The sequence below is a fragment of the Stenotrophomonas sp. 2YAF26 genome, assembly GCF_052114625.1.
In the GTDB taxonomy this organism is placed as follows: domain Bacteria; phylum Pseudomonadota; class Gammaproteobacteria; order Xanthomonadales; family Xanthomonadaceae; genus Stenotrophomonas; species Stenotrophomonas indicatrix.
Window position 1 is genome coordinate 165,704 of the sequence record NZ_JBFRFC010000016.1, and the last position, 46,899, is coordinate 212,602.

At 65.0% G+C, this 46,899-nt stretch carries 40 protein-coding genes, 1 tRNA gene and 2 pseudogenes (1 of these 43 running past the window's edge); 21 read left to right on the forward strand and 22 right to left on the reverse strand.

Annotated features, from left to right (window positions below; all coding sequences use genetic code 11):
- Positions 1-1,680, reverse strand: the 5' portion of a protein-coding gene (locus tag AB4Y98_RS16865) for a cytochrome c biogenesis protein DipZ (RefSeq protein ID WP_442244753.1). 87 nt of this gene lie to the left of the window's left edge; only the first 1,680 of its 1,767 coding nucleotides appear in the window; it begins with the start codon at positions 1,678-1,680; its stop codon lies off the left edge, out of view.
- Between the two features lie 2 nt (positions 1,681-1,682).
- Positions 1,683-2,258 carry a peptide-methionine (R)-S-oxide reductase MsrB gene (gene msrB / locus AB4Y98_RS16870; protein ID WP_442244754.1) on the reverse strand — a complete coding sequence of 192 codons (576 nt, stop codon included), beginning with the start codon at positions 2,256-2,258 and terminating at the stop codon, positions 1,683-1,685.
- 144 nt (positions 2,259-2,402) lie between these two features.
- Between msrB and AB4Y98_RS16875 the strand changes: the two genes are divergently transcribed.
- Entirely contained in the window at positions 2,403-3,122 is a 720-nt protein-coding gene (locus AB4Y98_RS16875; RefSeq protein WP_025878436.1) for a response regulator transcription factor, read from the forward strand.
- On the forward strand, positions 3,119-4,591 hold the full coding sequence (locus tag AB4Y98_RS16880; protein ID WP_442244755.1) for a sensor histidine kinase: 1,473 nt from the start codon (positions 3,119-3,121) through the stop codon (positions 4,589-4,591). Before AB4Y98_RS16875 ends, AB4Y98_RS16880 begins: the two co-directional genes overlap by 4 nt.
- Here AB4Y98_RS16880 and AB4Y98_RS16885 read toward each other — a convergent pair.
- Together AB4Y98_RS16885 and AB4Y98_RS16890 are read right to left on the reverse strand one after the other, a co-directional pair.
- Positions 4,588-5,931, reverse strand: a complete 1,344-nt coding sequence (locus AB4Y98_RS16885; RefSeq protein ID WP_312786414.1) for an ATP-binding protein — start codon at positions 5,929-5,931, stop codon at positions 4,588-4,590. The two genes, AB4Y98_RS16880 and AB4Y98_RS16885, sit on opposite strands and share 4 nt — an antisense overlap.
- The gene (locus AB4Y98_RS16890; protein ID WP_025878439.1) at positions 5,928-6,617 is read right to left on the reverse strand and encodes a winged helix-turn-helix domain-containing protein; all 690 of its coding nucleotides are present in this window, start codon (positions 6,615-6,617) and stop codon (positions 5,928-5,930) included. The genes AB4Y98_RS16885 and AB4Y98_RS16890 overlap by 4 nt, the downstream gene beginning before the upstream one ends.
- Before the next feature lie 345 nt (positions 6,618-6,962).
- Between AB4Y98_RS16890 and asnB the strand changes: the two genes are divergently transcribed.
- A complete protein-coding gene (gene asnB / locus AB4Y98_RS16895) occupies positions 6,963-8,864 on the forward strand; it encodes an asparagine synthase (glutamine-hydrolyzing) (protein ID WP_442244756.1) in 1,902 nt (633 codons plus the stop codon).
- A gap of 589 nt (positions 8,865-9,453) precedes the next feature.
- Here the strand turns inward: asnB and queD are convergent.
- On the reverse strand, positions 9,454-9,816 hold the full coding sequence (gene queD / locus AB4Y98_RS16900) for a 6-carboxytetrahydropterin synthase QueD (RefSeq protein ID WP_025878441.1): 363 nt from the start codon (positions 9,814-9,816) through the stop codon (positions 9,454-9,456).
- A 195-nt stretch (positions 9,817-10,011) separates the two neighbouring features.
- Here queD and AB4Y98_RS16905 point away from each other — a divergent pair, with 195 nt between their 5' ends.
- The 3 genes from AB4Y98_RS16905 (at position 10,012) to AB4Y98_RS16915 (ending at position 15,604) form a co-directional block, all read left to right on the forward strand.
- Positions 10,012-12,651 carry a TonB-dependent receptor gene (locus AB4Y98_RS16905; RefSeq protein WP_442244757.1) on the forward strand — a complete coding sequence of 880 codons (2,640 nt, stop codon included), beginning with the start codon at positions 10,012-10,014 and terminating at the stop codon, positions 12,649-12,651.
- Between the two features lie 64 nt (positions 12,652-12,715).
- A complete protein-coding gene (locus tag AB4Y98_RS16910) occupies positions 12,716-15,310 on the forward strand; it encodes a M14 family zinc carboxypeptidase (RefSeq protein WP_442244758.1) in 2,595 nt (864 codons plus the stop codon).
- 96 nt (positions 15,311-15,406) lie between these two features.
- Positions 15,407-15,604 carry a hypothetical protein gene (locus tag AB4Y98_RS16915; RefSeq protein WP_442244759.1) on the forward strand — a complete coding sequence of 66 codons (198 nt, stop codon included), beginning with the start codon at positions 15,407-15,409 and terminating at the stop codon, positions 15,602-15,604.
- Between the two features lie 238 nt (positions 15,605-15,842).
- On the opposite strand, the gene AB4Y98_RS16920 is transcribed toward AB4Y98_RS16915, so the two are convergent.
- The gene (locus AB4Y98_RS16920; RefSeq protein WP_442244760.1) at positions 15,843-17,264 is read right to left on the reverse strand and encodes a DEAD/DEAH box helicase; all 1,422 of its coding nucleotides are present in this window, start codon (positions 17,262-17,264) and stop codon (positions 15,843-15,845) included.
- Positions 17,265-18,188: 924 nt separating this feature from the next.
- On the opposite strand from AB4Y98_RS16920, the gene recQ reads away from it, so the two are divergent.
- The 5 genes from recQ to AB4Y98_RS16945 all read left to right on the forward strand — a co-directional run bounded on the left by recQ (position 18,189) and on the right by AB4Y98_RS16945 (position 23,995).
- A complete protein-coding gene (recQ, locus tag AB4Y98_RS16925; protein ID WP_025874645.1) occupies positions 18,189-19,994 on the forward strand; it encodes a DNA helicase RecQ in 1,806 nt (601 codons plus the stop codon).
- A 174-nt stretch (positions 19,995-20,168) separates the two neighbouring features.
- Positions 20,169-20,555, forward strand: coding sequence for a CopL family metal-binding regulatory protein (locus AB4Y98_RS16930; RefSeq protein WP_025874646.1), 387 nt, complete (start codon positions 20,169-20,171; stop codon positions 20,553-20,555).
- Positions 20,556-20,630: 75 nt separating this feature from the next.
- The gene (locus tag AB4Y98_RS16935; protein ID WP_442244761.1) at positions 20,631-22,442 is read left to right on the forward strand and encodes a copper resistance system multicopper oxidase; all 1,812 of its coding nucleotides are present in this window, start codon (positions 20,631-20,633) and stop codon (positions 22,440-22,442) included.
- Positions 22,439-23,404, forward strand: coding sequence for a copper resistance protein B (locus AB4Y98_RS16940; protein ID WP_442244762.1), 966 nt, complete (start codon positions 22,439-22,441; stop codon positions 23,402-23,404). The genes AB4Y98_RS16935 and AB4Y98_RS16940 overlap by 4 nt, the downstream gene beginning before the upstream one ends.
- A gap of 78 nt (positions 23,405-23,482) precedes the next feature.
- Positions 23,483-23,995, forward strand: coding sequence for a GNAT family N-acetyltransferase (locus AB4Y98_RS16945; RefSeq protein WP_442244763.1), 513 nt, complete (start codon positions 23,483-23,485; stop codon positions 23,993-23,995).
- 6 nt (positions 23,996-24,001) lie between these two features.
- Here the strand turns inward: AB4Y98_RS16945 and AB4Y98_RS16950 are convergent, their stop codons facing one another.
- A complete protein-coding gene (locus tag AB4Y98_RS16950) occupies positions 24,002-24,325 on the reverse strand; it encodes a TFIIB-type zinc ribbon-containing protein (RefSeq protein WP_025874650.1) in 324 nt (107 codons plus the stop codon).
- A gap of 180 nt (positions 24,326-24,505) precedes the next feature.
- On the opposite strand from AB4Y98_RS16950, the gene AB4Y98_RS16955 reads away from it, so the two are divergent.
- Both AB4Y98_RS16955 and AB4Y98_RS16960 read left to right on the forward strand, forming a co-directional pair.
- Complete coding sequence (locus tag AB4Y98_RS16955) at positions 24,506-25,243, forward strand: CPBP family glutamic-type intramembrane protease (RefSeq protein WP_394198126.1); 738 nt, start codon at positions 24,506-24,508, stop codon at positions 25,241-25,243.
- A 92-nt stretch (positions 25,244-25,335) separates the two neighbouring features.
- On the forward strand, positions 25,336-25,761 hold the full coding sequence (locus AB4Y98_RS16960; RefSeq protein ID WP_442244764.1) for a response regulator: 426 nt from the start codon (positions 25,336-25,338) through the stop codon (positions 25,759-25,761).
- A 131-nt stretch (positions 25,762-25,892) separates the two neighbouring features.
- Here AB4Y98_RS16960 and AB4Y98_RS16965 read toward each other — a convergent pair whose 3' ends face one another.
- Positions 25,893-26,828 (reverse strand): alpha/beta hydrolase, encoded by a 936-nt coding sequence (locus AB4Y98_RS16965; protein WP_442244765.1) that lies wholly within the window; start codon positions 26,826-26,828, stop codon positions 25,893-25,895.
- An 85-nt stretch (positions 26,829-26,913) separates the two neighbouring features.
- Entirely contained in the window at positions 26,914-27,759 is an 846-nt protein-coding gene (locus tag AB4Y98_RS16970) for an alpha/beta hydrolase (protein WP_442244766.1), read from the reverse strand.
- A 715-nt stretch (positions 27,760-28,474) separates the two neighbouring features.
- Here AB4Y98_RS16970 and AB4Y98_RS16975 point away from each other — a divergent pair.
- The 3 genes from AB4Y98_RS16975 to AB4Y98_RS16985 all read left to right on the forward strand — a co-directional run bounded on the left by AB4Y98_RS16975 (position 28,475) and on the right by AB4Y98_RS16985 (position 31,011).
- Entirely contained in the window at positions 28,475-28,831 is a 357-nt protein-coding gene (locus tag AB4Y98_RS16975) for a hypothetical protein (RefSeq protein ID WP_336031384.1), read from the forward strand.
- 79 nt (positions 28,832-28,910) lie between these two features.
- The gene (locus AB4Y98_RS16980) at positions 28,911-29,228 is read left to right on the forward strand and encodes a hypothetical protein (RefSeq protein ID WP_208083299.1); all 318 of its coding nucleotides are present in this window, start codon (positions 28,911-28,913) and stop codon (positions 29,226-29,228) included.
- Positions 29,229-29,505: 277 nt separating this feature from the next.
- On the forward strand, positions 29,506-31,011 hold the full coding sequence (locus AB4Y98_RS16985) for a P-loop ATPase, Sll1717 family (RefSeq protein ID WP_442244767.1): 1,506 nt from the start codon (positions 29,506-29,508) through the stop codon (positions 31,009-31,011).
- A gap of 145 nt (positions 31,012-31,156) precedes the next feature.
- Here AB4Y98_RS16985 and AB4Y98_RS16990 read toward each other — a convergent pair whose 3' ends face one another.
- Positions 31,157-31,432 carry a hypothetical protein gene (locus AB4Y98_RS16990; protein WP_099843409.1) on the reverse strand — a complete coding sequence of 92 codons (276 nt, stop codon included), beginning with the start codon at positions 31,430-31,432 and terminating at the stop codon, positions 31,157-31,159.
- Positions 31,433-32,289: 857 nt separating this feature from the next.
- On the opposite strand from AB4Y98_RS16990, the gene AB4Y98_RS16995 reads away from it, so the two are divergent.
- From AB4Y98_RS16995 to AB4Y98_RS17005, 3 genes are all read left to right on the forward strand, one after another.
- On the forward strand, positions 32,290-33,252 hold the full coding sequence (locus tag AB4Y98_RS16995; RefSeq protein WP_099843410.1) for a DNA-processing protein DprA: 963 nt from the start codon (positions 32,290-32,292) through the stop codon (positions 33,250-33,252).
- A 4-nt stretch (positions 33,253-33,256) separates the two neighbouring features.
- Entirely contained in the window at positions 33,257-34,483 is a 1,227-nt protein-coding gene (locus tag AB4Y98_RS17000; protein ID WP_108723612.1) for a phosphoribosyltransferase, read from the forward strand.
- A 196-nt stretch (positions 34,484-34,679) separates the two neighbouring features.
- A complete protein-coding gene (locus tag AB4Y98_RS17005; protein WP_442244768.1) occupies positions 34,680-36,197 on the forward strand; it encodes a DUF4365 domain-containing protein in 1,518 nt (505 codons plus the stop codon).
- Between the two features lie 81 nt (positions 36,198-36,278).
- Here the strand turns inward: AB4Y98_RS17005 and AB4Y98_RS17010 are convergent.
- Positions 36,279-36,749 (reverse strand): annotated as a pseudogene (locus AB4Y98_RS17010) (phage portal protein); the annotation flags it as partial.
- An 18-nt stretch (positions 36,750-36,767) separates the two neighbouring features.
- On the opposite strand from AB4Y98_RS17010, the pseudogene AB4Y98_RS17015 reads away from it, so the two are divergent.
- A pseudogene (locus AB4Y98_RS17015) lies at positions 36,768-36,983 on the forward strand (hypothetical protein); the annotation flags it as partial.
- Positions 36,984-36,997: 14 nt separating this feature from the next.
- Here the strand turns inward: AB4Y98_RS17015 and AB4Y98_RS17020 are convergent.
- Positions 36,998-37,073, reverse strand: a tRNA-Lys gene (locus tag AB4Y98_RS17020).
- Between the two features lie 174 nt (positions 37,074-37,247).
- Here AB4Y98_RS17020 and AB4Y98_RS17025 point away from each other — a divergent pair.
- Positions 37,248-38,261, forward strand: a complete 1,014-nt coding sequence (locus AB4Y98_RS17025) for a DUF2268 domain-containing putative Zn-dependent protease (protein WP_442244769.1) — start codon at positions 37,248-37,250, stop codon at positions 38,259-38,261.
- Between the two features lie 96 nt (positions 38,262-38,357).
- Here AB4Y98_RS17025 and queC read toward each other — a convergent pair whose 3' ends face one another.
- The 10 genes from queC to ruvB form a co-directional block, all read right to left on the reverse strand.
- A complete protein-coding gene (gene queC, locus AB4Y98_RS17030) occupies positions 38,358-39,023 on the reverse strand; it encodes a 7-cyano-7-deazaguanine synthase QueC (RefSeq protein ID WP_223496275.1) in 666 nt (221 codons plus the stop codon).
- A 77-nt stretch (positions 39,024-39,100) separates the two neighbouring features.
- Positions 39,101-39,802: a 7-carboxy-7-deazaguanine synthase QueE gene (gene queE, locus AB4Y98_RS17035; protein WP_442244770.1), complete on the reverse strand. Its 702-nt coding sequence runs from the start codon at positions 39,800-39,802 to the stop codon at positions 39,101-39,103.
- 174 nt (positions 39,803-39,976) lie between these two features.
- Complete coding sequence (gene ybgF / locus AB4Y98_RS17040; protein WP_088100990.1) at positions 39,977-40,795, reverse strand: tol-pal system protein YbgF; 819 nt, start codon at positions 40,793-40,795, stop codon at positions 39,977-39,979.
- Between the two features lie 3 nt (positions 40,796-40,798).
- Positions 40,799-41,317 carry a peptidoglycan-associated lipoprotein Pal gene (gene pal, locus AB4Y98_RS17045; RefSeq protein WP_025874668.1) on the reverse strand — a complete coding sequence of 173 codons (519 nt, stop codon included), beginning with the start codon at positions 41,315-41,317 and terminating at the stop codon, positions 40,799-40,801.
- Between the two features lie 64 nt (positions 41,318-41,381).
- Positions 41,382-42,701: a Tol-Pal system beta propeller repeat protein TolB gene (tolB, locus tag AB4Y98_RS17050; protein ID WP_442244771.1), complete on the reverse strand. Its 1,320-nt coding sequence runs from the start codon at positions 42,699-42,701 to the stop codon at positions 41,382-41,384.
- Positions 42,702-42,950: 249 nt separating this feature from the next.
- Positions 42,951-44,006 carry a cell envelope integrity protein TolA gene (gene tolA, locus AB4Y98_RS17055; protein ID WP_442244772.1) on the reverse strand — a complete coding sequence of 352 codons (1,056 nt, stop codon included), beginning with the start codon at positions 44,004-44,006 and terminating at the stop codon, positions 42,951-42,953.
- Positions 43,996-44,424 (reverse strand): protein TolR, encoded by a 429-nt coding sequence (gene tolR, locus AB4Y98_RS17060; RefSeq protein ID WP_313250166.1) that lies wholly within the window; start codon positions 44,422-44,424, stop codon positions 43,996-43,998. Before tolR ends, tolA begins: the two co-directional genes overlap by 11 nt.
- Before the next feature lie 24 nt (positions 44,425-44,448).
- Complete coding sequence (gene tolQ / locus AB4Y98_RS17065) at positions 44,449-45,228, reverse strand: protein TolQ (protein WP_025874672.1); 780 nt, start codon at positions 45,226-45,228, stop codon at positions 44,449-44,451.
- Between the two features lie 10 nt (positions 45,229-45,238).
- Positions 45,239-45,676: a tol-pal system-associated acyl-CoA thioesterase gene (ybgC, locus tag AB4Y98_RS17070; protein WP_032975136.1), complete on the reverse strand. Its 438-nt coding sequence runs from the start codon at positions 45,674-45,676 to the stop codon at positions 45,239-45,241.
- A complete protein-coding gene (gene ruvB, locus AB4Y98_RS17075; RefSeq protein WP_100460134.1) occupies positions 45,666-46,706 on the reverse strand; it encodes a Holliday junction branch migration DNA helicase RuvB in 1,041 nt (346 codons plus the stop codon). The genes ybgC and ruvB overlap by 11 nt, the downstream gene beginning before the upstream one ends.
- Between the last annotated feature and the right edge of the window lie 193 nt (positions 46,707-46,899).

The following is a 46,899-nucleotide window of genomic DNA, read 5'->3' on the forward strand; positions in this document are numbered from 1 at the left end:
GATCAGCTGGTACAGGCGGTGCTCGTTGACGGTGCCGGTGCCATCGGCGGCCACGTCGGCGCCGGCATCGGCCGCGGGCAATGGCTTGCCATCGAGCAGCACGCGGAAGCGCACCGGCTTGCCGTCCTCGCCCGGTGCCAGCACCAGATGCAGGTCGCGGGCGTGGAACTGGAACGCGATGCGGCCGCCGGCCTGCTGCAGTTGTGCAGCCTCATCGTTGACCCGCCACTGTCCGGACAGGCCCCACTGGTTCAGCGCCAGGATGGACGGCAGCGTGTAGCCGAATGCTGCGTCGGCGCGCTGCCCGCCCGGCGAGGCGAACTGCTCGGCACGTGCGTGGCCCAGGTAGGTTTCCGGCGAGCGCAGGTTGCCCATGTCGGCCTGCGTGGCCACGCCCAGCAGGTCAGCCGCGGCCGGATCAGCAGGCGGCGGCAGCTCGGTCTGCCCGGCTTCCACCAGCAGGCGGCGGATCACCTGTTCGGAGTGCGCGTAGTTGCCCTCGCCGAACTGATGCCCGCGGATGTTGCCCTGCGCATCGACGAAGTAGTGCGCCGGCCAGTAGCGGTTGTTGAACGCGCGCCAGATCGCATACTGGTTGTCGAGTGCGACCGGGTACTCGACCTTCAGCTGCTGCACGGCCTTCATCACGTTGCGCGGGTCGCGCTCGAACGCGAATTCCGGGGTGTGCACGCCGATCACCACCAGGCCATGGTCGCGGTAGCGCTGCGCCCATTCGTGCACGAACGGCATCGCACGCAGGCAGTTGATGCAGGAATAGGTCCAGAAGTCGATCAGCACGACCTTGCCATGCAGCTGCTCGCGGCTCAGCGGCGGGCTGTTGAGCCACCCGGTGGCGCCGTCCAGCGTGGGCAGCGTTCCTTCCACCGGCAGCGGCGCGCCTGCCTGGCCGGCTGCCATCATCATCATCATCGGCGGTGCTGCCGGCTGCGCATCGGGCACGGCATCCAGCAGGCCCTGTTCGATGCGTGCGGTGCTGACCGCGGACAGGCGGGTCAGCAGGCCGGTGTCCCAGCCCAGGCCGATCGCCACCACTGCCAGCAACGCTGCCACGCCGAGCACCCGGCGCACCACATTGCCCAGGCCGAGCCGGGCCTGCAGCGCGCGGAACACACGACCGCCCACCCACACCGCCAGCGCCAGCGCGGTGACTGCGCCCAGCGCGTAAGCCAGCAACAGCGAACTGGTGCCGACACTGGCGCCGTTCAGGGCGGCGCCGGTCAGCACCAGGCCGAGAATCGGGCCGGCGCAGGGCGCCCACAGCAGGCCGGTGGCGATGCCGATCAGCAGGGAGGTCCAGGCGCCGCCACGGCCGGCTGCATCCGCGGCGTCGGCACGCGCGCTCAGGCGCGCACCGATGCGCTGGAACGGCGCCAGCAGATGGTCGGCCAGGGTCGGCCACAGCAGCGCGATGGCGAACACGGCCATCAGTACCAGTGCCACCCAGCGGCCGATCTGGTTGGCCTGCGCCACCCACTGGCTGCCGACCGCCGCCAGGCTGGCAACCACGGTGAAGGTCAGTGCCATGCCCACCAGCAGCGGCAGGGTGCTGCGCACGAAAGGACGATCAGCGCGTGCGAACACGAACGGCAGCACCGGCAGGATGCAGGGGCTGAGGAGGGTCAGCACGCCCCCGAGATAGGCAAGCAGCAACAGCAGCATCATCAGGCTCCAGAAGCAGGGGAAGAACCGACCGGCACGCGCCAGTCGCCGGCGGCGTCCTGTTGCGCAGTCCCGGGCATGAACGCCATCGCGGCGCCGTTCATGCAGTAGCGCAGTCCGGTCGGCCGCGGGCCGTCGTTGAACACGTGGCCGAGGTGGCCGCCACAACGGCGGCAATGTGCTTCCACCCGCAACATGCCGAAGGTGGTGTCACGGTCCTCGCCGATGGCGTTGTGCAGCGGCGCCCAGAAGCTGGGCCAGCCGGTGTGGCTTTCGAACTTGGTGGACGAAGAGAACAGCGGCAACGCACAGCCGGCACAGGCGAACGTGCCCTGCCGATGTTCCTTGTTCAGCGGGCTGCTCCAGGGGCGCTCGGTGGCCTGCTGGCGCAGCACGGCATACTGCGCCGGGCTCAGCAGCCGACGCCACTCGGCATCGCTGCGGACCACCTCGAACTGTCGCGAAGGCCGTGCCTCGGCAACGGCTGGCGCCGCGCGGCTGCACGCGCCCAAGCCCAGCAGGCCGGCGGCGGTGACAGCACCGCCCAGGCCCAGCAGATGGCGGCGGGTGAGGGTCATGGTGGACTCCGGGAAGGGGCGACGGGGCCATGCTGCGCCCCCTCCGGTCAACGAATCCTCACGCAGGATTCAATTTTTCGTGAGGTATCCACGCCGCTCCCGCGCCACAATGCCGGCAGCCTCCCCACTGGCCCGAAGCTGCCGATGTCCGCCAAACGTGTCCTGATCGTTGAAGACGATGCCCATATCGCCGACCTGCTGCGCATGCACCTGGGTGATGAGGGCTATGAAGTCGCACACGCCGCCAGCGGCGATGCCGGCCTGCGCCTGATCGAACAGGAAGGTCCGTGGGATGCACTGGTACTGGACGTGATGCTGCCGGGCGTGGACGGTCTGCAGGTCTGCCAGCGCGCACGGGCGATGGCGCGCTACGTTCCGATCATCATCATCAGTGCGCGTGGCAGTGAAACCCAGCGCATCGTCGGCCTGGAACTGGGCGCGGACGACTACCTGGCCAAGCCGTTCTCGATGCCGGAACTGGTGGCGCGCGTGCGTGCGCTACTGCGCCGCGCCGAAGCCATGGCACAGAACGCGCGCATCGATGCCGGGGCGATCGAACTCGGGGGGCTGCGGCTGGACCCGGTCGCGCGTACTGCCGCCGTCGATGGCAATGCACTGGAACTGACCCCGCGTGAGTTCGAACTGCTGCTGTTCTTCGCCCGCCACCCGGACCAGGTGTTTGCGCGGATGGAACTGCTCAACCAGGTCTGGGGCTACCAGCACGACGGTTACGAGCACACGGTCAACACCCACATCAACCGCCTGCGCAGCAAGATCGAGACCGACCCGGGCAACCCGCGGCGCCTGCTGACCGTATGGGGGCGCGGCTACAAGCTGGTCGACCCGGCCGGGGCGGCAGCATGATCAAGCCGAACCTGTGGCAGAAACTGGCGCTGGTGATGTCGGCGCTGATGCTGATGTGCTGCATGGCGCTGCTGGCCTGGCAGATGCGCACCAATACCCGGCATGAGCAGGAAGTGGTGCAGCGACTGTCGCTTGGGTTGGCCGAGCACATCGCCCAGCGCAGCGAGCTGATGGACACCAGCGGCATGCGCGATGCGGCGGTGCGCGCATTGTTCGGCCAGCTGATGGCGGTCAACCCCAGTGTCGAGGTGTACCTGCTGGATGAGCAGGGTCGCATCCTCGGCCACGATGCGCCCAGCGGCCACCTGGTGCGCACCCGGGTGGACGTGGCACCGCTGCGGCGCCTGCTGTCCGGTGCACCGCTGCCGATCCTCGGTGACGATCCCCGCAGTGCCGATGGCCGCAAGGTGTTCAGTGTCGCGCCACTGGTGGTGCAGGGGCGGCAGGCGGGTTACGTGTACGTGGTACTGGTGGGCGAACACCGGCAGATGCTGGCCGACGATCTGGCCGCCGGCAGTCAATGGCACACCACGCTCTGGTCGGTGCTGTTGATCGGCGGGCTGGGCCTGCTTGCCGGCCTGGTGGCCTTCTACTGGGTGACCCGGCCCCTGCGCCAGGTCACCCGGCGCATACAGGCCTTCGACATCGACGCTCCGACGCCACTGCCAGCGCCGGTACCGCTGCGCGCGGGCGAGCGCGATGAACTGAAGATCCTCGAACATGCCCATTCGCAGATGGCACAGCGGCTGGGCGAGCAGTGGCAGCAGCTGCGCCAGCAGGACCTGCAGCGCCGCGAACTGGTGGCCAACATCTCGCACGACCTGCGCACGCCGTTGTCCTCGCTGCACGGTTACCTGGAAACGCTGGCGCTGAAAGAAGCCACGCTGTCGCCGCAGGAGCGTCGTCGCTATCTCGGTATCGCGCTGGCGCAGAGCGCCAAGGTCGGCCGTCTGGCCCGGGCGTTGTTCGAACTGGCGCGGCTGGAACACGGTGAAGTGCGGTTGGAGTGGGAAGTGTTCGCGCTGCCGGAACTGCTGCAGGACGTACTGCAGAAGTTCGAGCTTGCCGCGCAGGCACGTGGGCAGCACCTGCACGCTGATTTCCCGCCGGGCCTGCCGCTGGTGCGCGCCGACCTGGGTCTTGTGGAGCGCGTGCTGACCAACCTGCTCGACAACGCGCTGCGACATGCGCCGGACGGTGGCCGCGTGCAGGTGCAGCTGTCCGCGCTACCCGACAGTGTGCAGGTGGCGGTGCAGGACGATGGTCCCGGAGTGCCGCCAGCGCTGCGTGGGCAACTGTTCCAGGCGCCGGCGGCACTGGGGGCACGGCGTGGCGAAAACGGCGGGCTCGGCCTGCTGATCGTGCAGCGCATCGTGCAGTTGCATGGCCGCCGTATCGAACTGCGCGACAGCGAACAGGGCGCGCTGTTCGTGTTCGCCTTGCCGCGTGCCGATGCCGAGGCGAACTAGACGTTGTCTGCCGGTGGCGGAACACCGCTTTCCATCGGCAGCAGCAGCCGGATGCAGGCACCGCCGAGCACCGAATCGGCCACTTCCACGTGGCCGCGGTGCTTGTCCGCCACCACCTGCACCAGCGCCAGGCCCAGCCCGAAGCCCGGGCTGGCCAGGTCCAGCCGCACGTAGGGCTGCAGCACCTGGCTGCGCAGTTCGACGGCGATACCGGGACCGTCGTCCTCCACCTGCAGGCACAGCCATCCGTCGTTGAGCGTGCTGACGATGCGGATCTGCCGGCGCGCATAGCGCAGCGCGTTGCCCAGCAGGTTGCGCAGCGCCAGTTCCAGCATGTGCCGGTTGACGTTGACCAGCCCTGCCGGTGACAGGTCCTGCTGCACCGGTATCGTCAGTGGTGCGAACTGCTCGACCACGCCGCGTACCAGCGCGGCCAGTTGCAGGCGCTGGCGGGTGACCTGATGGCAGCGGCCGAGCGCGGCGTACTCGACACCCGCATCGGTCAGGTGCTGCAACCGGTCGATGTCGATGCGCAGGCCGGACAGCGCATCGCGCTGGGCGTCGTCCAGTCCGGTGTCTTCCAGGTCGGCCAGGCCGAAGCGCATGCGTGCCAGCGGTGTGCGTACTTCGTGCGCCACCGCCTGGGCCAGCACGCGCTGGCTGTCCAGCAGCAGCTGCAGCTGTTCGGCCATGTGGTTGAACGCCTTGGCCAATGGCCGCACCAGCGCGGTACCGGCGCGTGGCGCCCGGCTGTCGAGCTGGCCATCGCGCATCCGTCGTGCGGTCTGCGCCAGCTGCGAGACATCGCGCCACAACCGGTAGACCATCACGTACATCGGCAATGCCACCGCCACCATCAGGATCAGCAGGATGATGGCCACGCCGGACGCTTCACTGTCCTGCCAGCCTTCTTCGGGCAGGGCCTGGTCCAGCGGCCCCAGGATCAGCGCACTGTTGCTGTTGCCGACGCGCTGCAGGCTGCGCATGCTGTCCAGCTCGATCTGCACGTGTCCGTTGAGCAAGCCCTTGCGCTGTTTCGCCGGCAGTATCGCGGCAGCCTCGGTCAACGGCATCAGCTGCAGCGGATAGGCGAAATCGCTGTCCAACTGTTGCGCCAGGGCTGGCCATTGCGCCGGCGGCGTTTCGGCGAAGCGATGTTGCAGCATGGCGTGCGGGCCGCGCATTTCCGCCTGCAGGCTGGCCTCGGTGCGGTCTTCCAGCAGCGCATCCCAGGCCCATAGCCCGAGCACGATCAGCAGCAGATGGGCGGTGAGGAAACCGATGCCGTAGCGCAGGAAGTGGAAGGCATGGCCACGCATGGCCGACGACGGATGCTTCATCCCCATGCCGATCGGCTGAACAGGTAACCACGGCCGCGCACGGTCTTGATCCGCTCGGGCTGTTCCGGGTTGTCGCCGAGCTTGCGCCGCAGGCGCGAGATGCGTGCGTCGATCGAGCGGTCCAGGCCATCGAAGGCGATGCCGCGCAGGCCACGCAGCAGCGCATCGCGGTCGAGGATCTGGCCCGCGTTGCCGGCCAGCAGGAACAACAGGTCGAACTCGGCGGTGGTCAGCTCCAGCAGGCGGCCCTGCAGGTGCACGTTGCGTGTGGACGGGTCGATGCTCAGTTCACCGAAACGCAGGGCGCCATCGCGTGGCTCGACCCGGCGGTGGCGGCGCAGATGGGCGCGCAGCCGCGCCAGCAGCACCCGCGGTTCGATCGGCTTGCCGATGTAATCGTCGGCGCCCAGTTCCAGCCCCAGCACCTGGTCGATGTTGTCGGTACGGGCGCTCAGCACGCAGATGATCCCGTCATAGTGGGGCCGGATCTGCCGACACACTTCGAAACCATCCTGGCCCGGCAGGCCGATGTCGAGCAGGACCAGCGCCGGCTTCTCGCTGAGGATCCGGGCGATCGCGCGCTGGCCGCAGCGTTCGTGGGCGACCTGGTAACCGTGGCGCTTCAGGTAGTCGCTGACCATCGTGCCCAGCCGAGCGTCGTCTTCAACCAGTACGATATCCAGCATCTACAAGGCCTCCGGGGTGCTTCCGTACCGCCGTGGCACGAGCGCGGCGATGCTATCCCAGCTGTCGGGCCGCTCGGGTCCAGGGAGCGGGCGCCATTCAGCCGGGGTTGCTGGCGCGCGGGCCGGGCCTCAGGCCGGGCAACGACTTGGCCGCACGGTAGCAATCGTGTTGTTACAAAACGTTACGTAAGCCGCGCCTGCGGTGACGGTCGCTGACAGCGCTACGACTGACGTGGCGCTCGGCGGGGCCGAGCATGGCAGCTCTCCCCATCCGCGTGCCGCCCTCATGCCGTCCGCCTCCTGTCCCGCGTTTTTCTTTGATTGCCCTTGCCATGGAGGCCAGCGATGAGCGGCGTGGTCGGGGCCTGGCTGCCGCCTGCCGACGACGAGCAGCTGCTGCAGCAGCTGGCGCCGATGCTGCGGGCGCTGCAGCAGCGCGGCCGTGGTCGCATCGGGTACTGGACCGATGCCGACGCAGGGCTGGCCCTCGGTCATTGCCGTGCGCCGACCGCCATGCCGTTGCAGCCGCTCAGCTCCAGCTGCGGGCGCTACGTGCTGTGCCTGGATGGCCGCATCTACAACCGGGCGGCCCTGCAGTCGCAGCTGCGCGACCTGCCACGCAGCTGCACCGATGCACGCCTGTTGCTGCAGGCCATCGTCGAGTGGGGCGTGCAGCGTGCGCTGTCGCGCATCGAAGGGGCATTTGCGTTCAGCGTCTGGGACCGCCACGCGCACGAGCTCTGGCTGGCGCGCGACCCGGTCGGCGAACGGCCGCTGTATTACGGCTGGTACCAGGGCCAGTTCCTGTTTGCCTCGGAGTTGAAGGCGCTGCAGGCCTTTGCCGGATTCGCTCCCAGCATCGACCAGGATGCATTGAGCCTGCTGCTGCGCCATGACTATGTGCCGGCGCCGCACACCATCTATCGCGGCATCCACAAGCTGGTGGCCGGGGCGATGCTGCGCGTGGATCTCAACGATCATGCCGCCGGCGGATCAACGCAGGCCACGCAGGGCGGCCAGCGCTACTGGTGCGCGCGCGATGCGATGCAATCCGCGCTGCAGCAGCCGTTGCAGCCGGCGCCCAGCCTGGAGCAGGCCACCGACCAGTTGGAGGTGGTGCTGCAGCAGGCGATCGCCACGCGCATGCATTCACCCGTGGCCTGCGGTGCGTTCCTGTCCGGTGGCACCGATTCGTCGCTGGTGGTGGCGATGATGCAGGCGCAGTCGGCGTTGCCGGTGGAAGCATGGACGGTGGGTTTCGACGACCCCGGTCACGACGAGAGCGACTGGGCCTCGCAGGTGGCCCGCCACCTGAGCGTGCATCACCACCTGCACAGGATGGACAGCCGGCAGGGCCTGGATCTGCTGCAGCGCTTGCCGCAGGTCTGGTGCGAACCGTTCGCCGATGCCTCGCAGCTGCCCACCCTGCTGGCCAGCGAGCTGCTCGGCGCGCGCAAGCCGGTGGCGTTGACCGGCGACGGCGGCGACGAGTTGTTCTTCGGCCACCCCAGCTATGGCCGCGCACTGCGCAATGCGCGCCTGTGCGGTGGCCTGCCGGACTGGGTACGTGATCTTGCACGGCGTGGCAGCAGCCGCTTGAACGTCGAGCGTGGTCGGCTTGGCGGTTGGCGGGCACTGGTGGCCGAGGTGGCCGCCAACGACGTGGAGGGGCATTACCTGCAGCGCGTCACCCGCTGGCGGCAGCCGACCCAGGTGGTACTGGGCGCACGCGAGCCAGCGACGATCTTCCAGCAGCAGGACACCGCACTGCCGGCAGAAGCGCGCATCCAGCTGCTGGATTTCCGCATGGACCTGGCCGAGGGGATTCTTGCCAAGGTTGACCGTGCCGGCATGGCGGCCGGCGTGGAGACGCGCTCGCCGTTGCTGGACATGGAGGTCATACGCCTGGCCTGGCGCCTGCCGCAGCACCTGAAGTACCACGACGGTGAGCACAAGCGGATCCTCAAGCATCTGCTGGCGCGCTATCTGCCCGCGCCGCTGGTCTATCGCCCCAAGCGCGGTTTCGGCCCACCGATGGCACGCTGGCTGGCCGGCCCGCTGCGCGACTGGGCGGAAGCCTTGCTCGACCCGCAACTGCTGCGCAACCAGGGGTGCTTCGATGCAGTACGCGTGCGCGCGATCTGGGAGGCGTTCCTGCGCGGCGAGCGCAAATGGCATACGCACCTGTGGAACGTGTTGATGTTCCAGGCGTGGTACCAGCACTGGCACGGCAACCGCGGGCGCTGAGCGCTCCTTGCGTGGCCGATCGATTCTGCGCGGCACATCTGCGCGGCGCAGGGCGGAGGCCCTTGCGTGCGAATGTCCTCCGGCGCCGGCCTGCGGCCACCGCCTCCCCCTTTACTTCGCACGCAAGGGCCTCCGCCCTGCGTGGGGAGATCTTCGGTGGCCTCAGGAAAGCAGCGATCTGCGCATCTGGTGCCGCAAGCCGAGCCTCGTCGGGGCAGGTAGGGGTCTGGGCAAAGTAAAGGAGGAGGTGGCGGCCAACGGCCGGCGCCGGGGGCCATTTGCCCAGGCCCCTACCTGCCCCGACGGGGCCCTTCAGATCGCAGAGACCCGGACGAAGACGCGTTCCAGAATCCAGACGCCAGGCAAAAAAAGACCCGGCAGAGGGAGGGATCTGCCGGGTCCGGATTGCATGGGGGGAGGGACCCATGCAATGAGCGTGGGCGTCGCGCCAGTGGCTGTTGCCTGCCAGTCGCATCCGCCGTGCATTTGTATTGATGCAATGCAGCATACGCCGATCATGCGGCAATGCAACAAAAATCACGAAGGCGCCATCTCCGGCGCCTTGAGGCCTTTCAGATCAATGGGTTGATCAGGCGGCGGGGCCGCGGTAACGGCAGCCCGAGGTGCAGGTTTCGTGCACGGTGATCTCGCTCAATGCCGGCAGGGTGGGCTTGAGCTCGTTCCAGATCCACACGGCCAGATTCTCGCTGGTCGGGTTCTCCAGGCCGGGGATGTCATTGAGGTAATGGTGGTCCAGGCGGTCGTAGATCGGCTGGAAAGCCGCCTTCACGTCACCGAAATCCATGATCCAGCCGGTCTGCGCGCCCGGCTCGCCCTCGACTTTCAGTTCCACCCGGAAGGAGTGGCCGTGCAGGCGCGCGCACTTGTGCCCCGGCGGCACGTTGGGGAGGCGGTGCGCCGCCTCGAGCATGAAGACTTTGAAGATTTCCATGGCGCGATTGTACGCCGCGGGCGGCCGATCAGCCCGGCTTTGCGTTGCCTTTCCGTGAAGAAATTCTTTCCATCCGGATGAAGAGATGATAGTTTCTCTTATATCCGTATGAAGAGATGTTATTGGCTGCACCCCGGCCAGGCATGGATTACTGCGGAACTTACCTCGTCCTTCCACTACCTCCCCCACATCGTCATGCCCCAGCACACCCTGCTCGTGGCGGCCCTGGCCGTCGCTCTGGCCGCGCCATTGTCTGCCGCCGCCGAAACCACCGCCGACGCCAGCGGCGAAGCCAGCACCCTGGCTGCCGTGCGTGTCACCGGTTCCAACATCAAACGCGCCGATACCGAAGCCTCCAACCCGGTGCAGGTGATCGGCCGCCAGCAGCTGGAACAGACCGGCAAGGCCACCGTGGCCGATGTGCTGCGCTCGATCTCGGCCAACACCGGCAATGCCAGCAACGAGACCACCAACAACGGTTGGGCCTCGGGCTCGGCCGGCATCGGCCTGCGCGGTCTTTCGCAGAAGAACACGCTGGTGCTGCTCAACGGCCGCCGCCTGGCCAACTACGGCTTCCCGGCCGGCGGCCTGTCGGACACCTTCGTCGATCTCAACGCGCTGCCGCTGGTGGCCGTCGAACGCATCGAAGTGCTCAAGGACGGTGCATCGGCCGTGTACGGCAGCGATGCGGTGGCCGGCGTGGTCAACATCATCACCCGGCAGAACTTCGAAGGCGCCGAGATCGGCGGCAGCTTCGGTGGCGCCGACCAGGGCGGCCTGCACGAGCAGAACCTGAAGTTCGTTGGTGGCCTGGGCGACATCGACAAGGACGGCTACAACATCCTCTTCAGCCTGCAGGCCTACAACCGTGAGCGACTGGACCAGGACGAGCGCAACCTGACCAAGAGCGGTATCTACAGCGACCAGCCCGGCGGCCGCTGGAACGGCTGGTCGGCCAAGGGCGCACGCTATCTGGTCAATGGCACCTCCGTGCCGATGCTCGATGCCAACGGCAACTGCCCCACCGGCACCACCCGCGTGGCCAGCGCGCCGATCGACGGTCTGGCCGGTGATACCTGCGGCTTCAACCAGGCCCCGTACACCACCCTGATTCCGTCCACCAAGCGCTACCAGGCCTACGCCAACGGCACGTTCCGCCTCGGCGACAACGTCGAAGCGTTCGGCGAAGTGCTGTACAGCCAGATCAAGAGTGCTGCCTGGTTCGGCAGCAGCCCGTTCTTCACCCTGGAAAGCGGTCGCTTCGCGCTGAACGCGCAGACCGGCCTGGCCGAGCCGGTGTCGTCCAACCTGCCGGCCAGCAACCCGTACAACCCGTACGGCCGCGCGATCCCCATCGAATACACCTTCTTCGACCTCGGCGGCACCATCAAGACCAACCGGTCCACCGCCTATCGCGGTGTGTTCGGGCTGCGTGGCAACACCGAGAAGTGGGACTGGGAAGTGGCCGCGTTCGGCGCGCGCAGCAGCGAGCGCGAAACCGTCTCCGGCGGCTTCGCCAACCGCTGGGCACTGGCCAATGCACTGGCCACCGGCAGCTACAACCTGCTGAACCCGGCCGCGACGCCGCAGTCGGTGCGCGATTCGATCAACATCGCCACCCTGCGTCCGGCCGAGTCGGTGCTGCAGGGCATCGATGCGAAGATCTCCGGCAGTCTCGGCCACACCTGGGCCGGCGACATCGGTTTCGCCGCCGGTGCCGAATGGCGCCGCGAGAAGCTTGATTCGAACAACCCGTGGCAGATCGATGCCGGCCTGCAGGTGCGCCCGGCAATCGCCGAAGTGCATGGCGAGCGCAAGGTCAGCGCCGCCTACGCCGAGGTCAACGTGCCGCTGGCCTCGACCCTGGAACTGTCCGCCGCCGCCCGCGCCGATCATTACGATGATTTCGGCGACGCGTTCTCGCCCAAGCTCGGCCTGCGCTGGCAGCCGCTGGATTTCCTGCTGGTGCGTGCCTCCGCGTCGAAGGGCTTCCGTGCCCCGTCGCTGTCGGAGAACTCCAACAGCACCAGCATCGCCTACGGCAGCGTGGTCGACCCGCGTGATCCGGACGTGCCGGGCTCGCGGCAGAACCCGACCTTCTTCACCGTCGGCAACAGCGACCTGAAGCCGGAGCGCACCAAGAGCGTGAACTTCGGCGTGGTGCTGTCGCCGTGGGCGAACACCAACCTGAGCATCGACTACTACCGTATCCAGCTGGACAACCTGGTCGGTACCAACAACACCCAGACCCTGGTCAACGACAACGTCGCCGATGCCGTGCAGCGCGATGAGCGCGGCAAGCTGCAGGCGGTCTACAACCGCTACCAGAACCTGAGCGAGCTGAAGACCTCGGGCATCGACGTCGAGCTGCGCCAGCGCATCCCGACCACCGCCTTCGGTGACTTCACCGTGACCTCGGCCTACACCCATGTGCGCGACTACCGGCGCCCGACCGTGGTCGGTGGCCCGCTGGTGGACTATGCCGGCAGCAACCTCGGCGCCACCCTGCCGAAGAACAAGGCCACCACCACCCTGGACTGGAAGTACAGCGACTACACCGCCGCGGTGACCTGGTACTACACCAGTGGCTACGACCAGAAGGCCAGCACCGCTGCAGCTGCGGTGCAGAGCCGCGTCGACGCCTACAACCAGTTCGATCTCTACCTGGGCTACACCGGCATCGAGAACCTGACCGTGTACGCCAAGGTGCAGAACCTGGGTGACAAGACGCCGCCGTACGACGCCTCGTTCCCGGGCATCCGCGCGCCGTACGACTTCAGCCAGTACGACCTGCGTGGCCGCTACTTCACGCTGGGCTTCGACTACCGCTTCTGATCCACCCGCCGCGGCCGGCCACCCTGTGTGGCCGGCCGTGTTGCCATGTTCCAGGGGAGTCACCGTGTCCTTCCACCGCCGTGCCGTTTTCCCGTTGTTGCTCGCCGTCGCCACCGCCGTATCGTTGCCGCCYGCGGTACATGCGCAGAGCGCCTATTTCTTCCCGCAGACCACCGATGCCGCGGCATTCGATACCGCCATTCCCACGCCGGAGCAGTTCCTCGGCTATCCGATCGGCAGCCGCTACACCCGCCATGACCAGCTGGTCGCTTACTTCCAGGAGCTGGCCAAGCACTCGGACAAGATCAGCGTGCGCGAGATCGGCCGCAGCTATGAGGGCCGACCGCTGCTGATCGCCACGGTCACTGCTGCAGGCAACCACGCGCGGCTGGAACAGATCCGCCAGCAGCACGCGACCCTGGCCGACCCGGCGCAGCCGCGCAGCGCTGCCGGTGACAGCCCGGTGGTGGTGTGGCTGGGCTACAGCGTGCACGGCAACGAGACTTCCAGTGGCGAAGCGGCGATGCTGACCGCCTACTACCTGGTGGCCAACCGCAGCGCGGAAACGCAGCAGTGGCTGCAGCAGGCAGTGGTGCTGTTCGACCCGGCGCAGAATCCCGACGGCCGCGATCGCGCCGCCAACTGGCACAACGCCTGGGCGTCCGATCCGGCCTCGGCCGATCCGGCCGACAAGGAACACGTCGAACCGTTCCCGCAGGGCCGTACCAACCACTACTTCACCGATCTCAACCGCGATTGGCTGGCACTGACGCAGCAGGATTCGCGGCCGAAGGTGGCGCAGTTCCACCAGTGGTACCCGAACGTGCAGATCGACTTCCACGAGATGGGCAAGGACAGCACGTACTACTTCGAGCCATCGCCGAAGAGCATGCATAGTCCGTTGATCCCGGCAGCGTCGTACGAGTTCAACAAGACCCTGGCCAAGTACCACGCCCAGGCGCTCGATGCGCTGGGTTCGCTGTACTACACCGGTGAGAATTTCGACAATTTCTCGCCCGTGTACGGCTCGACCTATCCGGATTTCCACGGCGCGGTCGGCGTCACCGTGGAGCAGGCCAGCTCGCGCGGTCGCGTGCAGGAATCGGTGAATGGCCTGCTGACGTTCCCGTTCACCATCCGCAACCAGGTTGCCACCGGCTTGGGCACGGTGCGCGGTGCGGTGACCGAGCGCAGCGCCCTGTTCGATCTGCAGAAGAGTTTCTTCCAGAGCGCGCTGAAGCAGGCCGCACAACAGCCGGTGAAGAGCTTCGTGTTCGGCGACGCGCATGATCCGGCATTGACCCGACGCCTGCTGGAACTGCTGTTGCTGCACAGGATTGAAGTGCATGCACTGGACCGCGCCGTCAGCGTAGATGGCCAGCGTTTCGAAGCGGGCAGCGCCTACGTGGTGCCGGTGCAGCAGGCGCAGTTCCGCCTGGTCCATTCGATCTTCGCCGAGACCCCGCCGATCAAGGGCGACGTGTTCTACGGCAGCACCAGTTACGCGATCGCCCCGGCCTACGGCGTGGCCTTTGCCGGCAGCCGCAGCCGCATCGATGGCGGCGCCCGCGTAGTCGAGGTTCCCGCAGTACAGGGCGGGGTGATTGGCGGTGAGGCGGGCTTTGCCTACGTGATCGACTGGCGCGACTACAACGCGGGCCGCGCACTGGCGGGCCTGCAGGCCAAGGGCTTGTCCACGCGTGCCACCTTCCAGCCGTTCACCGCCAGCACTGCGCAGGGAGACGTGGCCTTTGCCGGCGGCAGCATCGTGGTACCGGTGGCCGGGCAGCCGCTGCAGGGCGCGGCGTTGCAGGAGGCGGTCGCCGCCGCCGCGCGCGTCGCTGGCGTGCAGGTGCATGCGCTGTCCAGTGGCCGCAGCCGCGATGGCATCGATCTTGGCAGTGATGGCGTCAAGGCACTGCGCAAGCCCTCCGTCGCGCTGGTGATGGGCGAGGGCGTGGCCGCCACCGAAATCGGTTCGGCCTGGTTCCTGCTCGACCAGCAGCTGCGCCTGCCGGCCAGCAAGTTGGACCCGCAGCAGCTGGGCAAGGTATCGCTGGATCGCTACACCACGATCGTGCTGTCCGGCGGCACCTATACGGGCATCGACGCGACCGCGGTAGCGGCATTGAAGCGCTGGATCCAGGCCGGCGGGTCGCTGGTCACCTATGGCAGCGCATCGAAGTGGGCGATCGAACAGAAACTTGCCGACGGCGAGAAGCTGGGCAAGGACGAGGAAGCAACAGACACCGCGCGCCGCGCCTTCGGTGACCAGCGCGATATCGCCGCGATCGAGCGTGTCAGCGGCAACATCCTCAGTGCCGACGTCGACCCCAGCCATCCCCTGGCGTTCGGCGTGCCGCGCCGACAGCTGGCGATCAACAAGGAGAACACGGTCATCCTGCAGCCGAGCACGAACGGGTTTTCCACGGTGGTGCGGATCGACGACACGCCGCGGGTGAACGGGTATCTGTCCGAGCGCAACCGCAGTCGCGTGGCTGGCAGTGCGTGGCTGCTGGTGTCGGCGCAGGGGCAGGGCAACGTGATCCTGTTTGCGGATGATCCGGCGCATCGCAAGTACTGGCATGGCACCGACCGGTTGCTGATCAATGCGATCTTCTTCGGGAATCTGGTGAATCCGGCGAAAGCGCGGGGTTGAGGCATTACGCGCTTCGATTGATGCGTGTGGGGGAGGCCGGGCGGGCTGCGCAGGACACGCTGTAAATACATCCATGTAAGCTCGATCGGCGCATCCATGCGCCTCACGGTCCTGCGCAGCCCGCCCGGCCTCCCCTCGATGGTTTCCTGCGAGCGCGGACACATCAAACCCAAGGCGGGAGCAAGGGCGAAAGCAAAAGCAAAAGCTGGAATTCCGGCTTTTGCTTTTGTCTTTGAATTTGATCCTTCTTCTCCTGGCTACCCGGCGGTACAAGAAGGCGCTGGTGATGATTGAAGCGGATGGGCGTAGGGGCAGCGCAAAACCGTGAGGCGCATGGATGCGCCGATCGAGCCCCCATGGATGGGTTTACGGCGTGTTTTGCGCTGCCCCTACGCCCATCCGCCCTCGACGCAACCCACCGCCAGCTTTCAAACCATCCGGTAGCCCGCAACAAAAAAGGGACGACGCGTAAGCGTCGTCCCCCGATAAGCAGCCCCCGCGCAGCGGGAGACGCCATCCCTGTCAGCTGGGATCAGCTGGCGCGACCGCCACCGCCACCCTGGCCGCGGCCACGGCCGCCACCCGCGTTGGCACCGCCACCGCGACGCTGGCCCTGACCGGCACCTGCGCCTGCGCGCTGCTGGCCGTTGCCACCGCCTTCGCGGCGGCCACCGCCGGCCTTCTTAGGGCCTGCATGGGCATGACGCGGCGCATCGCCGTGCGGACGGCGCGCATGGGTCTTGCGCGGCACGCGCTCGCCGGTATCGGCCTCGGCCTTGCCCGGAGCACTGTTGCCCCAGCGGATCGGCGTCTGCAGCTCGAAGCCCGGCACATCGCGGATGTCCATGTCGCGGCCGAGCAGGCGCACGATCGCGCGCAGCAGCTTCACTTCATCCTGCGCAACCAGCGAAATGGCTTCGCCGGTTGCACCGTTGCGGCCGGTACGGCCAATGCGGTGCACGTAATCTTCGGCCACCATCGGCAGATCGAAGTTGATCACCTTCGGCAGCTCGTTGATGTCGATACCGCGCGCGGCGATGTCGGTGGCCACCAGCACGGTGACACGGCCAGCCTTGAAGTCGCCGAGCGCACGCAGGCGCTGGCCCTGGCTCTTGTTGCCGTGGATCGCCGCGGTCTTGATGCCGGACTTTTCCAGGAACGCGGCCAGCTTGTCGCTGCCGTGCTTGGTGCGGGCAAAGACCAGGGTCTGCTCGCGGCTGTCCTGCGCCAACAGGTGCAGCAGCAGGTCGCGCTTGCGGCTGGCATCGACCGGATGCACCTTGTGGGTGATGGTCTCGGCGACGGTGTTCTTCGGCGTGACCTGAATCTGTTCCGGGTTGCGCATGAACTCCAGCGCCAACTGCCGGATGTTGTCCTCGAAGGTGGCCGAGAACAGCAGGGTCTGGCGATTCTGCTTGGGCAGCTTGGCCAGGATGCGCTTGATCGAGGGCAGGAAGCCCATGTCCAGCATGCGGTCGGCTTCGTCCAGCACCAGCAGTTCAATGCCGGACAGGTCGATGCTGCGACGCTCCAGGTGGTCGATCAGGCGGCCCGGGCAGGCCACCAGCAGGTCCACGCCGCGACGCAGGATGTCGAGCTGGTTGCCCATGCCGACACCGCCGTAGATGCAGGCGCTGGGGATGCGCAGGTACTTGCTGTAACCGCGCAGGCTGTCATGCACCTGGGTGGCCAGTTCGCGGGTCGGTGCCAGGATCAGCGCGCGCGGCTTGCGCGGGCCGGTGCGCACTTCCTGTGAAGCGGTGCCCAGGTGCTGCAGCAGCGGCAGGCCGAACGCGGCGGTCTTGCCGGTGCCGGTCTGTGCGCCGGCCAGCAGGTCGCGACCGGCCAGCACCAGCGGGATCGCCTGCTGCTGGATCGGGGTCGGGGTTTCGTAGCCCTGCTCGGCGAGCGCACGCAGCAGGAAGGGCGCAAGGCCCAGGGATTCAAAAGACATCGAGATTGCTCCAAGTACAGTTAACGCCTGTCCGAACGGACAGACGGGGGCAGATCAAACTGATCGGCTGACTCGGAGCGTTCCCGTGAACCGCGCTGCGAGAATTGGGTGCAGCCGGCGCGAAGCGCAGGCTGGAATGCGTGACGAACGGCGTCGGAGTGGGGGCGGGCGATGGGGCGAACCCCGGTCGCCGGCGATCCCGGAGGGAAACGGACGGCCGCTGCAGACCCGCATAGTCTAGCGGAAGGATGAGACCTGACGCAAAACAGGCTGTTCAGGTTGGGGGTTCGGCAGGGCTGCGCCCTGCACCCGCCGAAGCGGTAGTGCCGGCCGCTGGCCGGCAACCTCAACAGCAACAGCAACAGCAACAGCAACAGCAGAAGCGGGCTATCCGTGGGATGGCGGGGTGGGTCCGGTTGCGGGRGACGCCGTAAACCCATCCTTGGGGGCTTGGCCGCGGCATCCATGSCGCKSACRCCCCCGCAACCGGACCCACCCCGCCTTCGACAGKTTTCCGCGATCTGTCGGAATGGCAKGGCCTGCTCCTGKTGGGTGTCGACCTTGGTCGACACGTAGATCCACGCCAYGCGTGGATGCTCTTCGTTCAATTGTCGAAATATTCGACTTCGAATGAGATCCATCCACGCATGGCGTGGATCTACCGGAACAAGTCCAACCGTCATAGGGAAMCTGTCGAAGGCGGGGCGGTGTCGGATTGCGGGGTGTCCGCGGCATGGATGCCGCGGCCAAGCCTACAGGGACGTACTTGCGGCGTCCCCGCAATCCGATACCACCCCGCCAAAGCACGGATCCCCCCAGAGCCGGCTGTTGCTGTTGCTGTTGCCAGGGTTGCCGGCCAGCGGCCGGCACCACGTCAGGTGCCGGGTGCAACCCGGCCGAACCCCGCCGGGGTAAACTAGCTGGATGGCTTCCCGTCCCGCGCACGACCTGCTCCGCCGCGTCTTTGGTTACGACGATTTCCGTGGTCCGCAGCAGGACATCGTGGAGCATGTGGCTGCCGGTCACGATGCCCTGGTGCTGATGCCCACCGGCGGCGGCAAATCACTGTGCTACCAAGTGCCCGCCCTGCTGCGTGACGGCTGTGGCATCGTCATCTCACCGCTGATCGCACTGATGCAGGACCAGGTCGAAGCCCTGCGCCAGCTCGGCGTGCGCGCCGAATTCCTGAACTCGACCCTGGACGCCGAAACGGCTGGCCGGGTCGAACGCGAACTGCTCGCCGGTGAGCTCGACATGCTCTATGTCGCTCCCGAGCGCCTGCTGACCGGCCGCTTCCTGTCGCTGCTGTCGCGCAGCCGGATCGCCCTGTTCGCCATCGACGAAGCCCATTGCGTGTCGCAATGGGGCCACGACTTCCGCCCCGAATATCGGCAGCTGACCGTCCTGCACGAGCGCTGGCCGGAGATTCCGCGGATCGCCCTGACCGCCACCGCCGACCCGCCAACCCAGCGCGAGATCGCCGAGCGCCTGGACCTGGCCGAAGCACGTCACTTCGTCAGCTCCTTCGATCGCCCCAACATCCGCTACACCGTGGTGCAGAAGGACAACGCCCGCAAGCAGCTGAGCGATTTCCTGCGCAGCCATCGCAGCGAGGCCGGCATCGTCTACTGCATGTCACGGCGCAAGGTGGAGGAAACCGCCGAGTTCCTGTGCACGCAGGGGTTCAACGCCCTGCCCTACCACGCCGGCCTGCCCGCGGAAGTGCGTGCAAACAACCAGCGCCGTTTCCTGCGCGAAGACGGCATCGTCATGTGCGCGACCATCGCCTTCGGCATGGGCATCGACAAGCCGGACGTTCGCTTTGTCGCCCATACCGACCTGCCCAAGTCGATGGAAGGCTACTACCAGGAAACCGGCCGCGCCGGTCGCGATGGCGAAGCCGCCGAGGCCTGGCTCTGCTACGGCCTGGGCGATGTGGTGCTGCTCAAGCAGATGATCGAGCAGTCCGAGGCCAGCGAGGAGCGCAAGCAGCTGGAGCGGTCCAAGCTCGACCACCTGCTGGGGTACTGCGAATCGATGCAGTGCCGTCGCCAGGTGCTGCTGGCCGGTTTCGGCGAGACCTATCCCAAGCCCTGCGGCAACTGCGACAACTGCCTGACCCCGCCGGCGGCCTGGGATGCCACCATCCCCGCGCAGAAGGCGTTGAGCTGTGTTTACCGCAGCGGCCAGCGCTTCGGCGTCGGCCACCTGATCGACGTCCTGCGCGGCAGCGAGAACGAGAAGGTCAAGCAGCAAGGCCACGACAAGCTGAGCACCTACGCCATCGGCCGCGACCTGGATGCACGCACCTGGCGCAGCGTGTTCCGCCAGCTGGTGGCCGCCAGCCTGCTGGAAGTGGACAGCGAGGGCCACGGTGGCCTGCGCCTGACCGATGCCAGCCGCGATGTGCTGACCGGTCGCCGCCAGATCAGCATGCGCCGCGATGCGGTCAGTGCCAGCGCCGGGCGCGAACGCAGCGCGCAACGCACCGGCCTGTCGGTGCTGCCGCAGGACCTGGCCCTGTTCAATGCGCTGCGCGGCCTGCGCGCCGAGCTGGCGCGCGAGCAGAACGTGCCGGCCTTCGTGATCTTCCACGACAGCACCCTGCGCAACATCGCCGAACAGCGCCCGACCTCGCTGGACGAACTGGCCCGGGTCGGTGGCATCGGCGGCACCAAGCTCAGCCGCTATGGCCCGCGCCTGGTAGAGATCGTGCGCGAAGAGGGATGACCCCGGTAGCGCCGGGCCATGCCCGGCGGCCCGCATATCGACCGCGCTTCACGCTCGCCGGGCATGGCCCGGCGCTACCAGGCTGCGCGATTGCGCACCCTCGCCCGGCTCAAACCTTGAACCACCTGTTCAGCCGGATGTGCATGTCCGCCCACTTGCCGCTAGATTAGCGCCATGTCCCTCGCCTCGACCCTGCTCCGTGTCGTGCTCATGCTCAGCCTGTTGCTCAACGGGCTGAACGCGGCCATGGCCAGCGGACACGAGGACATGGGCCGCATGGCCCATGCGATGGCCTCGGCGATGACCGATGAAGGCGACGCCGACTGCCACCACCACGCCGGCATGACTGCAGACGAGGCGCCGCAGGCCAAGGCCCCCGCCCACGACGCACACTGCCAGATCAAGGACTGCGTGCGCAGTTGTGCCCAGCATCCGCTGCTGGCGGTGCAGGCACTGCCTTTCCTGACCGGTCCCGGTCTTTCCCTGACCCCGCAGCCGATGCCTGCCAATGGCCGCCCGGCACCGCCGCTGCCGCCGATCTCACGCCCTCCCATCGGCTGATCCAACACGCCTTGTGCGCGCTGCGCACTGAAGCCGGCCCTGCGCTGGCGTCTTTCCGTGTTTGGAGTCACCACCATGAGTACCCGTATTCCTCCCGGCCCGGGCGCTGTGCCCATGCCGTCGCGCCGTCTGTTCGTGCAGGGCATCGCTGCTGGCGGCGTGGTTGCCGGCATCGCCGCGGCCGGCATCCCGCAGCGCGCGCTCGCCGCCGCTTCTGCTGCACCCCGCCTGGCCAGCGCACCGGCGATCATCAGCGATACCCGCGTCGAACTGGCCATCGGCGAGTCGCTGGCCAACTTCACCGGCCGCACCCGCCCGGCAATCACCGTCAACGGCTCACTGCCGGCACCGATCCTGCGCTGGCGCGAAGGCCAGACCGTGGACCTGTTCGTGCGCAACACGCTCGGCCAGCACCCTACTTCGATCCACTGGCACGGCATCCTGCTGCCGGCCAACATGGATGGCGTGCCCGGCCTGAGCTTCAACGGCATCGGCCCCGGCGAGACCTACCACTACCACTTCGACCTCAAGCAGTCCGGCACCTACTGGTATCACAGCCATTCGCTGTTCCAGGAACAGGCGGGGCTGTACGGCGCGCTGATCATCGACCCGGCCGAACCGGCGCCGTACCGGCATGACCGCGAGCACGTGATCATGCTGTCCGACTGGACCGACATGGATCCCGGCGCGCTGTTCCGGCGAATGAAGAAGCTCGCCGAGCACGACAACTACTACAAGCGCACCCTGCCCGACTTCCTGCGCGACGCGCGTCGCGATGGCTGGTCCGCCGCCCTGTCCGACCGCGGCATGTGGGGCCGGATGCGGATGACGCCCAGCGACATCTCCGACATCAACGCGCACACCTACACCTACCTGATGAACGGGACCGCGCCGGCCGGCAACTGGACCGGGCTGTTCCGCAGTGGCGAAAAGGTGCTGCTGCGCTTCATCAACGGCGCCTCGATGACCTACTTCGACGTGCGCATCCCCGGCCTGAAGATGACCGTGGTCGCCGCCGACGGCCAGTACATCCATCCGGTCAGCATCGACGAGTTCCGCATCGCCCCGGCCGAAACCTACGACGTACTGGTGGAACCCAGCGGCCAGGATGCCTTCACCATCTTCTGCCAGGACATGGGCCGCACCGGCTATGCCGCCGGCACCCTCGCCGTGCGCCATGGGCTGCAGGCACCGATTCCCGCACGCGATCCGCGCCCGTTGCTGACGATGAGCGACATGGGTCACGACATGGGCGGCGGTGGCCACGGCGGCCACGACATGGCAGCAATGAAGGGCATGGAAGGCGGCTGCGGTGCCAGCATGGGCCACGGCGCACATGGCGGCGGCGATACCGCCAGCAAAGCGCCAAAGCATCCGGCCAGCGAGCGCAACAATCCGTTGGTGGACATGCAGAGTTCGGCCACCGAGCCCAAGCTGGACGACCCCGGCATCGGCCTGCGCGACAACGGCCGCCAGGTGCTGACCTATGGTGCGATGCGCAGCCTGTTCGAAGACCCCGATGGCCGCGAGCCCGGCCGCGAGATCGAGCTGCACCTGACCGGCCACATGGAGAAGTTCTCCTGGTCGTTCGATGGCATTCCCTTCGCCGGTGCCGAGCCACTGCGCCTGAACTACGGCGAGCGCATGCGCATCGTGCTGGTCAACGACACCATGATGCAGCACCCGATCCATCTGCATGGCGTGTGGAGCGATCTGGAAAACGCACAGGGTGAATTCCAGCTGCGCAAGCACACCATCGACATGCCGCCCGGTACGCGCCGCACCTATCGCGTACGCGCCGATGCACTCGGCCGCTGGGCCTACCACTGCCATCTGCTGTACCACATGGAAGCCRGCATGATGCGCGAAGTGAGGATCGAAGAATGAGCCGTTCCCTGCTTGCTCCGAGCCTGCTGACGCTCGGCCTGTTGGCCGCGTTGCCCGCATTCGCGCAGTCCCATGCCGGCCATGACATGACAGCGCCCTCGCCTCCTGCCGATGCCACGCCAGCGGCAGCGGCCGACGTGGATCATTCGAAGATGGACCATTCGAAGATGGATCACGGTGCGATGGACCATTCAACGATGGACCATGGCGCGATGGATCACGCGGCAATGGGCCACGGCACGCCCGCGCCGACCGAGCCGCGCGAACCGATACCGGTCCCCACCGATGCCGATCGTGCGGCCGCGTTCCCCCCCATCGCGCATGGTGCGATGGAACATCCACCGGAAATCCACAGCCTGCTGCTGATCGATCGCCTGGAGCACTGGGATGGAAAGAACGGCAACGGCCAGGCCTGGGAGGCCAGCGGCTGGATCGGCGGCAACATCAACCGCCTGTGGCTGCGCACCGATGGCGAACGCAGCGAAGGCCGCACGGAATCGTCGGGCGTGGAAGCACTCTACGGGCGTGCCATTTCGCCGTGGTGGGACGTACTGGTCGGCGTACGCCAGGACTTCCGCCCCGCCGATTCCCGCACCTGGGCGGCGATCGGCATCCAAGGGTTGGCGCCGTACAAGTTCGAAAGCTCGGCCACGCTGTATGCCGGTTCCGGTGGCCAGTTGATGGCCAAGGCCGAGATCGAATACGACGTGCTGTTGACCAACCGGTTGATCCTGCAGCCCCTGCTGGAAGCGACCGTGGCCAGCAAGGATGAACCGGAGTACGGCATCGGCCGCGGCCTGAACAAGGTCGAGGCCGGCCTGCGCCTGCGCTACGAGTTCAGCCGACGCTTCGCGCCGTACGTCGGCATCAGCCACGAACGCAGTTTCGGCGACACCGCGGACTATGCCGGCGACCATGCACGCGATACGCGCTGGGTCGCCGGCATCCGCATGTGGTTCTGAGCAGCGGATCGTGAGCAGCCAGCCCCGGCAAGCACCGGGGCCGGCTACACTGCCGCACGTTCCATTGCAGGCTGCACCATGTCGTTGCATATCCGCCGCGCCACCCTGGCCGACGTCGACGCGTTGTCGGAAATCGCCATCGCCACCTACACCGAAACCTGGGGCGATTCCTATCCGCCGCAGGACCTGCACACCTTCCTGCAGGATCACTACGGCACCGTACCGCAGCAGGTCGAACTGTCCGACCCGCGCAGCGCGGTGTGGCTGCTGCTGGAGGGTGAAACGGTGGTGGGCTATCTGGCCGCCGGTGCCAACACCCTGCCGCATGCCGAGGCACGCGACGGCGACATCGAGCTCAAGCGGCTGTACGTCCAGGCCAGCTACCAGAACGGCGGCCATGGAGCGCGCCTGATGGACACGTTCATGGCCTGGCTGGACCAGCCACAGCGCCGCACCCTGTGGGTGGGCGTGTGGGAAGAGAACTTCGGTGCGCAGCGCTTCTACGCGCGCTACGGCTGCAGCAAGGCCGGCGAGTACGACTTCATCGTCGGCGACAGCCGCGACCGCGAGTTCATCCTGCGCCGCCCCTGAGCGGCGTCAGAAATCGAACAGCTCGGAGAGGAAGCTCTCCTTCTTCTTTTTCTTGTAACCCTGGCTGTACTGGCCACGGTTGTCATCATGGCGCTGGCCGAGATGACGGGTATCGCGATGCATCACCGGCGGCGGAGCGGCCTGCGGTTGCACAGGCGCGGGCCCTGGCGGCGGCATGGCGGCACCTGCACCGTCGGTGGCGCGTTCGATGATCTTGTCGAGTTCACCACGATCCAGCCATACACCACGGCAGCTCGGGCAGTAGTCGATCTCGATGCCATGGCGCTCGGCCATCTGCAGGGTCTGGGTCTTGCACACGGGGCACAGCATTCGCATTGCTCCTGTCGGTCTGGCCTCGACTGTACCTGCGTGCGGATGACTGTGCGGCAACGCATGACCGATGGCACAGGGACTTCCGGCGCGTGCCGGCACGTCCCCCGCCCTGCAGACTGCCTTGCGACCCCGCTGCAAGGAATGCATGTGACTGCCCGTGACTCGATTTCCACCGGCATGCGCCTGTTGCTGGTGCTGCTTGGCGTTGGCCTCGGCCTGAACGTGCGCGACATCAGTTCCACGCTGGGCGCGCCGATTCCAGCCCTGCCCATTCCCTACGGTGGCAGCCTGCTGGACAACGCGCTGGCGGTGCTGGTCGCACTGCTGCTGGCCACGCTGCTGCGCCCCCGCGGTGTGGGCCTGCTGGCCAGCCTCGGCCTGCGCGGAAACGGCATGCGTGGCCCGTTGTGGGTGCTGCTGGCCAGCCTGCCGTGCTGGCTGGGGCTGGCCCTGTTGGGGACGCCCAACTCGGCGCTGACGACGCTGGACGCCACGATGCTGGCCGTGCTGTTCCCGCTGGCCGAAGAAGTGCTGTTCCGCGGCCTCGGCTTCGTGCTGCTGGTGAAGATCGTACGCGGCCCCTGGCCGTTGCTCGCACTGCCGCAGGCGCTGCTGTTCGGCATGGTGCACTGGCTGGGCTTCGGCGGCTTCGACGGCGGCGGCATGGCCCTGTTCGTCGGCCTAGTGATCGCCTTCGGCGGCTTCATCTTCGCCTGGCTCGACCACCTCGACGGCAACACCCTGTGGTGCGGCCTGGCCCTGCACGTGTCGATGAACCTGGCCTGGAATGTGTTCAGCCTCGACGACGCCGTTGCGCTGGGCTGGCAGGCCACCAGCCTGCGCATCGGCACTACGCTGCTGGCAGTGGCAGCGCTGGCCTGGCATGCGCGCCGCCAGCGCAACCCCGCGCTGTAACGCCGGCTTAGCCGATCCTGCACACGGGGATCACTGGGGGCTTGCGCATACTTGCGCGCCTTTCATGCCCTGCCGTCCGGAGTTGTTGCGTCATGCTGCTGTCCAAGCGCCACGTTGAACCACGCGTCCTGCTGATCGAAGACGCCGAGGAAACCCGTGAACTGAGCCGGATGGCGCTGGAGAGCCAGGCCTGCCACGTCGCAGGCGTCAGCAGCGCCGAAGCCGCGCTGGGCCTGCTGGCCGCCGGAGAGCGCTTCGACCTGATGTTCACCGACGTCAATCTCGGCCTGGTCAGCGGCATCGAGGCCGCCAACCGCGTGCGCAGACTGTATCCGCAGCTGCCGATCCTGGTGACCTCCGGCATGGACCAGCATGCCGTGCTGCCGCAGTTGCACGACGGCATCCATTTCCTGCCCAAGCCCTACAACATGAGCGAGCTGCTGGATGCGATCCGGCTGTGCTTCCGCCATGCCGCCGATGCCGCGCTGATGCCGGCGCCGCAGGCAAGCGCGGCCTGAGGCTGCCATCCACGCATGGCGTGGATCTACTGGTGCAGCCACGCATGGCGTGGATCTACTGCGATGCGCACCGTTGCGTGAACGAAAAATGCTGCCAGTAGATCCACGCCATACGTGGATGGAGTCGGCCGTCAACCGCCGGTATACGGTCCTTCGCCCGGGAGTACCTGCAGCAGCGCACGGGTGATCACGCGCGGATACACGGTGAGATGGTCTTCGCCATCAATCACGATGTTTTCCACCTGCAGCTTGCGACCACTGCGCCGCAGCTGACCTGCAAAGTCGGCGGCCTGCCGCAGCATGTCATTGCCCGTTGAGTAACGTGGCCCCGGCTTGACCGTCTCGTAGCCGCCCACCGACAGCAACACGCGGATGGGCTGTGAAGGCATCACGGCGGCATCCTGCATGCGCGGCAGCAGGCCCTGGTCGAACCACAGCGACGGACTGGACAGGATATAAGTGCCGAACATGTCGGGCTGGGTCGTCAGCACGTAAGCACCCAACAGCGCGCCATAGGAATGACCCGCAAACACGCGCCGGGCCGGATCGGTACGGTAGCGCGCATCGATCAGCGGCAGCGCGTGGTCAGCCAGGAAGTCGCGGTAATGGGCCGCGCCGCCATAGGTGACGTCATCGCTGTAGTAGCCGGCAGGGGTGCGCACAGGATCACTGGGGGTGTAGTCGCGCGAGCGGCTCTGTTTGGAGGTCAGGCCTTCCTGCGGCGGCAAACCGACCAGGATGAAATCCTCGATGTTGACGCCCTGCTGCCCCACCAGGTTGCGTACGCTGCGCACCAGCGGAAAGCTGTACAGCGCATCGGTCACGTACACCACCGGATAACGCTTCTGCGGATGCGCCGCGTAGCCGGCAGGCAACGCCACCCACAGGGCATAGTCGCGCCCGATCGGGTCATGCACGCGCAGTGACTCGGTATCGGGCAGCACAACGCCTGGCACGGCCGTCGCGCTTTCCCTGGCTTCCTTCTGCGTTGCCGGCGGCGCCACCGACATCGCGCACCCTGCCAAGGCCAGGCAGGCCAGCACACTCCATACACGCACACGCTGCATCCGCGCTCTCCTGTTGCGGGCGGCGCATCCAGGTGGCGCCGCTGATGCATCCTCACACACCGCGTTGTTGCGCGCCAAACCCCTCTCAGGGCGAGGCCGGCGGCGGTACTGGGAACAACGTACGCAGGCCCTGCAGCGCCGCCGGGTGGTAGATCGTGGCGTGGGTCTCTTCCGGCAGCGGCTGGTACTTCACCAGCGTTGCCGGCGATGCCTGCTGCAGCACCGCCGCCAAGCGTGCGCTCGACGCGGCCAGCTCCGGCTGACCACTGCTGGCCAGGAACAGCCGCGCGCCACTGCGGGCAACTGACGGCAACTGCTTGCCTGCGCCAGACAGCAAGGCGCCGCGGTTCCACCACAGGCTGGGGTCCAGCGCGATGTAGCTGTTGAACAAGGTCGGCTCCTGCAGCAGCGTCTCGACCACGAACAGGCCCGCCAGCGATTCGCCGATCAGCGCCCGCTCGTCGGTGGTCGGGTAGCGCTGGCGCACCTGCGGCATCAGTTCATCGCGCAGGAAGTCACGGTACGCCGCCGAGCCACCAATGCGTGGCGCGATCTTGCGATCCTCCGCCTCGTTGCTGGGGCCGGTCATGTCACGACGGCGCTCGGTGTTCTCGATGCCAACCAGAAGGAACGGGCGCATGCTGCCATTGCCGGTCAGCACCTGCACCAACCCCGCCACGTGCAGGAAGTCCTCGCCGATGCCACCGTCGGGCATGTACAGCACCGGCAGTGGCGTTTTCGGGTCCAGGCCCCACGGCTGCGGGCGGTAAACGTTGATGCGGCGGGTCTCGCCCAGCGCTTTGGACTGGAGGGTGAAGGTCTCACCGATGACCAACGGCGAAGCGACCGCCGGCTGAGGCGCCGGTTCGGCGGCCATCAGCGGCGGGGCGGAGACACAGGACAACAACAGCGACAGCACGATCAAGCGCATTGGGCGCCCCATCCAGCGAAAGATGCCGAGCATAGCGCCCGGACGCGCGCATTGGCGCCTGCCAGATGCGTAGATCCACGTCATGCGTGGATGACTTGCCGTGACTCGCGCCCGGGTACGGCCCCCATTCCGCGCGTGCACCGCCATGTGTCGTGTTTGAACCGCCAAGGACACCACTATCGTCGCACCTGCACCGAAATGCAGTGGGTACAACTGAAACGCACAGAGGACATTGATGGCGAAAGTGAAGCCAGCTTTACACGCGTTGGTTCACGGCAGATGCATCGTAATGTGCGGTTTGCGGCATCTTCCAGCGCGATCAACCAGACGCGGAAACGAATGCGTCGTGTACTGACGCTTGCTGCGCAAGACAGGCCTGCGCCACCATCGTCGCGCGTCTGGATTCCGCATGTCCTTGCGGAAATTCCTGATTGAAATCCAAGCGAAAGCGTAAACACCATGCTGCGTCACCGACAACGGGTGGCACCGGGCCTGCAAGCCCGTGATGAGGTTATCGCTTGTTGTTTGCGCTCACCCGTCGGCACTGTCTCCGGACCGTGCCGGCGGGTGATCCGTCGGCCTTTATGGCGGGCGGTGCGTGGGGGCCTTCGTGCCCGCCGGTCAATGGCGATACTTCATCCCGGCTTGCAGCCACGCACCGTCCGCCACCCGCTCTGCGCGGTGGCACTCCCACCTCAGAGCCGAGGAAGCCGAGATGACCGAAGGTCCGCCCTATCCCTCATATGCCGCCAGCGTCAACGACGACGATGACAACCCTGCGCCCGAACTGAGCACGTTCCTGGGTTGCCTCAAACGCATCCGCGCGGGCGAAGGTGCAGACGGCCAGCCCTGGCCTGATACCAGCCTTCCCGCAGGGCGCAGGCTGGCGCTGTCACGCGTGGAGCGGGCGGCCGTCGGCATGCTGACCGTGGCAGAGATGCTGCACGCCGCCGATCGCTGCCGATCAATGGCAACGCCGGACCGGCATCTGGATGACGGCGTGGTCGAAGGGCTGTTCTTCGCCTTCCGCGGGCTGGCGGAACTGGTATGCCGGGATATCCGGCCTGAGTAGGACCCCTGCACCGTAATCCAGCCCATACTCGGGCCGGGCCCGTCCCGGGTTCCATCGACACTGACACAAGGAGGTTCGCATGTTGAATGCCATGATCATTGCCGCTCTGGCCGCAAGCCCAGCCGCGCCCGTACCGTACGCCGACTGCCTGCTCGGCAACATCCAACCCGGTCTGTCCGACCGCGCCGTGCAATTGGTGCAGCAGGCGTGCGCCGCGAAGTACCCCGACAGCTTCACTGCCTCGCTGGAACTGGAGCGCAATTACAGCGCCCAGCGGCAGGCCCGGTTCGACGCAGAGCGCGCCGCAGTGGAACGTGCTGCGAACGCGGCTGCGGTTGCCGCACAGGCAGCGGCAGACCGCGAGGCAGCCCGTTCCCAAGGCGCGAAGTCCAGGTAGGACCTCACCGTTCTGCAACAAAAAAGGCACCGCTTGGCGGTGCCTTTCTGGATGACCGGAGTCATTGCCTGCAATGGTGGGCCGTGATGGATTCGAACCATCGACCAAAAGATTAAAAGAAAGCTTAACTATGCCGTTAAAACAATAACTTATGCGGGATTTTTTCCCCGGCAGGGCTGTGTGGAGCCATTGAGATATCAAGGCGGGCGATGTAATTTTCCCGGAGCGCTGGCGCATTGGGCCCGGCGCTTCTGACGCGCTCAAGGATCCGAGATCGATGTCCTATCTGCCTAAGCTGCTGCCCTACGTTCGTCACGGTACCACTGAGGGCGATCGCAACTTCCTCAACGACGTCTTTGTGACCCCCGCACAGCTCGCCTCGATCTGCGGCGTGGAGCCGGGTAGCATGCGCGTATTGGTGGGTAACAAGGGAGCGGGCAAGTCTGCTCTCACGGAATGGCTCAGGAAGGCGGCAGTCGAGTCTAAGACGCCATGCGTCCTCGTGAGACCAGATCAGTTGGTAGGCGCGGGCGTACCTTCCGCGACTGACTTGGCAACGCTAAAGCGGTTCTTTTATGAAACGCTGCTGCGCTCGGTCGCTGTTGAGATCGGTTCACAGATCGCTTCTTACCTGCCGCTTACTGGCAGTCGTGCCACCTTGTACAACGAGGCTGTGTCAGGAGGCGCATCAGGAGACATCGTGTCTAAGGCGGTGTCACTGATCGGAGAGTTCTCAGAGCCTGTGACCAAAATAGATACAAAGAAGTTGCTCAGTCGCATCAGCGGTAGGAATTCAACTGCCGCTTTGACATCTGCGTTGAATGACCACTTGTTGAACAAGAGCGAGAAGCTGTTCCTCTTGTTAATAGATGACACGGATCAGATAGCCGCGCCTGATGACCGCCAGCAGCTGAACAAAATATGGGCGTTGATTCTCGCGGTCAGACGACTGGCCATGGAGTGCAACGCCGTCCGGCCGATCGTTACCTTGCGATCCAGTGTCTGGTCGAGGTTGATGCATGAAAACGCAGGACAGCGAGACCAAGTAGATCATATCCGTCCGCTTACTGTGCAGCTACGTGCCAGCGATGAAGTGATTGTCCAAATCATTGAACGGCGTATGCGGGAGGCAATGAAAACGGTGAAAGTGCCCGCTCTCACTGCGTATGCACCGTTCTTTGAGGGACAGGACGTTCTGCTCCCAGGCAGTAAACAACGTCGCCGCTGGTCAGACTTCATCGCGAAGTCCGCTCGCGAGCGCCCACGTGATGCTTTGCAGTTGATCAAGAGCATGATCGAGGTGGCTGAGGACAACACCCACCCTAAGATCGGTGATGACGACGCCGATCGCGCAATGTCAATCTACTCTTCCGAGAGGGTCGACGACGTCGCGAATGAATACTCACTCGATCTCCCTTCAGTCCGAGAGTTGATCGACTCTTTCCATTCCTCCGATTTCGAGATGGGGTTTGAACAGCTGCGAGACCATCTCGCTAGGTCGCTGGGCATTGCACAGATGCAACTTCGAGGATCTACGTTGCAGAACCGAGATGATCACATCATCGCACTATTGGCTCTCTTACATGAAGTGGGGTTTGTCAACGCACGCATCGTGGACAAGACCAAGCCGAAAGGGTTTGCTCACAAGAACTACTCGGATGATCCCAAGTTCGTTCGTTACGAAAACTGGAACAATCTCCAAGCTGCCCACTGGGAGATCCATCCGGCCTTCCGCAGCCATCTGCTAAACGTTAAGGATGCCAAAGCGAGGGCTACGCGCTAGATAGCCTCAGCACTGTGACACGTGGTGGCAGGCGATCCAATGAAGTGTTTGCCATCAACGAGACGGTGGCCACTTTTCCGCTCGTAGGATGGAACCTTCGCCAGTCGCTCGTCTCAGTTGTAGGTGCTGGGGAGTCGGCGGATGCCTACCCCATCCAGTCAAAGGGCTGCTCGATGCTGCCCTTGGCCAGCCTGTTCGCCCGTACCGCCTGGCGGTATCGCAGGATCTGGTCGACGTCATCGCGCAGCCGGGCCTCGTACCTGGACACCCACATCTCAGCGCCGGCACCCTGTTCGTAGCTGCTGCAGGGGCGGGATGTTCCGCGTGGTCCGTTCCGATGCCGGTCGAGGGTGGCCACCCAGTTGCCGTCGTCCACGCGCTGGAACATGGCCACCACCCACACCCCGTCGCACACGATCACTGTCGGCACCTCACCTGGGCGACTGTCGGTCGAGACAGGCGATTTAGATCCCGTCGCCTACCCGTTGTCTCAGCGCCACTACCCACACACCGTTCAAAACGATGACCGTGGGGTCACCGCTTGGAAAGCTGGCAGCGCGTGTCGTCCAGTAGAAGTCGGGGGGGGGGGCAGCGGCATGGTGGGGAGGATACGGCTGGCCCTCCCAAAGGTTGCGACAAGGGAGCGAGCTGCAGGCGTGAGCGTGTGCGGCGGCGGAGATGCTGATGGCCGCCTTACACGCGCTGAGACGAAAATTTTGAGTTGACCACGGGAAAGGGGTAATAAAGGTAACCACACCGAAAGAACAGCTCAATTAGTCATTACAATCAATGGCTTATATTTAAATAAATCAAGGTAACAATAGGGTAACCTTTGAGTAATCCCATTACCTTTTCAACAGGCAACATCAATGTTCAAAAATTTCCTTTTAAATCAATAACATCACTTTGTCGGAGTCAGAAAATTACCTCAGACCACCCCAAAAGGTAACCGTCTTTTTTTGTTGAATATCAATCACTTACTTGTCGTCTGGGCCGCGTGTTACCTGGTTACCCCCTTCCCGTGGTCACCTGAAAAATCGGCTACGGCCGAAGGTGGCCAGAGGAGGCACCGGACGCCCCGCAAACACCCCCCTATCGCGCAGGAAACCGCAGGGACAAGCCAGAGCCAGCGACACCCGGAGAACGCCATACGGTGCCGGTGCTGGGCCGTTCCGCAGGGAATGCAGAAAAAGCGCCCTATGAAGTGCGCAGGCGTGGCGGGGAGACGAGTGCGCACGGAGAGCGCCGCGAGGCACTGCCATCCGCTAACATGCAGACATGAATGAGTCAGCTCGACCTCAAACCTCGTCGCTGTTCTTGGGCTTGACGCGAGTCAAGGGCATCGGCTTCAAAACCATGCGTGATCTTGGTGGCCCGCCAGGGGTCGCGGCTAAAGAGGCCGATGGCAGTCTATTGACGACACTGGCCGCTGCAACTGGCATCGAGCCTCCCATCCTTAAGCGCTTCGCTATGATGGAGGGCGTGGCTCTAAGGAGGCGCCTTAGAGAGGCGGGTGTCGAATTGATCACCCAGGCGGATGATCGGTATCCAGTCGCTTTCAGACAGATGAATCCCGAAATTCAGCCACTCTGGCTTTTCTGCAGAGGGAATTTGTCACTTCTGCAGAGGCCATCCATCGCGGTGGTAGGCACGCGCGACCCCTCCACCGAAGGTGCATTCTTAACTCAGTACGCCGCAAGAACGGTACAGGAGTTTGATGTTCCTCTGGTTAGCGGGCTAGCGCTAGGCGTCGACGCAATTGCGCATGAAACCGCGATCTCCTCAGCCGTTCCCAACGTCTCGGTCTTGGGGACAGGGATTTTGCGGCCTTACCCCGCACGAAATGCTTGGATGGCAGATGCCATTGTCGATAGYGGGGGTGTTTTGATTTCCGAGTACTTCCCAGAGGCCGAGCCGGCTGCCGATCAATTTGTCTGGCGTAACCGGCTGCAGGCCGCTCTAGCGGCCTGCGTCGTCGCGACGCAATGGAAGAAATCTTCTGGCACCGCTCACACGGTCCGGTTTGCCAAGGGATTTGGCAAGCCGACCATCAATCTTGTTCCCAATGGCATGAGAGTTTCCGCCGACCACGGTGTCGCAGAACATCTCTTCACAGTACCAAGAGAGCATTCCAGCTTCACAGCATGCCTAGAATCCGCCCTCAATCATTGGCCTGGCCCGGCAAGAAGCGAGCCGCCTGAGCCTCCATCGCTGGCCGAACAGCACTCGCTATTTGGATGAATCAATGGCATTGAAGCTAATCCTGGTCTCCATCAAGGGGACAATCGTCAACCCGCATAATGTGGTTGAACTTCAAGTCGCAAAAGATCTCGCGCGGCTAGCAGCCGATCTGCATCCGCATGGTGTTCGATTGGCCCTTTGGTCCAACCAAGCTTGGACCTGCAACAACGTGCCATTGCACCAATACATCCAGTCAATGGCGGGCGTCACGATCTACGCCCACGGCGTTCAGTGGGACGGCTCACCTGCGAGAAAGAGGAAGGACTCCGCAGCGTCAATTCTTGCCAGCCATGGCGTACAGAGGCATGAGACCATTCTGCTTGGCGGCGGTGACGAGGACATGATCTGCGGCGTCAATAATCGCCTGCTCCACATCCGTAGTGACTGGTATGGGCAGAGAACCGACCACGGGTTTCAAGTCAAATCTGTCGAGGAACTACGCCGATTCTGCGGAATTTTTGGACTACGGCAATACAACCTATTCTGGCAGACCAACGGAGCAAACTGGAGCGTCTCCACGGCGGGGCCGTTCTCGACAATGATAGCGGCATATGCACTATTCGGTTACGACGCGAGGGACGCCGCCAAGCATGGCGCCGGGCATCCAGAATTTTGGTTCTACATTACGGTGGCGTCGCTCTATTTCTCTGGGCTCATGGAGGACGTCGACCATATCTGCAGTTACCCCGGCCACACCGACACACCCAAGAAAATCACCGCGAATGGTCTCGAGAGCATTCTTGCCAGGCTGGGTAAATGTACCCGCGCATCCTATCTTCACGATTTGATTCTGCGACACTCGACCGCAGCGAAGAGTCAACCTATCAAAGCATCTGATAGGCTCTTCAAAAATCAGCTCAGCACCATCAGGTTGAACAAGTTCCCCCATAGCAACCTTGCGGCCAACGCGCGGAAAACGCCCATCTCGCTTAGGGGAAAGCGAGTTCTGGTCGTCGATGACATGATCACATCAGGTCGAAGCATCGAAAGCGCCCGCGCTTACATCGAGGCGGCTGGAGGACAGGTGACAATGTTCGGATGGTTGAAGACAATCTCCGCGCCGTACATGGCCCTCAATGCCCCTATTCCGGGATTGAAGCCATACGAGATAAACACAATTACAAACGAGCCCGCATCGACGGCGCACTCCTATCAAGCTGGGGTGATCGCACAGAATGCTGCAGCGGAACTCGACGACATGCTCAAGCGTTTCGTTGCTTGGAACATCTGACACGGCCTGTGGCGACCGTATGCAGGGCGTGCGCCGGATTCTTCTCAGTGACGCCGCCCCGCAATTTCGCGTACCACAAGAGGGACCTAGTGCGCGGAGAGTGGGGAGCTAACGGTCTCCCTGAACCACCAGTCGCGCCTCCCACTCAGAAATAACCCATGCTACGCGCGCGTGAAGCGCCCACCAGGACAGACCAGTGATATCTCGACCTAAGCCTAACTTCCCTGCCAATCAAAAGACCGGAAGATTAGCGGAGATTTGGGTAGACACGTATTTCACGCGCCAGGGCTGGACAACAGGTGGATATAAGATCGACGATGGATTCGATCTGTTTGTCACACCACCCCGTTCTGAATTTGATGGGCAGTGCTTCCTTGTTCAGGTGAAGGGGCAGGCGAAGCGTCAAAAAGGCGGGGTGTTTGCGCCCGTATCAAGGGCCCGGCTTCGGGATTATGCGCGCGACGTTATGCCGGTACTGATATTCCGAGTGTTCCTGGATGACAATTCTGCCTATTGGACACACGCGCAACAGGTGGTTGAGGAGAATCCGCGCTTGGCTGTAGGAGCGGGTATTGCGCAAGTCCGGATGTCCCATAGCGCATCATCTTTTGACGAGTTCCTGCGGGTCGTGAAGCCGATATTGACGCCATCCCACAGGCGAATTAACGGCGTCCAAGAATTAATTACAAGGCGAGAAAGATATCTTTCCAGTCTCGATGAGACGCTGGATGTAACCATATCAGCGAATGGGAACGAGAGCACCATTTCAATCACGCAGAATAGTCATCCTGCGTCTCCGGCCGGTGTAACCCTGCAGGTTGGCGACGAAGAATTCCTAGCAATTCAAGAGATGACTCTATATGGCGAGTCAGCAACGATAAGCAGCCAGAGTCTTCAATTCTATGGATCACCTCTCTATGAGGAGCTAGGGCTGAATATCCCACAACCTGGCACTCTCCAGCTTTCGCCCGCCCACAAGAAAGAATGCAAACTGCGACTGTGCCCGGCTGGGACGTCCCTTTTAGGGGATGAATTGGTTTTGCCCGGCGTCCTTACCTTCGGCCGTGCAGGGCTCACGGTTCAGACTACCGAGCGCGCAACTCTGAACGCGAAGCTTCGAGTTTCCAAAAGTGACAACGCCGTGGACGTCAAACTCACTATGGGACTCCCCGAATCCCTCTTCGCTGAGCAAATCTCGCTCAACCAGAGCATCGGGAGAATCGGGCAGTGGGCGGAGAGTTTAGAAGCTAGCGGAAGACTATCCATCGAGATATGCGCCTCAAAGCAGTCTCTCAAATTTTCGGCGCCGACAGATCATGCCAAACCACTTATTGAAGGACTTATTATTCTCGGAAAACTTCATCACATCGCGAGGATCACCAATTCAGAATACGTCCTACCCGATAGCCTCGCACTGACCACGAAAGAGGCGCAGAAAATTGATCTTGCGTATCGCCTATTCCGAGGGGAATTAGTAACTATTGAGGTACTTTCGGCCTTTGGCAGGCATTCAGATGCTGAGAAGGGGAACAGCCTTGCAGACCACGAAATCGCCTCGGAATTCTCGATAGTGGTCGGCAAAACTCTTGTGTGCAAGATCCCAATCACTATTAACCTATACCGTTACTCAGTCGGACCTCTTGATGCTTCTGGTTGCTTCGAGCTGACACGCAGTACTGAAAGCAGATCCACCGCATCCCTCCGTTGGCAGTAGCGCGCTGTCCGGCACGCGCTGCACAGTCGCTGCACGTTCGCCCACACCGCAGTCAAGCACTTGCATCCGTCAAGCAGGCGCTCAAAGCTCAAACGCATCAAACCGAATAACCTCATGGCCCAGCCACTCGTTGATGTCCGTCATGCGTGTCTGCTGCGGCGCTAGCTCCATCGCGGCCCACACCGTCGCGGCCTCGCGGATCGAGCCGAAGCCGCCACTGTTCTGCGGCACGATCCCCAGCAGCTGTGGGGGCGTCCCAAGCGATGCGAGCATGTCGTCCCGGGTGACGCTCTTGATGCCAGTGAACTCATCCTTGGCCGCCACTACGCTGACCGGGATCAGCTTCAAACCATCCTTGCTGCCGCCCGGCGAGTGGACGAACAGATTGCGGAAATTGCCAGGGCCACGGGACTGCCGCAGCGCCTCGCGCAGATTGTCCACGTCGCCGCCCTCGGGCTGACTATCGATCAGGTACAGAATAAAACCGGCGTGCGAGCCGTTGTTGTAATACTTGCGGCGGAACAGCGTCGCCGATTCATTGAGCAGCGCAGACTACGCTGCCGGCTTTAGCGCTTTGCACTGCACGGCCTGAAACACCGGGGCATCACGGACGGCGGCAACAAAGCTGCAGGCGACCACGTTACCGAAACGATGCGGCAGCGCTACGACCATGAACTGCCGGTGGTTCAACCGCCCGGCAAGAGGAACGCACTTGAGCATGGAACCACTTTAATTTTTCCGGCAATTTTTCCGGAGACACGAAAAAGGCGCCGCGAGGGCGCCTAAGTCGTTGAATGCAATGGTGGGCCGTGATGGATTCGAACCATCGACCAAAAGATTAAAAGTCTTCTGCTCTACCGACTGAGCTAACGGCCCATGCAAGGCCCCGGCCTTTCGGCGGGGTGGGCATTCTACCGTACTTTTCCGGGCGGGGTGAAGCCGGGGATCTACCAGGTTGCCGGCCAGCGGCCGGCACTACCCCGGCTGCGGGCTTCTAAACCTTTGCACCGCCCGCCGCATCTCACCTGCGACCCTGCCCCGGAGCAATGGATGCGCCTGCCACTGCCGCTGATACTTGCCTTGTTGCTGCCGTTCGCCGCCTCTGCCGCAGCGCCCACACAGGTGCGGACCGACGATATCGACCGCTTCTGGGCCACCTACGATGCGGTACTTGCCGAGCCCGATGGCGCGCAGCGGGTGGCCTTGGTCCAGCAGCGCTATATCGATCCGGGCAGCCCCGGCCTGCATGCGCTGATGGAGGTACGCAACTACACCGCCGCCGAGTACGCCGACGCAATGCGCGCCTGGCCGCGCTTCTGGGCTTCGGTGCGGCCGCTGACCACCAACGCACGGCAAGCCAGCGCTACGCTGGAGCGGGATCTGGCTGTGTTCCGCAAGCTCTACCCCGCCCTGCGCCCGGCCAGCATCACCTACGCGGTGGGCGTGCTGCGCACAGGCGGCACCACGCTGAGGGACCAAGTGCTGATCGGCGCGGAAATGGCACTCGGCGATGCAAGCGTGGATGTCAGCGAACTGCCGGAGCCGTTGCGCAGCCGCCTGCGGGTCTTCTACGACAGCACGCCTGGCGCGAACAACGCGCAGAACAACCTGCACGAGTACGTGCATACCCAGCAGCGCGAGACCACGGGATCGCTCGCGCAATATGCGGTGCGTGAGGGCGTGGCCGAGTACATCGCCGAGCGGGTCAGCGGTCGCCGCCCGGCACTGCCGCTGTACACCTATGGCCCGTTGCACGAAGCGGAGATCCGCGCTCGCTTCAGCGCGGAGATGGATGGCGATGCGCTGGACAACTGGCTGTACAACAGCGCCCACAATGCGTTCGGGGTGAGTGATGTGGGGTACTACGCGGGTTACCGTATCGCGCAGGAGTACATGCGCCGGCAGCCGGATGAGCAGGCGGCGATCGCACGGATGATCGAGCTGGGTTACAGCGATCCGGTTGCGGTGCGCGGTTTCATTGAAGCATCGGGTTGGTTGCGGCTTGCGAATGCCAACGAAGCTGCCGGCCAGCGGCCGGCACTACCCGAAGCCAGGCAGCGGTAGCGCCGGGACAGGGAGTGCGAACCAACGGTTCGCACCCACCAGGGTGGAGTTCGCACCCACCGATGAAGCCGGCCAGCGGCCGGCTCTACCGCCCGGTCAGGCGTACAACGTCGGGTCGGGCACGCCGGCGTCGGTGAAGCCCTGCGCGCGCAGGCGGCAGGCATCGCAATGCCCGCAGGCCGCGCCGCTGGCATCGGCGTTGTAGCAGGACACGGTCAGGCCGAAGTCCACGCCCAGTCGCACGCCTTCGCTGACGATCTGGCCCTTGCTGAGGAACTGCAGCGGCGCATGCACGGTGATGCCCGCGCCTTCCACGCCCGACTTGGTCGCCAGGTTGGCCAGCGCCTGGAAGGCGGCGATGAATTCTGGGCGGCAATCCGGGTAGCCGGAGTAGTCCACGGCGTTGACGCCGCAGAAGATGTCGTTGGCGCCAAGCACTTCGGCCCAGCCCAGCGCCAGCGACAGCATGATGGTGTTGCGTGCCGGCACGTAGGTGACCGGGATGCCCTCGCCGCCCGCCTCGGGCACGTCGATGTCGTCGGTCAGCGCCGAGCCGCCGATGCTGCGCAGGTCCACGTCCACGGTCTTGTGCACGATCACACCCTGGGCCTTGGCCACGCGTGCGGCGGCATCCAGCTCGGAGGTGTGGCGCTGGCCGTAACGCACGCTCAGGGCATGCACGGCGAAGCCCTGTTCCTGGGCCATGGCGATGACGGCGGCTGAATCCATGCCGCCGGAGAGAAGCACGACTGCCTTCTTCATGGGTAAATCATCCGGTTGGGGGAGAAAGCCAGCACGCTGTCCCGCGCCGGAGCTACATCAGGAAACACTGCGCCGGCTTATCGGCCCGGCTCGTCGTTCCACAGGATTTTATGCAACTGCATCTGGAAGCGCACCGGCAGCCGGTCTTCGACGATCCAGTCGGCCAGCTGGCGGGCAGTGATTTCACCCTTGCTGGGTGAGAAGAACACCATCGTGCGCTGCACCAGCTGGTGTTCGGCGACCATGGCCTTGGCCCAGTCGTAGTCTTCGCGGTTGCAGATCACGAACTTGATCTGGTCACGCGTGGTCAGCAGCGGCAGGTTTTCCCAGCGGTTGCGCGCGACCTCGGCCGAGCCAGGGGTCTTGATATCGACCACGCGCGACACGCGCGGATCGACGGCGCTGACGTCCAGCGCACCGGAGGTTTCCAGCGACACGTCGAGGCCGGCATCGCACAGCTTCTGCAGCAGCACCAGGCAGCGCTTCTGCGCCAGCGGCTCGCCGCCGGTCACGCAGACGTGGCGCACGCCCTGGGCCTGCACGTGGGCCACGATATCGTCGATGTCCCACCAGGTGCCGCCGTGGAAGGCGTAGGCGGTGTCGCAGTACTGGCAGCGCAGCGGGCAACCGGTCAGGCGCACGAACACGGTCGGCCAACCGGCGGTATCGGCTTCGCCCTGCAGCGAGGTGAAGATCTCGGTGATCTTCAGGCGTGGCAGGGGCGACTGCACGATCTCGCTGGGCGTGGCGACGGCGGCGGACGGGGAAACGGCGGTCATGGCGGGTACTTCTTGGCGGGGCACGTGGCGGGTGGGCTACCGTGGCCGGTAACGAAAGCAGCCGAGCATGGCTCGGCTCTACTGAAACCGGGCAGGCCTGGCCTGGCCGGAAACGAAAGCAGCCGAGCATGGGCTCGGCGCTACGGGACACATATTGTACGCCCGGTCAGCGGATCAGCGGATCTGATTGCCGAGGCGGATCGACTGCAGGCGGTCCTGCGCGGTACGCGCGGCATCCGAGCCCGGGTATTGCGCCACGACGGTCTCCAGCGTCTGCTGGGCCTGGTCGACCTTGCCCTCGCCGTACTGCGAGAGGCCGACCTTGAGCAGGCCGCCAGCGGCCTTGTCGTGGGTGGGATAGCGCGAGAGCAGTTCGCGGAACTGGGACTCGGCCATCGGGAAATTGCGGGTGGCGTAATAGCTTTCGCCCAGCCAGTACAAGGCATTGGGGGCGTAGACGCCGTTCGGGTACAGCTCCAGGAAGCTCAGGAACAGCTGCGCCGAATCATCGTACTTGCCCGCCTTCAGTGCGTCGAAGGCCACGTTGTAGGACGTACGCTCGTCACCGGTGACGGCCAGGCTGCCCGGGTCACCATGGACGGAAGGCGGCCGCTCGGAAGTGGCCGCCGCTGCGGGTTTTGCCGGGGCTGCAGGAGCCTTCGGTGCGCTCGCCGGAACAGCAGGCAGGGCCGGGGCGGCAGAGCCCCCTTCCAACCGGTTCAGGCGGCTGTCCAGATCCAGGTACTGGTCCTGGGCGGACTGCTTGAGCTGGGCGTTGTCGTGTTGCAGTTGTTCGATCGAGGCCTGCAGGCTGGTGACCTGCTGCCGCAGCTGGTTGATCTGGTTCAACAGGTCCTGGTTGGCACTGTTGTTGTACATCTGCTGCTCGAGCGAACCGACACGGTCGGCCAGGCTCTGGCGTTGTGCATGCGCCGGTGCGGCAGCCACGAGGGCTGCCGCAACGACCAGCATCAGTTTGATGCCAAGGCGCATGGATTACTGCGCGGTGTAGACGATTTCGACGCGACGGTTCTGCGACCAGCAGGACTCGTTCGACTCGGTGCAGACCGGACGCTCTTCACCGTAGGACACGACGGTCAGCTGCGAAGCCGAGCCACCGTTGGCCTGCAGTGCCGAGTTGACGCCGTTGCCACGACGCTCGCCCAGGGCCTGGTTGTACGCGCGCGAACCGCGCTCGTCGGTGTGGCCCTGCAGGGTGATGCGCGAGGACGGACGGTCACGCAGGTACTTGGCGTGGCAAGCCATGATGGCCTGGAATTCCGGCTTCACGTCTTCCTTGTCCAGGTCGAAGTAGACAACGCGCTGGCGCAGGCAGGCATCGGTGTCCAGGTCGCCCGGGCCGTACAGGCCGGAGGTGGACGGACCGGTCGGGGTGGTGGTCGAGGTGCCGGTATCGACCGGAGCCGGGGCTTCTTCCTTGACCTTCTTCGAGCAACCGGCCAGGACGGCCACAGACAGCAGGGAAACAAGCAGAACGCGGGTGGACTTGTTCATGGCGATACCTTTGTGGCTCCTAAGCCGATGAGGGGTTCAATACAGAGAAAATATTAACACTCTTTTAGCGCTGGGTACGGTATGGGGACCATGCCGGCTCGCGCACATCACCGTCTGCCAGAACCAGGCGCTGGCGCACGCGCGCATCGGCCGAGACGGCGTACAGCACACCACGACCACCCTCACGGGCGGCATACAGCACCATGCTCGCGTTGGGCGCGAAGCTCGGCGATTCGTCCAGCGAACCCGGCGACAGCGTGCTCCAGCGGGGCGAACCCAGCGAGCTGTCCATCAGGGCGATCTTGTAGCTGTTGCCCGAACCCTGGGCGACGGCGATCTTCTTGCCGTCGTAGGAGACCGAGGGCTTGGCGTTGTAGTTGCCCTGGAAGGTCACGCGCTCGGCGCTGCCACCACCGGCACCGACCTTGTAGACCTGCGGACGGCCGCCGCGGTCGGAGGTGAAGTACACCGCGCTGCCATCCGGCGCCCAGGTCGGCTCGGTATCGATGGCGAAGTGGTTGGTCAGCTGGGTCAGCTGCTTGCTGCCCAGATCCATCACGTAGATTTCCGGGTTGCCCGAGCGCGACAGGGTCAGGGCCAGCTTGCGGCCGTCCGGCGAGAAGGCCGGGGCGCTGTTGATGCCGCGGAAGCTGGTGACCAGCTCACGGGCGCCGGTGGAGATGTTCTGGATGTAGATGGCCGAATTGCCACGCTCGAAGCTGACGTAGGCCAGCTTGTTGCCATCCGGGCTCCACGACGGCGACAGCAGCGGCTCGGCCGAACGCACGATGGTCTGCGGGTTGAAGCCGTCCGAATCGGCCACCATCAGCGCGTAGCGCATGGCGTCGCCCTTGCCGCTGGCGGTCACGTAGGCGATGCGGGTCCAGAAGGCACCACGGACACCGGTGATCTTCTCGTAGATGGCATCGGCCATCTGGTGGGCAACGTCGCGCATGGCATTGCCACGTGCGGTCATCGCCAGGCCGAGCAGGCGCTCACCCTTGGGCACGTCGAACAGTTCGTACTCGACGCGGTAGGCGCCGGCACCGGCGTCCATGACACGGCCGACCACGATGTAGTTCTGCTTCAGCGCGCGCCAGGTGGCGAACTGGATGTCACCGCCACGGATCGGCCTTTCGACGATCTGCGCTTCGGGCAGCGTGCGGAACTGGCCCGAACGTTCGAGGTCGGCACGGACCACGCCGGCGACGTCGGTCTGCGGAGCACCGGCTGCACCCTGGTAGGGCATCGGCACGATGGTGATCGGGAGGGCGGAGGCATTGCCGCCGATGATGTCGATATCCAGCCCCTTCTGCTGCGCGACGGCAGCAAAGGGCAGCAACAGGGCCGCAAACACGGCAAGCCAGCGAGGCATCTTCTTCATGGAGCGCTCAAATAGGGGGAACCGGAACGAGGGATAACAAAACGGCAGTGAACCGCTTCGCAATCATGAACCAAGGGTACGTGAATTCCTGGTCAGTGCCAGCCGGGTCTCTCACATGCCGTTAACGTCGCGGCCAACTTTCGTGCGGATGACTCGTCCCAAGCATGGCGTGGACGGGCCCATACGATCCAGAGCTAAAGGCGTCATTGGATGACGGGACAGCCCCAAAGGGCTGCCCTGCCCCGCGCCTCAGCGATCCTGGGCGGTGAATGTGAAGTTGATCGTGCGTGCGAATACCTGCTCGAAACCGCGGTACGGCAGCGGCTGGGCGTTGAGCACGGCGGCCTCGATCGAGCGCTTGCCGGCTTCATCGAACGGGCAGCCGGCGCTGACCGTGGCGCTGCGGACGGTACCGCCCGGCAACTGGTTGATGGTGATCTGGCAACGTTGGCCCAGCGGCACGCTGTCCGGACGCACCCACTGCGCCAGCACCTTGGCCTGGATGGCCGCCGCGTACTTGGCAGACAGATCATCACTGCTGCCACCACCACCGGCAGCCGGCTGTGCTGCACCACTGGCACCGGCAGCAGCCGTGCCTGCGGCATTGCGCGCAGCAGCGACCTCGCGCAGCTTCCGCTCGGCCAGCTTGGCTTCCTTTTCGGCCTGCTCGCGGCGGGCGCGGATGTCGGCGATCTTCTTCTGCTTCTCGGCCTCGGCCTTGTCAGCGGCCAGGCGCTCCTGCTCGGCCTGCTTCTTCTTGGCGTCCGCTTCCTGCTGCTTGGCCAGGCGCAGCTTCTGCTCGGCCTCTTCCTGGCGCTTGCGCTCGGTCAGGTCGATCTGCTCCTGGCGGCGCTTGGCTTCCTGCTCCTGCTTGGCCTTCTCCTGCGAGATGGCCAACGCGCTGACCGCGTCCTGGTCCTTGGTGTCGGGCTGCGCCACGCGTTCCTGCGCCTGTTGCTGCTGCGGCGTCGGTGCGTCCTGCGGGCGCGGCTCTTCAATCGGCTGCGGCGGCGGGATGGTGTCTTCCGGCACCGGGATCGGTTCGGCCACCGGCGGCGGCAGGTCTTCCAGCTTTTCCGACTGGCGCAGGGCCTGGCGGGCGGCAGCGGCTTCGGACGCGGACAGTGCCAGGCTGGCCTCGACCGAGGGATCACCTGCGGCGGCATCGGTATTGCGCTGCGGTGACCACAGCCAGGCGCCGATGAAGATCAGCGCGACCAGCAGGTGCACCAGCACGGCCAGCAACAGGGGCTGACCCCAGCCGGGCTCCTGCTTGTGCGGTGGCGACAGGACGTCAGTTCGCATCGGTGGCCAGGCTCACCTTGTCGACATTGGCGCGCTTGATCACATCCATCGCCGCGATGACCTTTTCATAGGCCACGGCACGGTCGGCGGCGACGATCACGCGCACATCCTTGTCCTGCGCGGCGATGCCGGACAGGTGGCCCTGCAGTTCCTCGGCAGTGACTGCCGTGGGCTCCTTGGCGTCGGGCAGCTTCAGGCTGAGCTGGCCGTCCTGGCGCACCGAGACGATCAACGGATCCTGCTTGCTTTCCAGCGCCTTGGCATTGGAATTGGGCAGGTCGACGTCGAAGGTCAGGGTGAGCATGGGCGCGGTGACCATGAAAATGATCAACAGCACCAGCATGACGTCGATATAGGGAACGACGTTGATTTCCGATTTCAGCTTGCGGCGCTTGCGGCGACCGATGGCAGCGGACATGGCTTGGACTCCCGGGTCTGGCGCTTACTCGTCGCCAGCGCTCTGGCGCTGCAGGATCGAGCTGAACTCGTCGGCGAAGGTCTCGAAACGCACCGACATGCGCTCCACGCGGGTGGTGAAGCGGTTGTAGGCCCACACCGCCGGGATCGCCACGAACAGGCCGATGGCAGTGGCGAACAGCGCTTCGGAGATGCCCGGGGCGACGGCGGCAATACCGGCCTGGGCGCCGCTGCTGATCATGTCGTGCATGGTCACCATGATGCCGAACACGGTACCCACCAGGCCCACGTAAGGGGCGGTCGAGCCGATGTTGGCCAGCAGCTCCAGGTTGCGCTCGAGCTGGTCGACTTCGCGGGTGTAGGTGGTGCGCATGGCGCGCTGGGCACCTTCCAGCTGGGCACGGCCATCCAGCCGGCGCTTGTCGCGCAGGCGGGTGTACTCGCGGAAACCGGCTTCGAAGATGGCTTCCAGGCCGCCGACATTGCGGCTGCGGTCGGTGGCCGAGCTGTACAGCTTGCCCAGGTCGGCACCGGACCAGAAGCGGTTCTCGAACTCGTCAGCTTCGCGGGTGGCCTGCTTGAAGATGCGGGCCTTGCGGAAAATGATCACCCAGCTGACGAACGAGCCGACCAACAGCGCCAGCACGATGATCTTCACCGGCAAGCTGGCCTTGGCCATCAGTTCGAGGTAGTTGATGCCGCCGCCGGTGGTGGCCTGGGCAAGGGTCTGGGTCGCGGCATTGCTGACGTCAGCCGGCAAAGCCTCGGTGACCGTGGCCTGCAGGGCCAGGAGCGTTGCGATCATCCGTTGTTCCTCAAGAGTTCTGTTCGGATTCGGGGTGGAGGTGGGGTTGCAGCGCGGCAAGGACGGCATCGTCCATGCCACGCGGGCGGAAACTGGCCGCGTCCAGTGCGGCGATGCGGACCTGTGCGGACAGCAGCAGCTGGCCGTCGCGCAGGACCTGCTGGTCGAAGACCATGCTGGCCTTCTTCAGCTGGACCAGGGTGGCGCTTACCTGCAGCTGGTCATCCAGCCGTGCCGGCTTGATGAAATCCATCTGCATGGAGCGCACCGCGAAGACCATGCCGTGCTCGGACCGCATGCGCTCCTGGCCGTAGCCCAGCGCGCGCATCCATTCGGTCCGGGCCCGTTCCATGAAGGCCACGTAGCGGGCGTGGTAGACCACGCCGCCAGCGTCGGTATCTTCCCAGTAAATGCGTGTCGGCCAACTGAATCGCGGTTCAACCGACATCGGGGACCTCGGCAAACAGGTCCTGTGGCGGGTTCTTCGGCTTCAGGCCCAGGTGCCGGTAGGCCTTGTGGGTCGCCATGCGGCCACGCGCGGTGCGCACCAGGTAGCCCTGCTGGATCAGGTACGGCTCGACCACGTCTTCCAGCGTGCCACGCTCTTCGGACAGCGCCGCAGCGAGCGACTCGATGCCGACCGGGCCACCGTCGAAGTAGTCGACCATGGTCTTCAGCAGCCGGCGGTCAAGCTCGTCGAAGCCTTCCGGGTCGACCTTGAGCATCTGCATTGCGGCCTGGGCCACGGTCTGGTCGATGTGGCCACCGGCCTTGACCTGGGCGTAATCGCGCACGCGGCGCAGCAGGCGGTTGGCGATACGCGGGGTGCCACGCGCGCGGCGCGCGATCTCCCCTGCCCCGTCGGCGGTGCAGTCGATGGCCAGGATCGCGGCCGAGCGGCGCACGATGCGGGTCAGTTCTTCGACGCTGTAGAACTCCAGGCGCTGGACGATGCCGAAGCGGTCGCGCAGCGGTGCGGTCAGCAGGCCGGCGCGGGTGGTGGCGCCGATCAGGGTGAACGGCGGCAGGTCGATCTTGATCGAGCGCGCCGCAGGGCCCTCGCCGATCATGATGTCGATCTGGAAATCTTCCATCGCCGGATACAGCACTTCTTCCACCACCGGCGACAGGCGATGGATCTCGTCGATGAACAGCACATCGTGCGGCTGCAGGTTGGTCAGCAGCGCGGCCAGATCGCCGGCCTTCTCGATCACCGGGCCGGAGGTCACGCGCAGGGCCACGCCCAGTTCGTTGGCGATGACGTGGCTGAGGGTGGTCTTGCCCAGGCCGGGGGGGCCGAAGATCAGGACGTGGTCCAGTGCGTCGCCACGACCCTTGGCGGCCTGGATGTAGATCTCCATCTGCTCGCGCACCGGCACCTGGCCGAGATAGTCGGCAAGTCGCTTGGGTCGGATGCTGGCGTCGGCGGCGTCATCCTCGCGGGTGGCGCCGGCGGCGATGATGCGGTCGTCGGTCATGTGCTGATTATGCGGTAAAAGCGGGGAGATTCGGCCGGGCTGCGCCCGGCACCCGCAGAAGCAACTGCAACTTCAACTGCCGAAGCGACAGCAGAAGCAGGTTTCCTGATGGATGGCGGGGTGGGTCCGGTTGCGGGGGACGCTGCAAGTACGTCCCTGTAAGCTCGGTCGCCGCATCCATGCGGCTCACGCC

Bases quoted from the DNA above. Each gene is read 5' to 3' on its own strand.
- msrB (WP_442244754.1), bottom strand. From the start codon at position 2,258: ATGACCCTCACCCGCCGCCATCTGCTGGGCCTGGGCGGTGCTGTCACC.
- AB4Y98_RS16875 (WP_025878436.1), top strand. From the start codon at position 2,403: ATGTCCGCCAAACGTGTCCTGATCGTTGAAGACGATGCCCATATCGCC.
- AB4Y98_RS16880 (WP_442244755.1), top strand. From the start codon at position 3,119: ATGATCAAGCCGAACCTGTGGCAGAAACTGGCGCTGGTGATGTCGGCG.
- AB4Y98_RS16885 (WP_312786414.1), bottom strand. From the start codon at position 5,931: ATGAAGCATCCGTCGTCGGCCATGCGTGGCCATGCCTTCCACTTCCTG.
- AB4Y98_RS16890 (WP_025878439.1), bottom strand. From the start codon at position 6,617: ATGCTGGATATCGTACTGGTTGAAGACGACGCTCGGCTGGGCACGATG.
- asnB (WP_442244756.1), top strand. From the start codon at position 6,963: ATGAGCGGCGTGGTCGGGGCCTGGCTGCCGCCTGCCGACGACGAGCAG.
- queD (WP_025878441.1), bottom strand. From the start codon at position 9,816: ATGGAAATCTTCAAAGTCTTCATGCTCGAGGCGGCGCACCGCCTCCCC.
- AB4Y98_RS16905 (WP_442244757.1), top strand. From the start codon at position 10,012: ATGCCCCAGCACACCCTGCTCGTGGCGGCCCTGGCCGTCGCTCTGGCC.
- AB4Y98_RS16915 (WP_442244759.1), top strand. From the start codon at position 15,407: ATGCGCCTCACGGTCCTGCGCAGCCCGCCCGGCCTCCCCTCGATGGTT.
- AB4Y98_RS16920 (WP_442244760.1), bottom strand. From the start codon at position 17,264: ATGTCTTTTGAATCCCTGGGCCTTGCGCCCTTCCTGCTGCGTGCGCTC.
- recQ (WP_025874645.1), top strand. From the start codon at position 18,189: ATGGCTTCCCGTCCCGCGCACGACCTGCTCCGCCGCGTCTTTGGTTAC.
- AB4Y98_RS16930 (WP_025874646.1), top strand. From the start codon at position 20,169: ATGTCCCTCGCCTCGACCCTGCTCCGTGTCGTGCTCATGCTCAGCCTG.
- AB4Y98_RS16940 (WP_442244762.1), top strand. From the start codon at position 22,439: ATGAGCCGTTCCCTGCTTGCTCCGAGCCTGCTGACGCTCGGCCTGTTG.
- AB4Y98_RS16945 (WP_442244763.1), top strand. From the start codon at position 23,483: ATGTCGTTGCATATCCGCCGCGCCACCCTGGCCGACGTCGACGCGTTG.
- AB4Y98_RS16950 (WP_025874650.1), bottom strand. From the start codon at position 24,325: ATGCTGTGCCCCGTGTGCAAGACCCAGACCCTGCAGATGGCCGAGCGC.
- AB4Y98_RS16955 (WP_394198126.1), top strand. From the start codon at position 24,506: ATGCGCCTGTTGCTGGTGCTGCTTGGCGTTGGCCTCGGCCTGAACGTG.
- AB4Y98_RS16960 (WP_442244764.1), top strand. From the start codon at position 25,336: ATGCTGCTGTCCAAGCGCCACGTTGAACCACGCGTCCTGCTGATCGAA.
- AB4Y98_RS16965 (WP_442244765.1), bottom strand. From the start codon at position 26,828: ATGCAGCGTGTGCGTGTATGGAGTGTGCTGGCCTGCCTGGCCTTGGCA.
- AB4Y98_RS16970 (WP_442244766.1), bottom strand. From the start codon at position 27,759: ATGCGCTTGATCGTGCTGTCGCTGTTGTTGTCCTGTGTCTCCGCCCCG.
- AB4Y98_RS16975 (WP_336031384.1), top strand. From the start codon at position 28,475: ATGACCGAAGGTCCGCCCTATCCCTCATATGCCGCCAGCGTCAACGAC.
- AB4Y98_RS16980 (WP_208083299.1), top strand. From the start codon at position 28,911: ATGTTGAATGCCATGATCATTGCCGCTCTGGCCGCAAGCCCAGCCGCG.
- AB4Y98_RS16985 (WP_442244767.1), top strand. From the start codon at position 29,506: ATGTCCTATCTGCCTAAGCTGCTGCCCTACGTTCGTCACGGTACCACT.
- AB4Y98_RS17000 (WP_108723612.1), top strand. From the start codon at position 33,257: ATGGCATTGAAGCTAATCCTGGTCTCCATCAAGGGGACAATCGTCAAC.
- AB4Y98_RS17025 (WP_442244769.1), top strand. From the start codon at position 37,248: ATGCGCCTGCCACTGCCGCTGATACTTGCCTTGTTGCTGCCGTTCGCC.
- queC (WP_223496275.1), bottom strand. From the start codon at position 39,023: ATGAAGAAGGCAGTCGTGCTTCTCTCCGGCGGCATGGATTCAGCCGCC.
- queE (WP_442244770.1), bottom strand. From the start codon at position 39,802: ATGACCGCCGTTTCCCCGTCCGCCGCCGTCGCCACGCCCAGCGAGATC.
- ybgF (WP_088100990.1), bottom strand. From the start codon at position 40,795: ATGCGCCTTGGCATCAAACTGATGCTGGTCGTTGCGGCAGCCCTCGTG.
- pal (WP_025874668.1), bottom strand. From the start codon at position 41,317: ATGAACAAGTCCACCCGCGTTCTGCTTGTTTCCCTGCTGTCTGTGGCC.
- tolB (WP_442244771.1), bottom strand. From the start codon at position 42,701: ATGAAGAAGATGCCTCGCTGGCTTGCCGTGTTTGCGGCCCTGTTGCTG.
- tolA (WP_442244772.1), bottom strand. From the start codon at position 44,006: ATGCGAACTGACGTCCTGTCGCCACCGCACAAGCAGGAGCCCGGCTGG.
- tolR (WP_313250166.1), bottom strand. From the start codon at position 44,424: ATGTCCGCTGCCATCGGTCGCCGCAAGCGCCGCAAGCTGAAATCGGAA.
- tolQ (WP_025874672.1), bottom strand. From the start codon at position 45,228: ATGATCGCAACGCTCCTGGCCCTGCAGGCCACGGTCACCGAGGCTTTG.
- ybgC (WP_032975136.1), bottom strand. From the start codon at position 45,676: ATGTCGGTTGAACCGCGATTCAGTTGGCCGACACGCATTTACTGGGAA.
- ruvB (WP_100460134.1), bottom strand. From the start codon at position 46,706: ATGACCGACGACCGCATCATCGCCGCCGGCGCCACCCGCGAGGATGAC.